The organism is Staphylococcus sp. HMSC071G07 (assembly GCF_001811435.1).
Classification (GTDB): Bacteria; Bacillota; Bacilli; order Staphylococcales; family Staphylococcaceae; genus Staphylococcus; species Staphylococcus pettenkoferi.
Map to the genome: position 1 here is coordinate 157,766 of NZ_KV804784.1, position 57,671 is coordinate 215,436.

Below are 57,671 nucleotides of genomic sequence, written 5' to 3' on the forward strand. Positions count from 1 at the left end.
AGATGTGAATGATTCAGACTCAAACGGTGTATCTGATGACATTGATAACCAACGTAACGAAGCACAAGCAGCTGTCAACGCAGCTAAAAATGCAGATCAAGCTGCACAAGATAAATTGAAAGAAGCGAATGCGGATGGTCTCATCACACCAGACGAACATGACGCACTAGAAAAAGCAAATCAAGAAGCAGCCGAGGCTAAACAAAACGCGAAAACTAAAGTCGATGGACTTCCTAGTGATCAACGCGGAGATATGCCAAGCGAACTCGATCAATTACATGGCATCGACATCCCTGACGTAAACGATTCAGATGCGAACGGTGTAGCTGACTCTATTGATGAACAACGCAACGAAGCTCAACAAGCAATCGACGCAGCTAAACGTGCAGACCAAATAGCCCAAGACAAGCTGAAAGAAGCGCAAGCAGACGGAATTATCACGCCTGCCGAGCATGATGAACTTGAAAAAGCGAACCAAGATGCAACTAATGCTAAACAGGTAGCACAAGACAAGGTCAATACGCTTCCTGATACTCAGAAAGCTATTTTACAACCAGAATTAGATGCGCTTCATGGCATTGAAGTTCCTCGAGTTAGTGAGCCAGAACCAGAAGAGCCAGAACCAAACAACCCAGATCAACCATCACAGCCACAGCCGTCTCAAGATCACTCTGGTGACGTGCCTCATTCTACACATCAAGAACAACCAGCAACTCATACGAATGATCAACCTGCTGGCAACACAACTAGCCAAACACGACCAACAGTGGATCAAGCTCAACACGCAGTAGATCAAGCACAGCAAGCAGATCACAATGCGAAAGAGAAATTACAACAAGCGATGGCTGATCAAGTAATAACAACTGATGAACAACACGACTTAGCCCAAGCTCAACAATCCGTAATAGCAGCTAAGCAAGAGGCACAAGCTCAAATAGATCAACTACCAGCTCAAGAACAGTCAACATTACAAGCTGAACTTGATACAGTAACTAATATCGAAATACCTTCGACTGGAGCACATCCAGCAGGTACGACACCGCAATCACCGAGTCATACAACATCTCAAGATGAAGACGCATTACCTGACACGGGTGAGCAAGCAACAAGTCAAGGCACGATATTAGGTTCAATGGCAGCCCTTATTGGTTCACTATTCTTGTTTAGAAAAAGAAGAAAACACAAAGATGAGCAATAATATTAGTTAGAGTTCCCTCCTCATATGGAGGGAGCTTTTTTAGTATGTGATGGAAATGTTTAAATAAATAATTTCAATTTAGAACTACGCCCTTATAATTTTCTAAATTATCCTCCCTACATCCCTACCTCTATTACTAAAATTGCAATTAATGTTTAATATGTATATACTTTTAACAAAGTAAGCGCTTACAACAAATTCATTTATTATAGATAATACATTTCATTTAATCAATGGACAGAAATATAGAGGGGGACCATTGTTATGAATAGAATTATGAGATTTACCGATTGGCTATGGGGATATCCAATTATCATTTTGTTACTCATTACAAGTATATTTTTAACGATTTACTTAAACTTTGTGCAGTTCAGGCATTTTATCTATATACTGAAACAAACATTTGGGAGATTTAATAAAGAAGCTAAAGGGGAAGGAACGATTACGCCTAAACAAGCACTAACTTCAGCACTTTCCTCGACGGTAGGTGCAGCAAACATTGTCGGAGTGCCTACCGCAATCATGATGGGAGGACCTGGGGCACTCTTCTGGATGTTAGTCATTGCCTTCTTGGGGATGGCGCTGAAATTTAGCGAGAATGTCTTGGGGATCGCTTATAGAGAGAAGAACAAAAAAGGCGAATTTGTCGGCGGCCCTACATATTACATGTATAAAGGCTTTAAGAATAAAAAGTTAGGAAAAACATTCGCGTATGTCTTTGCGTTTATCTTCATGGTGGAAATTATTGCTAGTGTGATGGTACAAGGGAATTCGGTAACAGCAAATATTAAAGATTCATTCCACATTAATCCACTCATTTCAGGTATTGTAATTGCTATGCTAACGGCATTAGTTGTTATAGGTGGTGTTAAGAGCATAGCTAACGTTACTGAAAAATTGGTGCCTATTATGGTGGGTTTATATTTAATATTAGGATTTATAATTATTGTGATAAATTTTCAAGCGATACCTGGTACTATAGGGTTAATCTTCAAAGAAGCCTTCTACCCGACATCTGTAGCTGGCGGCGGTATAGGAGCGGCCTTGGCTAGTACGATGAGATGGGGGTTTGCGAGAGGCGTCTATTCAAATGAAGCAGGGCTTGGATCTTCACCCATAGCACATGCAGCGGCTAAGACCGATCATCCAGTGAGACAAGCATTCTGGGGGATTGCCGAAATCATCGTTGATACCGTGCTAATCTGTACAACAACAGGTTTAGTCGTATTACTTTCTGGAGTTTGGAAAGAAGGTGGAGCTAAAGCACATTCTTCAGCACTTACAGCTCGAGCATATCACGAAGTATTTGGTTCTTGGGGGAGCACGTTGATTACTTTATCGATGTTCTTCTTCGTCTTCTCTACATTAATTGTGGTTATCTTCTATGGTTCTCGCATGGCAGAGTTTTTATTTGGTATTCCAGGTGGATGGGCACTCAAAGGGATCTATACCATCGCAATTATTCTTGGGGCAATAGGCGTGGGTAAACAGTTATGGGATTTATTAGATTTGGCCTTAGCATGTTTGTTGATTCCTAACGTTATTGCCGTGCTCATACTTTCACCTAAAGTGAAGCAGTTATATCAAGATTTCTTTTATAATTATTATGAGAAGTAATGTAAGTTAGTTAAAATGAATGGAAATTATCGATATTCACTTGTTATATAACATAGCCGAACGAGTCTCTCTGATCGTCGAGTTACTCATTCGGCTACTTTTATGCACTTTCACGTATACATTTCTTTAATTTTAACAGGCTTACCGCCATTTAATCTTGAATCTTCAGCCGCAAAGGCCATGAGATGACTCTTGAGCGACTCTCTCGCTGAAGTAAGGCTCTGCGTATGACTTTCTTCGAAGGCGTGAACCTGACGAACGAAATGTCTCATCAATTCTGAGTCACTGCCGCCGTGTCCTGAGTTCGAAACATTCACAGTAACTTGTTTCTGATCACCTGTTACAAAGTCAGATACTGTAAATTGGTTCGTCATCCATTTTCCGGAAATTTCGCCTTTAGTGCCGTTAATTTGGACTACGCGTGTATTATCGTGGGTAAGACCGCACATCGAGAACACAGCAGTCTCGCCGCCTTCAAACTCCATATTGACTACTTGATGATCCACAACGTTGTTATCCGAACGGTACACACACTTACCGTATGGCCCGTCTTTCAGAGCTTCAATGATACCTTCCCTAGAAACGTCATTTGTTACTTTCCGCGCCCAGTTAGAGTCACTTAAATAGAAATCTGGAGCGTAATACGGACATTGATCAGCAACTTCACAGCCATCTAAACAATATTCAGTGGAACCCTTAGGTGCATTATCTTCTTTAAAAAGTGAGAGTGAACCGTACGAATTAATAGATTTACAGTCACTATCTATTAACCAAGAAATGATATCCATATCATGACAAGATTTTTGTAAAATCATAGGACTCGCTAAATCAGAATTGCGCCAATTTCCGCGTACATAACTATGTGCCATATGTAAATGCCCTATATTTTCATTGAGCTGAATAGAGATGACTTTCCCAATATCCCCACGCGCAATACAATCTTTAATCGCAGACCAGAAAGGACTGTAACGCATAACATGACAAATTGTTAATAATCGATGGTTCTGTTCAGCCACTTTCGTCATTTCAACACATTCTTCGCGAGTTGGCGACATTGGCTTTTCAAGCAGCACATGATACCCCTTATTTAATGCTGCGATTGCCGGTTCGTAATGCAACTGATCTTGCATGCAAATCATCATTACATCAGCCATTTTAGACCGACTCAAGACATCCCTCCAGTCTTCAAAACGTTGATGGGATTCAATCTGATGTTTCTCCGCAAAGTAGTCACGTCGCACTTTATCCGGGTCAGCAACAGCCACGAACTCTATTTCATTAGGATGATCCAAGCTGTACGGACCATACGCATAAGCCCCTCTGTCTCCTGCGCCAAGTAATACAGCTGTTAATTTCTTCATACAAACTCTCCCCATTTTACCCATACATGATTGTTAACAGTTAGTGTGATTCACCACTTATTTTCATAAAAATACTATCCAACCTCATCTAAAAAGTCAATGACAGTAATATTTCATCACAACAAAGAGTTTCTCCATTCAAAGAGAAACTCTTTTTCAAGGTACTAATAAAATTTTCAATCAAAACGAAAACTAAATATTAAACATTGTATCCATAAATTTCTCTAGCTTGCTCTTCTGTGATGTAACCGTTCTTAATATCACTTGCGATTTTCTCTTGCGGACGTTGGTAAGGGTCCCCGTAACCTCCGCCTGTCGCAGTACGTAGAATGACTTTGTCACCTTTGTTGAGTGGATATTGATTGTATTTACCAAATGGACCATCGATTTCTCCATTTGCTTTCTCGATTAAGAACTCGTTATTAGAACCTTCATAGCCACCATTTGCGCCCCATGTGTTCTGCTTGTGGTGACCAAAACTTCCAGTAAAGAATTGACCATCAGTTAGCGCTTTGTAAGTACGGATAACACCTGCACCACCACGGTATTCACCAGCACCTTTGCCGTCTGTGCGCATACTGTATTCTTCAACTTGCACCCCATACGTACTTTCCGCAATTTCGACTGGTACGTTGAATGTTTCACCGTCTGAGATACAGAATTGACCTGTGTCTCCATCGAAACTATTGGAAGCACCCCATCCACCAACAGAAGGTTCTACAATTAAGAAATTTTCGTCTTTATCAGGTAATTTGCCTCCCATAATGACTACACAGACAGAGAGGAGATGTCCTGCCGTTAAACGGTTAGAAATGACAGGTTCTAGAACTTTCCAAATCGTTTCTGAGCCATATAACATAGATTCCCAGTACATAGAAACTGGGGCAGGACGTTTGGTTGAAATAATTGATCCCTCATCTGTGATAATCTTCAACGGTCGGAATGCACCATCATTCACTTCTTGAGAAGGGTTCGTGATTGCTAAGAATATTGTTCTGACTGCTGAAACGAGTCCTGTATAAGAACAGTTGATAGGACCTTGAACTTGTTTAGATGAGCCTCTGAAGTCACAAATAAATTCTTCTTCAGTAATCGTCAATTTGAGATTGATAGGGATTTGTTCATCAGAAATCCCGTCATCGTCGATTAATTCTTCAATTTCGTACGTTCCTTGTGGCATTTTTGAAATTTCGTTAATCGTCGCTTTTTCACCTTGGTCTAAGAATCTTTCCATGCTTTCTAAAATAGATTCAGTTGAGTATTTCTGACACAAGCCTTGGATACGTTTTTCACCCGTTTTAAGCGCAGCAATTTGAGCACGCATATCACCGATTGAAAGCTCAGGGAAGCGGACATTTGATTCAATAATTTTAACTAAAGCTTCATTCTCTACACCCTTGTCGTAAAGCTTTACACAAGGGAATTGGAGACCTTCTTGGTACACTTCAGTTGAGTTCGTAGACATTGAACCTGTGTCTTTACCGCCAACTTCAGTCCAGTGCGCTTTGTTGGCTACGAAAGAAACGAGTTCCCCATCTTGGAAGATTGGTAGGACGAGACCTACGTCACATAAGTGTGAACCGCCACCTTCGTAAGGGTCATTGATGAGAAAGACGTCACCTTCATGAATATCGTTACTATAGACGTTCAGCGTTTCTTTAACCATGAATGATAACATGCCGATGAACCCTGTGACCCCATTACCGATTGTCACTAGTTCCCCTTTCTTATTTGTTAAGCCACATGCGTAGTCGAGTACTTCGTAAATAATTGGGCTCATTGATGTGCGCGCCAGTGAAATAAACATTTCTTCACCAGTTGAGATAAGAGAGTCTTTGATTACTTCGTATGTGAAAGGGTCAGTATTATAGTTCATAATCATCGCCTCCAATGTGAATAATGATATTACCGAATTTATCTTTAACTGCTGAATCGTCGGTATTAATGAGAATTGTTGTAGTTTTTTCTTCAATTACTGCAGGACCCTGAATATCTTTTCCGATTTCGAGATATTCTCTGTCGTAAATTTTGACGTTTTTCCATCCTTCATTTTCAAAGTAGACATACCGTTCTTCTTTTATAGCATTTCCCTGCGGGATACTGATTTCTTTGATTTTCGGTTTATCAATTTTACCAATGGCACTTACCTTTAAATTTACAATTTCGATACCATTATCTTTGAGTGCATATGTGTAGAGCTGTTCATGTTTTTTATGAAAAGTATTTATGATTTCTGGTAAATTATGTTCTTCTATTTGATTATATGGCACAGTGACTTCGACAGGATGGTCTTGACCCTTATAACGTAAGTCGAGAGATTTTGTTACTATAATCTTGCCTTCTTCAATATCTTCATCATTTAAAGTATCTTTAGCTTCAGAAATTAAACTTTCGAACTTATGATTAATCTCGGTAAAATCAATATCTTGCGTATTTATTAAATATGTTTGTGCGTAGTCATGTCTTAAGTCAGACATCAACATCCCCCACGAAGCGAAGACACTTGAAGTAGCTGGCACAATCACTTTTTTAACCCCTAACTCACGCGCTAGATCTTGAGAATGCATTGGACCGCCTCCGCCTATTGCAACCATTGTAAAGTCTCGTGGGTCATAACCTTTTCTTACAGAAATTAATTTTAAGGCATTTAACATGTTCGAATTAGCTATTTTGATAATCCCCATAGCCGCACTATCTAATTCGACATCTAAATGATTTGTTATATATTTTTGAAATTGAAATTTCACATCATTAATTTGTATATTTGTATCAAAGTTTGCGATGTTTAAACGTCCAAGAAGTAAATTAGCATCTGTAGTAGTAGGTTCTTTGCCCCCTCTACCGTATGCAATTGGGCCTGGTTCAGCACCCGCAGATTTCGGACCTACTTTAATTGAACCACTTTCATCAAACCAGGCGATAGAACCACCACCGTTTCCAATTTCAACGATATCCACTACAGGTACTTTCATAGGATACCCTGCAAAGTTTTTTGTACGCTCTAAATGATAATCTGTAGTAACTTTGACATTGTTATTTTCAATAAGCGAACATTTCGCTGTAGTACCACCGATATCGAGAACGATGAGATTATCTTCACTAATCATCTCGCCGAGTATAGCTGCCCCAAATATACCTGAAACAGGCCCAGATTCTACCATGTTGATTGGTGCAATTTTAGCGTGGTCGAAGGTGCTCGTACCACCATTAGACTGCATGACGTAGTTATTCTTGTTGGAGCTGTTTTCCAAGATGTGATTTTCTAAATTTGTGAGATAGTCATTTGCGATTGGTTTCACTGAAGCGTTGAGTACTGCAGTTGATGTGCGTTCATATTCACGCCACTCATTATTTAATTCTGTAGAATAAGTTGTAGAGAATTCTGGATAATTCTGGTTAATGTATTCAGCAATTTGTTTTTCGTGATTATTATTTAAATAACTGTGAAGCAATGAAATAGCAATTGCTTTAACGTTTTCCTTTTTAAAATAAGCAATAATCTCGTCAATTTCATTAAAATCAACTTCACTAATAACTTCACCTTTGTAATTTAAACGTTCAGAAACTTCATGACGAAGATGACGTTCTACAATCGGTTCTGGTTTCTTATAGCGTACGTTAAACAAGTCAGGACGGTTACCTCTTGCGATTTCTAATACATCGCGGAAACCTTTTGTCGTAATAAGACCTGTTTTTACGCCATTCTTCTCTGTTAAGGCATTAATCACAATTGTTGTCCCGTGAATAAACATCTCAATATCTTTTAAATTGATATTGGCATTTTCGAGAACATCAAATATACCTTTCTCAAAATTTTTAGGCGTCGTATCAGATTTTCCATTAATCATATTACCGTCGTTGTCTAAGGCTACTAAATCTGTAAAAGTACCCCCAATGTCTGTAGCTACTCTCATTTACATTTCTCCCTTCAATTAGAATATCGCTGGCGTAACAACACTTAATGCCACTGCAGGTTCATCTGTATCATTCACATAGTAATGTGATAGTTTGGAAGGAACTCCTTCCTGAATAACATGCTTATGTTGGTCGAGATAGAAGGTGAGCTCCCCTTGAATGAGATAGTGTATCTCTTCGCCTTCATGCCGAGACCTTTCACTACAATCCCCAGGGTAAATAGTAATTATGAAGTTCTCTAACTTTCGATTTGGAAAGTCACTTGAAACACGTTTGAATTCTTGGTGTGAGTGATTGATTTTAAATGATTCAACATAGTCGGGGTGAATGTGAAATTGTGTCTCCAGTCGATGTTTAAAAAATGAAGTAATATCAACATCAAGCGCATTAGCAATATTACTCAATGATGTTATTGCTATTGAGGATGTGCCTCGTTCAACTTGTGATAAAAAGCTTGTTGACAAGCCAGTTTGAATACTTAACTGTTTGAGCGTCATCTGTCTTAGTTGTCTGAATTGCCTAATCATATAGCCAATTTCTTCCATAAAATACACCTTTCTTTTACAGTATTAGTGTAATTGATAACAATATAGCATAAAATAATACTTAATAAAAACAATATTCGGAAAATTCAACTATTTAATTAAACAGAACCGTATTCTCTTGCGCTTATACAACAATTATCGCTAATATTGAACTATACATAAGAAAAGGGGATACTCATCATGTTTGGAAAGTTAAAGTCAACAGCGACCTCTTCTGCTTTAGTCTTAACAGGCGCAACATTTCTCGGAGTTTCAGCAGGTCTCGGAGCAGGAGTGAAAGCACTACATCAATTAGATAAGAAAGTCAGAGATAAGTGGTATCAACGCTATGGGCGACCAAAGATGAACTTTAAGGATGGCAAGCTAAACAGTTATTATACAATCTTTGCGAAATACTTTGATATTCCTTCGATTCTTGGGATTATGGGAGCCATTTCGTCATTTATGTTCTACAAGAAATATTATGTAGTCAGTCTGTGGGTGCTCGGTGTTGTAGGTTCTGCAGGTGTTGTAGGTTTTATACAGAAAAATACTATCCAACGCTCCCGTCCATTCCAACACCTTGTACAAGATACAGGATATTCATTCCCAAGCGGTCATGCCGTTGCGAGTAGCGTCTTCTTCTCACTTATCACACTCGTACTCGTGCCCGTGATTAAAAGTCCTATAGCACAAGCGGTCACACTACCGGCAGTCTTAGGAACCTGGTTAAGTATTATTATGAGCCGATTCTACTTCCACGCACATTTCCTAACAGATGTAATCAGTGGCGTCGCATTCGGATCTTTCTGGGTACTTCTGTGTACAAAAGTTTATAAATGGTTACTACATCAAGACTTTCCATTTATGAGAATAGGAAAGACATTCTATATGAAATAATAAAAATAAAGGCATACCCCACGAGGTGAGGAGTATGCCTTTACTACTCATAATCCACATGCATCTTATACGGCTGTTTCCCCACTACAAAGCGACACACCCGAAACTGCCTCAACAACAATCCTACACCAATGCAAATTCCCAGTGTAAACAAGAGCGATATAGCCAAGAAGACGAGCGTCATATCCGTGAACGCCGCGAAATAATGATAAAGCGAATCAATAATCAACGGATGCAACAAATAGATAAAGAACGAGAATGTGCTAATAAGCTGAACTGACGAATAGAACAGTGTGTTGAAATGGGTAGCGACACCTAAGAGCAGTAAGAACATCACTGAACTATAGCACATCAAACCTGCGCTGAAACTTGTGACATACCAATAAATATGATGGCCGAAAGCGATGAATCCTAAATAACTGAGAATCGCCACGCCCAACACGATAAAGATATGTAAATTCAGAAATTGAATGATTTGATGATAATGGCGGCCGATATATCCTCCCATGAAAAAGAAGAAAATCCAGCCAAGGATGCATGTATTTTCACTAAACGGATAGAAAGCTGTGAAATATTTAGCGAAAACAGCATTCTCGTTATAAAGATGTAAGAAACTAAATTGAACAATAAAGCTAAGCACCAATACCGTTTTACTATCAAAAATGCGAGGTGACCCTTTGTACAGTAAGTAACTCAGAACGAAGAATTGCATGATAATCAGAATGAAATAGCCATGCCAGTGTCCTAAAATCACACTTTTCCACCATTCTTCTGTAAACGTATTACCTGTAATCTTATGCTCACTATAGGCATAGAAAGTCCCTACCAGTAAGTAAGGGCACAAGATATATTTGACCCGTTTCCAAAGATAGTGACGGTCGACCGTCTTATAATTTAAAGTCGTGAGCAGTTGAGACAAGATAATAAAGCTAGGTGTAGCAAAGATAATGATATTTTGAATGTAATAAAGTAATTTGAGCTCTGATGTCTCGCTGTCTTCCACATGTCCCATGTATTGCGTGAGAATATGTACGAGAACGATTAAGATACAGATGAATGCTCTGAAATAGGTTAATTCTGTCTTGTAATGAGTCATGAGTGAAATCCTGTCCACCCCTTGATGAGTCGTTCGAATGAATCTCGACTCACTAATATTCGGGGTATTTTGTAATTATTGCATGTAGGTTCAATCACTTTGTCGACTTCTGTAAAGCCGTAGTGAATACCGTTTGTTTCGAGTACTTCGATGTTGCGTTCGTTTAATTTACCATACGGATAGGCAATGCTTTGATTATCTTCGTTAAAATGTTTCTTCAAAAATGCATTGCTGGCTTGAATATCTGAAGTTAAGACAGCCTTTGAGACGGACGTCATGTTGGCGTTCTTTCCTTTTAACCCATGTAAGTCATGCGAGTGAGAGCTAAAATTCCATCGACCTGAACAGTGGAGTTCTTTAAGTTCTGCTAATGTAAGTAAGTCAAGATTATGGAAATCATGATCACCTACATGCCCGGTGATGAGAAATCCAGTGGCCGGGATGTCATATTTCTTAAGAATGGGTTGTGCGTTGTACAAAGTCGTATCATCCATGTCATCAAAGCTAATCCACACACTTCGAGGAGGGAAGTGACCTTGTGATTTGTACTTTAAGAGTTCAGCCTCTGTGAGAAAGTGTGCGTTGTGGGCATGAAGCCACGCCATTTGCGCTTCAAACTCTTGTTTCGTCACGCTATAGGTGTTGAGTTCCTTACTATTTGAGAACCATTGCATAAAGCGTTCGAGCAAGCTACCATCTCGAACACGATGGTAAGTGAGTGCGATAGCTGCATTAGGGTTTGAACTGAGTTCTGAGTGTGTATCCGCTGCCTTTGCAGAACTTGCGCACATCGTTTCGCATAAGCATAAGAGTAGAGTGAGACAGACAATGAAGAGCTTATGTACGCGTCTCAAAGTTAGTAGCCTCTTTTACCACACACAAATCTTTGTATGATATAGCACGTCGTAAATATCACGATAGCTATGATTGAAAACAAGAGCATCGTGCGCAGGAGTTGTTCGATGTCATTCGCCTCCAAATTTAAAGTTACCCGGGTTAATAAGACGGAAGGGAGTGTGACCGCACTATTGTTCCCACGAAAAGGATGAAGGCGATGATGCAGTAGAGCCAGAATCCTAAGCTGAATATTAAGATGACACCTTCACGTAGAAGGTTTAAACCGAGATGCGCTATTCTTCGTTTCGACGTTCCGGACTTGTCCATGTTGCAAATGCTCCTTTCTTTCGACGCAATGCTTTCGGTAATGCTACAATGGCGACTAATGCATTGAGCAGCCAGTAGAATACGGGATACCAACTTAAAAAGATAAATGTAATCAGATTGAGTTTCTCATAGCGACTGTCGATGAGAAGGGAGACGGTGAACTGTAAGACGTTGATAAATGTCAGAACTAGTGCCGGTAATAAGATGAGCGTAAATTGATATTCTAGGTAGTAAATGTCTAAGAAGTTGATATGTAGAATCATCCAACATAGGGCACCGATAATCCAATATACCCATATCAAAGATAGCGTTTGTTCAATAATCAGAGTGAAGAGTGGAATATTAATCGCTCTTAACCCGTGTTTCCAGTCGCGAATCAATACTTCCTGTCCACCTTGTGCCCATCGGATACGCTGTTTCCATAAATCTCCAATCGTTTCTGGCACCAACATCCAGCAAAGTGCGCGAGGCTCGTACTTAATCGTGTATTTATGTAAGTGGAATTTCCAGGAAATCGCAATATCTTCTGTGATCATGTCAATATCCCATTTGCCGACGTGTTCCACCGCGCTTTTACGAAAGAGGGTGAAGACCCCAGAAATCGTATTGATCTTACCTATGACAGATTGGGCACGTTTAATCCCACCGACCATGCTCGTGTATTCGATCGCTTGAATCTTACCGAGAAGCGATCTCTTGTTACGAATACGCGGATTGCCTGTGACTGCTGCCAATTGACTATCATTTTTAAAATGCTGAATCATGTAATATGGTCCATCATTATCGATAATCGTATCTGCATCAATGACCATTACATAATCAAATTTCGCATGATTAATCCCTTCATTAAGTGCATTTGCCTTCCCTTTGTTATCCCGTAAATTAATAAATTTAAAATCAATTTCGTGAGCGAGCTGTTCTAATATACGAGCTGAATGATCTGAGCTCCCATCGTTAATGACAATAATCTCTTTATTAGGGAATTCTAGATTATAGACATTCAATATCGTATCTTTAATCGTCGTTTCTTCGTTATAGCAAGGAATGAGAAAGGAGATACCCATGTCACCGATATCCTTGTCGACTTTACGCTTTAACTTACGCTCGTAACATGCGACATAGTACACAGTACCTACAATCCAATAAATGGACATAAAGAGCGGATACATCAGTGGAAATAGTAAGATGTCCATCATGTTCTGTTCTACCTTCCGTTAATCAGTCAATTGAATTGTAATACACTTAAATCAAAATTACAATCGCTAAACTATTAAATTGATGTGACGCAAAACAATAATAATATTAACTAGTAATTAATTTATTTCTCAACTTTTGCCTATGGAATTAAAGTGAGATTTATGAGGTTGAATAAAATTATTGAGAGTAAACCTACTTTAAATAGTAATGAACTAGGAATTTAAAGCCACTTTATAAGAAGTGAGCTATTTTGAGAATGCAACGTAAAGAAAGTTGTTTAAATCACAGTAGTGTTTAAACGAATAAATATTTTAGTATTTTTGAGAAAAAGTTGTTTGTTTTTACTGTTACCGACAAAAGATATAGAATATAATATAGTAATCAATAAATATAAGAACAGTCACATTTAATGAACTAGCATCAAAATTCAATACAACGTTAAGTGGTAGGGATTTTGATTAGGGAATCATTTGTGAGGTAAGGCACTCAGAGGAAGTGTCATTACCGTTAGAAGACCCATATAAGCCCTATGTCTCTACAAATTCAAATATTAGATGAAATTAGTTTCAGGAGGGACGCGAGGGTGTTACAACAACTTAAACAACGCCTAGTGAAGCAATTTGTTGTTCAAAGTATTTATCTAGGCGAAGAATACATCACTATTGATTGTACATATAAGAACTTTCTACGCTTGAATGCGAAACAACTAACGATTACGGCGAATGGCCAACCGATTGATTTCGAAGTGACCTCTCACTCACGTAATGCGTTAGTACTTCAACTACCTACTCAAATTCTTCATAGCACTCAGTCACAACTACATATTGCTTTAGCGCATAATGGCAAGCGTTTATGGTTACAAGCAGGTGATCGCCTTGAGGTAATGCAAGGTCTTAACGGAGGTTTATATCAACTTGAGGTAGATCAACAGATTGTCCTTCAGCATTTACAGCTAGGTTATACCTACATCAACGAACCTTGTCCGGTGCATTTTAGTAAGGCTGGAGATGAGCTCGAAGTGACAGACGGCTCAAATCATTCAACGCCGATCGAAGCATTGGTCTTGCTGAACTCTCAACATATGAAGACGTTGGACTGTCATGCTGGCAAGGTCAATGTCGCATATATTCAAGAGAAGATCGCGCAAGAGGCGTTCTATGTGTATGCGGTAAAAGGACTTGAACTGTATCCGATTGAAGTCTCAATGCCGCTGACGTTCAAGCGTTATTTCATGGAGTATCATTTGAGTCGAAATATACTCACTATCAATCGTGTATTCTACGAAGTGTCTGACGTTCAAATTACGCAATTGGCCGACGAGAACCATCTCAATATTGCGTTTGAAACGCCATATACGATGCAAGAGGAGGATGAGGTTCAACTCGGTATCGTCGACGTGAACTACAGTCAGGTGCAGTTCTTAGATACGACGATTGGTTTAAATAAGGTGTCTGCGAAATTAGATTTATCGACGATAGAGAGTGTTAAAACGAAGAAAGTCTTCATCTGTATTAATGAACATACGTATCTATTGACGGCAGAGTCAGTGAAATTCAAGACGTTCCACACTTTAGAAGATGAGATTTATCAATTAAATATCAATAGTCGTAACGGTATGACGTTAAAATATCGTAAACCGAAGTTCAAAGTGGGCGTCAACTCTTATGACGACCAGCACTTAAATATTTATTTCCAACCGCATGCAGTGTATCAACACTGTAATTACTATTTAACGTTTGAAGAGCGAGAGTCTGAACAGACGTGGTCACAGCCGATTGAACGTGGTGAACAGAATGTGTCGCTCGATTATCAACGTTTGTCTGAACTGTTAACGAAGAAGAAATCGATTATCGATGTGTTCGTGACAGTTTATGATGGCGAAACGTTAGTGAGAAAGCAAAAGATTAAATACAAGACAGGTATTTATAAAAAAGATAAGGTTCAAACACTGGTTGAACAAGCCTTTGGAGCGCGTACCGTCTACTTTATGATGACGCTCACACCTTTTAAAAATATCAAATTTGAAACGTTCGATTTATCAGCTCGTGAATTACAAGTCTTGAATGACAACAACGTTAAAAATAACAATATTTGGATGATTGGCGAACGCACGGATACTGCGCAAGAAAGTGGTATTCAAATGTTCAAGTGGTTACAAGAACACACAGATGTGGAAGCGTATTACGTCATCGATGAAACGTCTGAAGACTATGCAGGGATTCAACATTTAGATCACGTGTTACGTTTCGGTTCAGAAGAACATCTCCGTATCGCACCACAAGCACAAGTGCTCATGTGTACGCATGATATTGAGAACATTATGCCATACAAAGCAGCTCCTGGTTTCTGGGGTTACGAAGATACGACCAAGATCTTCCTTCAACATGGTGTGCTTGGACGTAAAAATGTGGAATATCATCGCAAGTATTATGAATCACCATTTGATTTATTTAACGTCTCAAGCGACTACGAGAAACGAGATGTCGTGATGCAAGAGATGGGCTATAAAGATGAAGAGGTAGCTGTCACAGGCTTACCACGCTTTGACCGTCTTCCACTTGAACCGCGTAAAGAAATTAAGCGCGTGTTAATCATGCCGACATGGCGCGATTGGTTGAACTCTACAGAGGCGTTTACCCATAGTGAGTACTTAAAGCGCTATATGAGTTTGATTAATAATGAGCAATTGCTGAAGTTAAGCGAGCAGTATCAGCTTGAATTGAATTTCTACCCGCATTATCGCGCGCAAAGTTTCTTTAAGATGTACTTAGAGGACAACGCGACGTCGCAAGTCAATTACGTTGAGCTCGGTAAAGAAACTGTACAGGATTTATTGATTAATCATGATTTACTCATTACGGATTATAGTTCTGTTAGCTTCGATTTCTCTTATATGAACAAGCCTGTACTGTTCTACCACTTTGATGTGGCGCATTTCTTTAGAAAGGGTATCCTAAGACCGATTAACGATACCTTTATCGGGGATATTGCTTATTCTGAAAATGAGTTGATTTATAACATCGAGGCTGCGCTGAAACGTACACACGGTCCGATAGGCGATAGAAACCTTATTTTTAATCATATAGATCATCATAATTGCGAGCGTGTGTATGAGGCGATTATGACGAAGGTACAAGAACATTAGAGGAGCTAGAGAGATGATAGAATTAGTTAAATTTAATGTGAACTACGGTTCAATTCAAGAGCAGTTACCACAACAACTCGTCTTTACTGTGCGTAATGAGAAGACATGGCGTATTCAGGCTTCCCAACTTGATGGTTCAGAGTTCAAGTTGGGGAAAACTGCTTACCCAGACGGACTCATTGCGATATTTGAATATCAAGAAAACGTTTATTATGTTCATTCGAAAAATCATAAAGTGTACTGTACACCGTATTTAAATAATAAGACGGAAGGCAGTCTCAATATTTCAATTCAAGCATTACATGAGCGTTTTGAAGTGACGCCAACTGAACTGAGTTATCAGATTAGAGATACGTACAATGATGTCGCAGTTGAGCTCGATTACAGCACGCTATTCGAGGTAGGACGTAAGCCATGGATTACAGATGAAGTCAATCGTGAGGGCGACCCTGCGATTTTTATTAAAATCCAGTACGTCTCGGACTTCACTTTCTTAGAATATACGCATGCTAAACGTGATTTTTCTTTTAAAACACATCATATTGATGTGATTTCAGATTCTGAATTGCAATTCGATTTTAATAGTGCGAATGAATTCGTAGTTTGGACATCAACACACCAACAGCGCATTCGTCTCAGTAATTTGAAAAAGGATAAAGACGCACGTCTAGATGATGACTTTTTACGCTATCAAACGCGTCCAGTGTATTTAAAATTAGATAATCGTTTGTATATTATCAGTTATCGCAATGGCAAGCTTAGTATCAAGACAGATAAAGAGAATGACTTACTTTATCAACGTAGTGAGATTAAAGTGCAGAAGTCACTACGACATATCATCTTTAGTGGTCAAATTGATTATCATGCGACGATTCGACCTACGGAGTTAGTGACGAAAGCTGGGGAGTCGCTCGGTAAGGTGAAATGGTCTCGCTCGGGTCAGTTTGAGGCGAAAGTGAAGATCAAGCAGTTGCCACATCTTACTCAAATTCACAACACAGTATTTATGGCATTGAATGGTAAGATGGTTCATCCACTTCATCAAATGAAACAGCTAAATGACCAAGATAAAGTCGTGCGCACGTTTAACTATAAAGGGCATGCGATTATTGTTCGTCGAAATGCGGCGAATAATTTATCGATTGGCAACCTACCAGCATTGAAGATTTATCAACCATGGCATAAGTGGAAGATTAGTATGGCTGCGAAAGTGGCGCCAATCGTTAAGTTCTTGATGGGACGTCGCAATGTGAATGTGTATTTTGAAAAAGAAGCTTCTAAAGCTGTTGAATCTGGAAAATACGTATTTGAAGCGGCAGCCAGTGATCGTAGCACGAAAGCAACGAATCGCTTTATCTTAGACCGCACGTCTCCGCAATACAAAGAGATGAAGAAGAAGTGGGGCAAGAAGATTGTTGAACGCTTTAGCTTTAAAAATTATCTCTATGTCTTCCTCGCGGATTATTTTATTGCCAGTGAATTGAGTAATCATGCGATTAACACACGCATTTTCAATGATCGTTTAAATCGTAAAATTCAAGCGACACCGCTGTATTTCTTGCAACATGGTATTACATTTTTAAAACCACGTGGAGATTCGAAAAATGTAGGATTCCATAAAAAGAACATGACTAACAATGTGGTGAAATCCGTCGTAAGTTCAGAAGTTGAAGCTAAAATCTTTAATGAATTAGGGTATAACGATTTCGAATTGATGAAAACAGGGATGCCGAAATTCGACAATGCCCAACTCTCGCCGAATGCCAACAAGATAACTTATATGCCGACTTGGCGTCCGTGGGAAGAATCAGCTGTCGTAAACGGTGACATTAAGAAGACGACGTACTATCAGTCCATGGTAGAAGTGATTCAAGCCTTTGAACAGGCTGGATTGCTAGACCGTTTACAAATCGCAGCTCACAACAAATTTGCGCATTATGCGAAAGATTTATTTAAAGACTATGCCGATTTATTTGTCGAAGATCCGACAGATACATTGAAGAATTCCGTAATCTATATCACTGATATTTCTTCGATTATCTTTGATGCGATTAATCATGGGGCTTTCCCAATCTTCTATTGGAAAGAGTTTGAGGACATTATTGCTAAGCATGGAGGAACGACGCCAGCTAATCGTGATAACGTGCCAGGTGTAGTTGCTGATGATGAGCATGATCTCGTCGCATTAGTGCAAAAAGCGATAAATACAAATTATCACTTACCGGAAAAAGTACGTTACAATTACCGTCAAATCAATGAATTTAATGATAATCGCAATACTGAACGTGTCATTCAAGAATTAAAAAATGATAAAGTACTATAAGTTTGAAAATAGAGTAGAAGGTTATATAAAATATTAAAAATGCGCTAGTGGTTGAGAGAGTAACCCTTACACTAGCGCATACTCTTATGCTTATTTATTATTGTCTTTATCTTTGTGGGTCTTATCTTCTTTTTGAGCTGGTGAATAGTCGACGCCTTTCGTATACTCATTGGATGCATCCCAGAGCAGGAATTCGTTGATACCGTGATCTTTCAGTGCTTGAATTTGATCTTGTACGGCTTGAGCATCGTATTCTTTGTAGTTACCCTCGCCAAGGTAGCTTGCTGTGAAATCTTGTAACCAAGGACGAGATTGTGGTTGATGTTTTCCAGCTTTTTTCAACACATCATGTTCACGATCTAAATATTTGTCTACAGTTTTGTACGGTTCGAGGTCAGGGTGGGCAATGCCGAAATCATTCGGACTCCAGTGAGATGGATAGACCATTGAAGAAATCACATCGACATTACCAGCAATTTTAGGGAAACTTTGGCCAATACCTGGTGCTTCTTCAACAGTTGCTGAATAACCGAACACGTCTGCACCAGTCTTCACATCCAATTTATGTAATGATTTGCGTGCAGTTTTTAAGAAATCAGTAATCGTCTCCACACGTTGTTGTGTATGGTCAGTATCATCGCCCTTATATTTACCGTTAGAGTAGGACAGTTCAGTGTCCATGTTCTCAAAGCCTTCAGGGAAGCGGACATAGTCGAATTGCACTTCTTGGAAACCGGCATTTGCGGCTGCTTTAGCGACATTAATATTGTAATCCCAGACTTTTTTACTGAAAGGATTGATAAATTTATCGCCGCCATCACTTTCCCAAACCTCGCCATCCTTCTTCTTGAACGACCATTCAGGGTGCTCTTCAGCGAGTTTAGAATCTTTAAAAGTCACGATGCGCGCAATAGAATAAATGTGATTCTGCTTTAACGTCTTCATTAATTTCTTCAAATTTACGCTCTCTTGGGTATTCTTCTGAATCAATTTATTATCAGAGTTTAAATTCATTGTGATATTTCCGCTATCGTCTTTCACATCAATGACCATCGTATTTAAATCAGTATCATTGATAAAATCGATAAGTTCATCAAACTTCTTACCTTTGAGTGAATTCGGTGTTACATAAATCCCTTTAACTCCATCTTTTGGATATTTCACTTCATTTTTCTTCGCTTGTTCTGATTTAGCAGAGTGCTGTTTATCAGATTTCGAATCATCTGTTGTACCACAGGCAGATAGCACGAGCACACCGGCAGCGAGTGCAGTCAACAAACGCTTCATTTTACGTCATCCCCTTAGTTTTATTTGAATAGTTATTTAATGTATAGATGAAATAAATAACTTCCATTCAATCATATTTTATCTAAGCCATAGAAGTTCAACAATTATTGAATCTTTTTGTCACAATAAATATAAAAAAGGGTGTGAGACAGAAATCGATATGATTTCGTAGTCTCACCCCTGCAAAGGTGTCTCATACTTGAGACAGTGCTAGCTATCTCAAGTTCAAACAGCTACTGCGAAGAGCAATAGTTAATATATTCATCGATTCTTCGTCTAAGAGCTTTAAAATATCAGTTATAAACACCCCGTAGACTGCGGGAAGTCTTAAACAAATTGTCCGTTCTCATAGATAACGCGTTCTTTCTCACCTTTAATAAACGCATTGAAGTTCTTGTTATTAAAGTCAGTGAGTAGTGTTCTTGATGTTTTATACTGAAGGCTTTCGTTATCTTTACTTTCAACTAACATTTTTCGGAAAAAGAAGCCTTTTTTCAAAGTAACACGTTTGAGTTGACTGTAATCTAATATATCTGCATTTTTAATTTCAAAATCTTTAAAACCTACTTCTGTAATAGCGAGTAAATCATCATCAAAATAATAAACTTCAAGATTATGTTGTCCCCTTTGACCTACCAACATACGTCCAGATCTAAATGTATGATCAGGTCTCTTTAAAGATAAATAATCTAATATATCGTTTTCGCGAACTTTCATATTCATAGTTGTATACCCCTTATATATTTATTATTTTAATTATATTATAGCGTAGATAAACAATGATTGAAACCGCTTTCTAAAATTTTTATAATAAAGTTGAACAGAAAATAGAGATAAGCTGTTTTTAAACCAAACATTTGAGGAGTGATGATATGAGTGAGTTTTTAGCAGCTATCGCCGGAGGTATCTTATCCCTTGTGGGTACGATATTTATGATGAAATGGCAATTTAAGCGAGAAGATGACATACGAAATAAAGATTATGATAATGAAATTATTAGTATGATTGATCTCGTTACATATAAAGCTGCAAAAGTCAGAAATACAGAATTTACTTATAAAAATGCGAATTATAATCAGCCTTTTACTACCGATCGTTTCACGGAAACCAAGCATTACTTTAAGCTCTTAGATGATCAGCTTCAAGAACTGATTCTGAAAGTCAGTCATCACAGCGATAACCCACATGATAAAATTCAAAAGTTATTACAACATTATGAGCCTGTTGAGAAACAGTTCAATACGTTAACCATTGCATTTGAGATCTACACAAACAACTTTGAACACACTGATCGTAACGCACTCGTTAATTCCAAACGTAAATTAGATGAGAATATCGGTAATTTTATTGAGAATATTAGTCGATTCGCAGGAGCAGAGTATCATCACAGTGTGTATCAGCCCGCACTCAATCCATTAGTTAATAAAGCAGATGCGATTACACTAAATAATGGAAATTATAATAAGAAATAGATAAGAAAAACTTCGACTCAGATTTAGTGGTGAGTCGAAGTTTTTTAATTGATGATTTATCACTCTTTAATATTGTTAAACATTTTTGAGAAAAACAAAAGTTATATTTCACAAAAAGTACATATTTAATTAAAATATATATGATAAGATTAAATTAGTTAAAGTGAAAGGAGATGATATCATGAAAAAAGTTTTAGCAAAGAAAGAAGATCGAAAAGATTTGATGAAAAACTTAGAATTCGAAAAATTAGTTAATGATTCAGAAAAATTAGCTAAAGTTAATGATTTATGGTACTTCGTCAAATCAAAAGGTAATCGTTGGGTAGTAGGAAGCGGCCATTAAAACTAAGTACAAACGGAGAATTTAATTTCTCCGTTTGTACAATTTAAGGGGTTAAATCTAATGTACAATAAGAGTGTTTCTATTAATTTAAGTTCAAAATGTAACGCTGAATGTGCACATTGTTGTTTTTCATGTTCACCTAAATCAAATCAAAAAATGTCAAATGCTAGCATAGAAAAAATTATTATAGATTTTTGTCAAAATAAAGATGTTGAAGTTATATCTTTTACTGGTGGAGAAATATTTTTGAATTATGATTATCTAGAAAGTCTACTTAAAATAACTAAGTCTTATGATAAAAAAGTGACGTTAATATCTAATGGTTTTTGGGGTGCGAGTAGAAGATTATTGAAAAAATATTTTTCTGATTTCCAAAAATATAATGTTATTGCATTAACAATTAGTTATGATGAGTTTCATGCTCCATTTGTAAAACTTAATAGTGTAAAAAGAATATTTGAATACAGATTAGAATACCCTAATATTGATGTATCACTTAATATGGCTGTAACAAAAGATAAAATGTCAGATGAAATCATAAAAAATTTGGGTAGTGCGATAATAGGAATAAAAATAACCAAATTTCCATTAATATCGGTGGGAGCAGCTAAATGCAATATCCCAGATGATATGATACATAATTTTTATGATATAGATAAGGATGAGAAGTTATTACGCTGTCCTGGATACGAAATTGTATATCATCATGATGGTGAGATATATCCTTGCTGTTCTCCAGCAATATTCGAAACAGAATTATCTTTAAGAGAAGATCAGAATCAAGGACTTGAAAGAACAATTGAAAAATTAAATTCAAACTTGCTATTTTATATTATTCGAAGAGAAGGTTTAAGTTGGTTCGTAAAGATACTGAAGGATAATAACTTACTATATGAATTCGATATACCTAGCGAATTTTCATCTGTTTGTAGTGTATGCTGTAAACTCTTTAACTCTATAGAAAAGATTAACTTCTTTAAACCATATATGGAAGAATATTATTATGAAACCTTTGAAGTATGAAAATGATAAATATGAAATTTTTGTACAAAATCATATTTTCATTAAGGATAAAGAAACAAATAAATATTTTCGTAATAAACTAAGTTCTATTGATTCTCATTCTTTAAAAGATTTTAGAGAGTATAAAGAAAAGATAAGTAATTTCGCTTTTTGGAGCTATATATTATTTCTCATAATGATGATATGTTTTAATAACTTATACCTCTTGAATTTACAAAAAGAGATAGTACCTTACTTCAATGCTAAAATAGTCATAGTTTTAATTTTATATTTTATTACAAACATAGTTTTACATGAATTAGGTCATATTTATTCATTGAAATACTTTGGAAAAAAGTTTGATAAGATAGGTGTAAAATTAAATTATTTAATTTTTCCAGCAGTGTTTGTTCAAATGAATGAGACATATATGTTATCTAGAATAGATAAAATTGTTGTTCATTCAGCTGGAATATTTATTAACTTTACAATTATTAATATAATACAATTAATAAATGAATTCACTTTACACTCATATACACTTAGTTTAGCGTTTATATTTTTCTCATCAACAATGATTTGGAATTTAGTGCCTTTACTAAATTCAGATGGATATAAGATTATGTTAGCTTCCTTGTCATTAGACGAATTTTCTCATGTTACAAAAAATCATTGGTTAGTAATTATTTTTCAAACTATTGGTTTATTGATTGCTTTAAATACTCTAATACATTGGTTAATATACTGGGGTTTATATTTCTTATCATAGGAGTGAAAAAATGAAGATAGATAATTACTCTTTAACGGTAAAAGGAAAGACTTTAATTGAAAATAGTAATCTAAGCTTTTATTCTGGAACGATTAATCACATTGTCGGAAAGAATGGAGTTGGAAAGTCTCAGTTGGCAAAAGATTTAGTATTAAATAATAGCGGTAATGTTCCTAAAAATATTTCCAGTAAAAGTACTTTAATTTCGAGTTCAACGAGCGTTCCAGAAGATATTACTAAAGATTTTTTATTGAAACTATTGAAAAACAAATTCAGCCGATCTGAAGATTTATTTAGCAATATATATCAAATATTAGATATAGACTCTATTCCTTCTAGAGTACTAATTAAAAATCTTAGTGATGGTCAGAAACAAAAACTGAAATTTTTAAGTTTTCTACTCGAAGACAATCAATTAGTGATTTTGGATGAGGTAACCAATGCTTTAGATAAGAAGACGGTTACCGAAATACAAGAATTTTTGAACATCTTTATAAAAGAACATCCAAATAAAACGATTATCAATATTACTCATAATTTATCAGACTTAAAAAATATATCTGGTAAATATTTCGCCTTGCAAGACAGAGGTATTCAAGAGTATCAATCTAAAGATGACTTAATTCAAGATTATATTAATCTGTAAAAAGGGGAAGAATAATGAAATTGGAATTTAAAAAAAGTTTAACCAACAAAATAGTATTAATTCTTTGCGTTTTATTTTTATTTCTTTTTTTACTGGGTTACTTTCTACCTGTAGGAATTGATAAAGTAAAGCACCTTGGATATGGTCAGTACTTTTTTAGTGCATATACTGTAGCGACAGAATTTGGTTTCTTACTATTTTCATTTATCATCGCTTACTTTATTAACAAAGAGTATTCAAACAAAAATACGCTTTTTTATAAACTTATCGGTGATAATGTGTACACTTTCTTTTATAAAAAGGCACTCGTATTATTTGTTGAATGCTTTCTCATAATTTGGATATTTATTACTGTAATTTCTTTGATATTCGGTGATTTCACACATTATCTATTACTATTATTGTTATTTGGATTAGTTATATTGCAGTATATTCTAATCATAGGCACGATAAGTATGCTATTTTCTAATATATTGCTTAGTATAGGTATAAGTATTGTGTTTTGGATTGGGTCTATTATTTTAGTAGCAGTTAATAAAAGTATATTCGGCATTATAGCACCATTTGAGGCTAGCAACACCATGTATAATAGAGTTAATAAAATACTACAAAACGATACGCAATTTTTAAGTTCTCATAATGTAATAACATTAGTTATCTTTTTCGTTGCATTATTTATTATTAACTTTATTGTACTTACTTTAGCTAAAAAACGATGGTTAAGATTAGGACTTTAAATATCTATCATCAATGAGTTTGGGACAAGAAATAAGAAAGTGTTAAATGATGAAGTAATTCATGATTAAAATGAAAGGCACTTGATCTTGTCTCAAACTCTTTTACTTATTTTGAGTTTCAAATGAACTTTAAATATTTTTAATATTGTGTATAATAAATATGAAAGGGCTTACATACAAATATTATTTCTTTTACGACTATAAATAATACATAAAATCATAGTAGCTCAATTAAAAATGTAGGTCATCATGATTGGGTTGAAATTTATGGAGGTTATAGGGATGAAAAAGTTGTTTGTAGCAAGTGGAGCGGCTTTATTATTGCTTACAGGATGTGGACAAGGTCAAGGAGAAGATGGTAACAAGGCACATTCTCAGCAGGAAAAAGTCTCTCAATTAACAGAGAATCAACGCCTTGCACTCGCATTTTATGATAATAATAGTAAAGATTATATGTTGTCTAAAAATGATATATTGACTGGCTTTTACACGTATAAAGGTCAAAATGGGGATGAGAAACGACAAATTAATCATCTCGTCTTACAAAAAGTGGGGGATGTGGATAATGCGCCAAAAGGTATGAAGTTCTATACTGTTCATCCTCAAACTAGAGAAGCAGAATCTGTGATTGGCGTAAGTAAGTCGAAGTTGTTTATAGGCAGCACACAGGCTCAACTTCAAGACTATTCACAGATGTTGAATAATGGTAAAGAGATTAAAGTAAAAGATTTATATAAGAAACACAAGAATCACCGCGCTTGGCCTGAATTAACTGATAAAGTGAAGAAAGCGAAGAAAGAATCAAATGTCGAGGATGCTGACACAGGTACTACAACGATGGCACATATGCGTTCACAAATGTATCATCAGATATCAGAATTTGAAGGAAAAGAGCTTAGTGATAAATATTTATGGGATAATGTCAGCTTTGATGACTCTGACCATTGGACAGTGAGCTACCGTAACAAAGACGGTGAAGTGCTAGGTACTTATACGATTAAAGATAATAAAGTTGTGAAATACGATAAGAATGGTAAAAAAGTGAAGAGTAAGAAGATTAAAAATGAAGATCGGTAATAAAGTTGGGAGAATTAAGTAACGGTTTTCGTGATTTGAAAAAGTAGTCACGAGAAAGCAATAAATAATCTCCATCTATTACTTGCTGTATTGGCTCGGTAATTTAAAGGCTCCTCCGTGCTTTGAGATTGAATACTCAAATTCGAGTAGAGTTGTGTATAATTAACATGAAAGGGCTTACACAAAGGTAATATTTCTTTTTACTATAAATGAAAAAGTATGGAGGTTACAGCGATGAAAAAACTTCTATTAACGAGTGGTACAGCTTTACTATTACTTGCGGCATGTGGTCAAAGTCATGAACATGACGGGCAACACACAAAGAAAGAGAGTCACGAGCACAAAGGAACTCAGGCACATAAAGAAACACACAAACATCATGAAGATAAAAAGCACCACGAAGAGAAAGCGCATCAAAAATTTAAAAAGAAAGATAAGCAAGAGGCAGAAAAATCCCAAGGTCATAAAGATAAGCAAGCACAGTCTGAACAAGCGGCTGCGCTCTCTCAATTATCAGAAGATCAGCGTCTTGCTTTGGCATTTTATGCAAAAACGAACCAAAAACATATATTAACAAAAAATGAAGTTCTCACAGGTTTCTACACGGCAAATGCACCTGCGGGTAAAATGAATTATATTATTAATCATTTAATATTAAAGCAGGAACTCACTGTGAGTAATGCACCGGAAGGTATGAAGTTCTATTCGCTATATCCAGGTGTAGAGGATGCAGCTTCAATCATTGGAGTAAGTGATTCGAAAATATATATTGGCGGGACACAGACGACAATTGTTGACTACAATGATTTGCTTAAAAATGGTGAAGAAGTGAATATTAAAGATCTATATGATAAATACAAGAATCACCGCGCTTGGCCTGAACTGACGACAAAGGTGACACAAGCGAAACAGGAACCTGATACGGACAGTGCGGCTACTCTACCTACAACGATGGCGCATATGCGTTCTCAAATCCATCAAATAATTCAAGACTTTGAAGGCCATCCTATTGATAACCAGTATTTATGGGACAACGTAAGTTTTGATGATCCAAAGCACCCAGATGTTTGGACTATGAAATATCGTAATCAAGATGGAGAGTTGCTTGGTTCATATTCACCAGCGAAGGATGGTCAGATTGTAAAATATGATCAAAATGGGAATGAAGTAGCACGTAAACATGTGAAAGTTAAAGACGAAGTGAATGAGTGATTGTGAGGTTTGAATAAGAAGAGTAGGCATAAAAATAATAATTTAAGACACCGGGGAGTCTTAAATATAAGTAATTGCACGATTTCATGAGTGAAAATGAAATCACACCGAATCTCCTTAACACTTTCTCAAAAAAGCTTCAATTCGAACGACAAAGACAAGTAAGTCTAAATTATCGTTCGGGTTGAAGCTTTTCTACGTGTTCGCATACCTAGAATAACTGGCATACACCACGTTTAAAGTGTTTTTTAAAATAGCGTTGTCTATGAATGCCACGTCGCGATGTTTCAAAGTATAACGAGGCATCATGATGTTGTAGGGATGCTTTTAACAAACGTTGCCCTTCTAAGCTATTCGGAACCATTTCTTTAAGGCGATGTGTGTGACGAATACCTTCTTTCAAACCTACATACCAATAGACATCAACCGCAGTAGAAATGGGCGCTTCACGTTTCATAAATTCAATAAAGTTAGGGTACCAAAGAGACGGTGAAATAAGCAGGAACTTGCCAAAGGTTTCTGGATAACGATACAACGCGTATAATGTAACGAGTGCCCCATACGAAGCGCCGCTGATGCCTAACTTCTCTCGCTTATCGCAAATACGGAACTGCGCGCGTAAATCAGGAATTAAAGTTTCCACTAACCAGCCTAAGTATTGATCCGCTTGTCCCTTAGTTTCTTGGTCATTCACTTGGGCTGCCCAGGGTGTAAAGTCGTGTGCACGCTCAGGTGATTCGATTCCAATAAAAATAATCTCACTTTTTAACTTTTTAAATAAATCGTCGCCATCGTGAACGATTAATGCAGGATAACGACTATCGCATGCTTGATAATAACTGCGTGGTAACTTAACAGTAATGTGATAACCGTCCTTGTCGAAGTGAAATACAAACTGTTTCATTACATAGCCTCCCAAATAAGTACTTGTAGATAGTTACTATTATGCTATAATTGATAATGATTATCAATATCATACACTCATTTTACCTAACTCAAAGGAGAGAACAGCTATGAAACAACTGCAAGGTATACCTGAATCGCTGTTGATTCCACTAGCAGCACGAAGTTACGAAACCGAGAGATCACGTGGCATTATCAAAGATCCATTATCTCAGAAAATCATGGCCTCTTTAGATTATGACTTTGATAAGTTTAGTGGCTCATGGATGACGCAAGTCGGTATCAGTGTTCGTACGTGGTTAATCGACCAACTCGTGAGGCGTTTTATTCAACAAGCGAGACGGCCGCTCATCATCAATATCGGGTGCGGTTTAGATACGAGAAGACAGCGTTTAAATCTAGAGGACGTTCCGTGGCTTGATTTAGATGTACCGGAAGTCATCTTGCTCAGGAAACAGTTCTTCAGAGAGACGGAACTCAATCGGTTCATAGCGAAATCGATGTTAGATGAGACGTGGATGGATGATGTGATGACTTGGTCACTCTATTCCGAGAAGAGTGAAATTCTCATCATTGTTGAAGGCGTGTTGATGTACTTTGAGCGTGGCGAGGTGCAGCAGTTTTTCAATTTCGTCAGTCGGAAGTTCAATCAGCATCAACTGCAGATGATTGTGGAATGTTGTTCACAGCTCATGGCCGACCATACGCATTACCATCCCACTGTTTCTCGTTTAGATTCTAAGCCAACTTTCAAATTTGGCTATAATCGTTTGCCAGATTTCGTAAAAATACTTCCACAAACGTTACGTGTCACTTCAGAACATAGCCTGTTTGACTATTATTCACATCGGTGGAAAGGGTTAGGCGTATTGAGATGGATACCTTATTTGAAATATCGTTTGAATAATAAAATTGTCGTTATTAGACAAAGGGAGAGAGAAATATGAAAAAATTAATTATTCTAGTGCTATGTCTGATGTTATTTGTAGGGGCGTGTGGCACAAGCAGCAAACAAAGTCACTCATCATCAAAAGGAGATAAAGGCGCTTCGCATCAAACTTATACTTCTGATAATGGTGATAAAGTCAAAGTACCTACTAATCCGCAACGTATCGTCGTTTTACACCCAACTTATGTAGGTGCTTTAGTGAAATTTGGTCATAAACCTGTGGCAGTTCCGAAGTTTGTGGAACAGAACAAGGTCCTGAACGAAGCAACGAAAGGAATTAAGCGAATAGATAATACCAATGTTGAAGTGGTCGTGAAAGAGAAGCCAGACTTAATTATTACGACTGTCGAAGATAAGAATTTAAAGAAACTCAAAAAAGTGGCGCCAACTGTGACATTTGATGCACAGAAATCGACGTATAAAGACAATACGAAGCATTTAGCGAAACTTGTAGGTGAAGAGCAGAAAGCAGACAAGTGGTTGAAAGATTGGGACGCGCAATTAGCGAAAGATAAGAAAGAGTTAGAACCGTTTATTAAAGGTAAGACAGCGTCTGTAGTTCAAGAGACGCCGAAAGGGATTATGGCATTTAGCAATCATCTCGGCCGTGGCACAGAAATTATTTATGAAGGCTATGGTTTGAAACAGCCAGATAAGCTTGCTGAAGCGACTAAAAGTAAGTTTGCGACACCTTTGAAACCGGAATTATTCAGCGATTACATTGGTGATATTGCTGTTATAGCACAGCAAGGCGACCATCAACCTTCATTTGAGAACACAAATTATTGGCAGAATTTAGATGCTGTTAAAAAGCATCGTGTCATTGAATTTGATGTTTCAGAAACACAATATAACGACCCTATTTCACTCGAAAAACAACGCGAGATTTTCTACAAAGCTTTGAAAGAAATGGCAGAAAAATAGAATGTTATAGGTTAATACGCAGGAGTGAGACTACGAAATCAAGTCGATTTCGATCTCGCTCCATTTTTTAATTCTTCAAAATTCAAAAACAAATTCCACTTAATTGCTAAATTTATAAAAGTTCATTGACAAATAGCATGAGTTCTATATAATTGATAACGATTCTCATTATCATAAATAGATAAAGGATAGTGATTTTTTGAAATTAACAAGGAACGCTCAATTGAGCGATATACATAAACATTTTCCAAAAGTAACTGAAGAACAGTTAAACCAAGCTGAAACGGAAGCGCAACAAGAAGTCCAACAACGTGTCCGTCAGCTTGCAGATTTCGAACAACTCGACCTCACACAGCTAGAATCGGATGATCGCATCCAAGCTGAACTTGCCAACTCAGAACAGAATCTCACGCTCAGCTATCTTCAATATCAACAAGACCGTGAACGCTATAGTCCGCACTATAAAGACATCTTTGACTTCGTGCAAGGGGAAGGTTTAGACGATACTTTCTTTGAGCAGAGCGTTACGGAAGGGCATCCATTCCATCCGATGACGAAGACGAAGTTAGGATTTAATCCCGAACAGGTCATCACTTTCTCACCAGAATTTAGACAACAAGCGCAGATCATTCCAGTGCTCTGTGCATCAGAACTCGTGACACAAATTCATCCTACCCACTCAACAATCAGCCCAGAATATACGCAGTGGTCTGATCAACTTCAGAATGAATTATCAATGCAGAATATCGATATTTCACGTTATGAGATGCTCTTTCTTCATGAATGGCAACTGGAGCACTTCGTTCAACAACAATACCCGGAATTACTACAACAAGAACAGCTCGTCCCGCTCTTTCAACATGCTATTTCAGCACGACCATTATTGTCGTTTAGAACGTTAGACGTGCCACAGTTTAACGCCATTGTGAAAACGGCGGTCAATGTCCAAGCGACCAGCGCTGTGCGCAATGTTTCACCAGCTTCCATTCGCAACGGTATTGCATTAAGTGAAGCGGTAGCGCAAATCTATGCTGAAGGCGACTATCGTCATAGCGCGATTCAGAGAGACCTAGCAGGTGCGTTTTTAAATATTAATAAAGAACACGCGAATAAAGTAAGTTATTTACTACGTGAACGGCTTCCTGAAACGACTCAAGCGCCCCAAACGCATCACCTCGTTTGTGCGAGCTTGATTACGAAAAGCTTTATTACTGATCAACACATCTTGATTGAATGTATTGAACGCTTAATGGAACGCCAAAATCTCTCCTTTGAAACGGCAACCACGAAATTCCTTGAACAATACACTACCATCATACTCGAAGCGACGTATCGTCTGCTTTTAGAAGAGGGGATTAGTCTCGAAGCGCACATGCAGAATAGTACGATTGAAATTCAAGATGGCTTACCGATGAAGATTTACGTTCGCGATTTCGGAGGCGTGCGTCTCTTCGATAGAGATGTCGATATCGATGGCTCGACTGGTCTTATCACAGATGATTTTGATGAACTACTCGCAGTATTCTCACATTCTGTGCTATACAATCATCTGTTCCAACTTATCCGTGTACTAGAACAGTATGGTTACGAACCATCTATCGGCTACTACATCATTCGTGAACAGCTTCGTAAATATAATGACCGTTATCAGCCACAAATTGATTTATTGCAGCAACCTACTTTTCGTATTAAATCACTCTTGAAGATGCGTATTTATGAAGATGGCTATGATTACCAACATACGTACGTTAATAATCCGTTATACGAGAAAGGAGCGACAACGACATGCAATGGATAGATGAAGTATTTGCGCACACGTGTCGGTATGAGTGCAGTTACGTAGAAAGTTGTATTCAAGAGAGTATCGACATTACGTTTACTAAGTTAGTGAAATGTCTATTTGATGAGTTAACGCCGCCAATTCATCGAGTAGAACAGCATCCACAAATGAAACGGCTCTACATTTCCCAGGAAATATTTCTAGAGTTTGAGGAAGATACGAAGAAACTCACACTTCATCACAACGGTGACACGCAAGTATTACAAGATCCGCTAGAACTCATCAATTGGTTAAGTCAACTCATCAAAGGCAACTATGACTATGACCAACTCAAAGTCGAAATCGAGAATCACCTTATCAATCAAGCGATGAGCATTACGTGTTGTCAAAATATGCCAAAGAGTGATCATCCGTTGCTACAAGGCGAACAATACGTCATTCAAGGACACAACATCCATCCGTGTGCGAAGACGAAACTTGGGCTGTCGTTCCAAGAAGTGATGCAATATTCGCCAGAGTATAACCAAGCTTTCAAATTGAACTGGATTCTCGTAAAACGAGGACTGTTATTTAACAATTTATCAGAAACAGAAATGCAAACGCTCGTCGATTTCAGTGGTTATTTAGCAGAAATTCCACCCAACTATGATTTAATTCCAGTGCATCCTTATCAGTTTGAACACGTACTCGAACACGTCTATGCTGAGGAAATCGCCAACAAAGACATCATTTTACTCAAACATCGTGGTGGCCTTGTTAAAAGTACGTCCTCTTTCCGTACGGTCTGCCCAATTGATGGCGTCACGCCAATCCTGAAATTGCCGGTCAATTCACAAATGACTTCGACGATTCGTTCGATTAGTAATAACAGTATTATCAATTCACGAAATATCGGTGAGTATTTTAACTATATCTACAACAATGACTCACGCTTAGCAGATATTAGCTTTCCTGTTCAAGAATACGGGGGCATGACGTATCGCCACTCACAAGAAGATAAGCAGCGTAACTTGTCCTTTATCCTGCGTGAGAATAACGCGCAATATATTCCGGTTAATGCGTCGCTCTATACGGCTACGTGTCTGTTTGAGCGTAATGAAGCGGGTGAGAAAGTGTATACGACGCTTGTGGATATGGCGCAATCACTCTATCAACCATTAGTGTGGTTTAAGCAGTATACGCGCTTGCTCGTAGAAACGGCGGTAACTTTAATGACGAAATATGGGGTGGGTTTAGAAGCCCATCTTCAGAATATGTCGTTTGAGTTTCAGCATGGGATGCCGACGCGTCTCCACGTCCGTGACTTTGGTGGTTTGCGTATTGATAGCTCACGCATTCCTGAATGGGTGGAACTCACTCAAGCCTTAACGAATGCGACGACGGAGGGGATGTACGAGAAAGTGCAGAACACATTGATTAGCAACCATCTCCAAACGTTGGTCACGCATTTTAGCCGAGATTACGGTTATGATGCAGCCGCACTATGGCAACATATCAACGCTATTTTCCAAGCGATTTTCGATGATCTCGAAACGCAAGGATTAACACATGCGGAAGCAGACCGCTCTGCCTTTTACACTGAGACGATTAATGAGAAAGCACTGCTCACGATGCGGATTGCGGAAGAGAGTCAGGATATTTATGTGAAGCGGGCGAACCCGTTGTTGGTGGCGCGTAATGTTCAAGTTTAGTCCGTATACCCGTTTCATCAGTGCTCAGTGTCTCGCGCGGACCATCGACTGGGTCGACATCATTGCGTTGAACTGGATCACGCTACAGCTCACGGGAAGTGCAATTTATATCGCGTATATCAACTTTGCCCGTTTGATTCCGCAGCTCGTCTTTGCGTTTGTAATTGGTAAAATGATCGATCGCATCAGTTCGACGAAACTCATGTATTTAATCCATCTGGCGAATATCGTCCTAACTGTCGGTGTCGTTGGCGCGTTCTGTCAACAGTGGAATATCTATCTTATCTTGGTCATCATCATGGCTCGGTCGTTCTTTCAAGCGATCGATACAATACAACGCAATGCGTTAATCCCGAGCTTTGTGACTGAGGAAAAGCTACACAAAGCAATTAGTCTCAATGCTTTGATTCTTAACGTTTCGCGTTTAATCGGTCCGTTTATCGGTGGGCTATTACTCGGTGCTATCAGCTCATACATCGTCCTAGCGTTACCGATTGTCGGCAGTATCTGTGTGATCTTACTGAATCGCGTACTACCGGAAGTGCATCGTAAGAAGAAAGAACGACACAAGATTGGCGCTTACTTGAAGTCTCAACCTGTCATCGTACTGTTGATGATTTCAAGCGTGTTTGCGATGCTGTTCGGCTTCTCTTATACCATCGTATTACCAAGTATTGTCGATGCACAATTCGGTCGTCACACGATGATTTATTCACTCTTTACAGCGATGATTGCAGCAGGCTCTATTTTGATTCTGCTCATCTTTATGCGTTCTGAACGCCAAGGGAGTCTCAGAAGTCTACGCTTATGGTCGATACTGTTTATCGTCTCAATTGTGCCATTGATGTTCATTCACCAAGCTTGGCTTTATGCCATCGTGTTAGTCTTAATGGGCTTTGCATCTCAAGCATTCCGAACAACGAATCGCATTCTCGTACAGAAATGGGTTGAGCCGAAATATCGTGGCTCTGTACTATCCATTTCGATGATGGACAAAGGTTTCATCCCACTCGGAGGTATCTTACTCAGCTTTATCTTCGAACACCTCGGTCTTCACGTCCTATACGTGACGATGATCGTTGGGCTAATACTGACACTCTTATGTGTCTTACTGATGTTTACAAAGGAGCATGACTATGGAACGCATTAAACATTTACTTACTGATCCAGAACAAGATTATTACATTTATGATTTAACGACGTTAGAACAACGGATTCACTGGCTCACTTCCACGACGAAACATTCCATTTATTATGCGGTTAAAGCCAATTCTCATCCTCGTATCCTTGAAACCCTCGCACCCTATGTGGCGGGTTTCGAGGTTGCTTCACCGGGTGAGATTGAGAAAGTGCGCGCAGTTTCAGCGACCGCGCCTATGATTTACGGCGGGCCAGTTAAGACGAGAGGCAATCTTGCTTATGCCTTAGAGCATCAAGTGAAATCCATTCAAGTGGAAAGTCTGTACGAACTCGATGCGCTGCAATCTTTATTAGCGGACTCTGAGCGCTCAGTTGAAGTGATGTTGCGCATTAATTTAAGCAATATCGAGTCGTCAGCCAAGCTCAAGATGGCGGGTGTGCCAACACAGTTTGGTCTTCCTTACGACGATTTAGAAGAGGCGTTTGAGATGTGCGAGGCTACACCAGAACTTCAACTTACAGGCTTTCACTTCCATTCCATGAGTAATAATTTAGACGAGCAAGCCCATGTTGATTTTATTAAAAATGCTATCGCATTCGCTCAAAAATACAGTTCAAGACTGCCGGCAGACTACGCGATCAATGTTGGAGGAGGGATTGGCGTCAATTACGAAGGCGAGACGCAATTCGATTTTGAAACCTTTGCATCACAAATTGAGGACTTCCCACAGCTTACTTTTGAGCTGGGTCGCTTTATCACGGCACCAATCGGCTATTACGCGACGAATGTTTATGATATTAAAACGATGCATGGCGAAACGTTCGTCTTACTCAACGGAGGTACGAATCACTTCCGTTTTCCGAAAGCGTGGTATCACAACCACCCATTAGATATTCTGCCTACTGAAACAACATCTTCACGTGTGAAATCGATCGAAAATCAACAAGTCACATTGGCAGGTAAGTTATGTACACCTAATGATGTCTTCGGACCGCCGTATTCAATCAAGTCACTCAAGACAGGGGATTGGGTCATTTTTAAACGTGCTGGCAGCTATGCTTACGACATTAGTCACTTACAATTCTTATCCCACAATCTCCCTAAAATAAAATTTATTTAATTTCCAGTTGACAAGAGTTCTCACTTAGCTATAATTGAGAATGAATATCATCTGTTTTTTATTTAAATAACTATACATAGAAAGAGGGAGTTATAATGAAAAGGTTAATACCTGTACTATTGATACTCGTATTAATGCTTGCTGCATGTGGTGGCGGCAATGATAGTAAATCTTCAAGCAAGGATAAGGATACGCGTGAGATCAAACATGCGATGGGGACAACTAAAGTACCTAAACATCCGAAACGCGTAGTCATGTTGACTAACGAAGGGACAGAAGCGGCTGTAGCGATGGACGTGAAACCTGTAGGCGCAGCGAACTCATACGAAGGTAACCCTTGGTACCCACACTTGAAAGACAAATACAAAGGCATTAAACCTGTGGGCGGCGAAAGTGACTTAGATTTAGAGAAGATTGCGAAGTTGAAACCAGATTTAATCATTGGTAATAAATTCAGACAAGAAGCACAATATAAAAAACTTTCTAAGATTGCGCCAACTGTATTCTCTAAAGAATTCCGCGGTGACTGGAAAGAGAACTTCAACCTTTACGCGAAAGCTTTAGGTAAAGAGAAGAAAGGTAAAGAAGTACTCAAAGATTACGACGATCACGTGAATAAAGTGAAGAAAGAACTTGGCGACAAGAAGAATCAATCTGTTTCAATCGTTCGTTTCATGCCTGGTGACGTACGTATCTATCATCAACGTACATTCACTGGTATCGTACTTAAAGAATTAGGTATTAAACGTCCGAAAGGCCAAGACAAAGACGACTTTGTTGAAAAAGGCGTATCAAAAGAACGTATTAAAGCGATGGATGGAGATTACCTCTTCTACTTCACCTTCCAAGATGGAGATAAGAAAGTATCACAACTAGAGAAAGATTGGGTTAATGATCCAGAATTCAAGAAACTGAAAGCTTCTAAGAAAGGTCATGTATATAAAGTAGATGACGGAGTTTGGAACACTTCTGGCGGTGTGTTATCTGCAAATCAAATGATCGATGAAGTGAAGGACAAAATGTTAAATGAAAAATAGATACATTTGGTGGCTTCTCGCGTTTACTGGATTATTTATCGTACTCTTTGTCTTGAATATGATGTTGGGGTATAAACACTTCTCATTCGTAAACGTGTGGAAACATCTGATCTTAGGTCAAGAGATCAAAGATCAACGTATCTTAACGCAATTACGACTACCTCGCGCAGTATTGGGCGGGGTTGTCGGCGTTTTAATGGGAATTAGTGGTGTGATGATCCAAACCATTACACGTAACCCATTCGCAAGTCCAGGTATCATGGGCGTAAACAGTGGTGCGAGTTTAATGGTCGTGATCATGTTGATTGGTTTCGGTATCAATGGTTCTTTCCAGCTCGCATTTATGGCTTTCCTCGGTACGATTATCGTTGCGACAATGATTATCTTAGCGACAAGCTTGCCATTACGCCCTTTTACCGCAATGGAATTAACCCTCTTTGGCGCGAGTATCAGCGCATTCTGTATGGCGGTTACGCAAGGTTTACTCGTCTACAACGAGTCAGCGATTGAGGAAATTATCAGTTGGCTCAACGGTTCAGTCGCGAACAAGCATCTCAATGTCTTAATGTATATTTGGCCGTTTATCGTCGTAGGTCTCATCATTTCTATGTATATGGCACGTCAACTGAACTTATATATTTTAAGTGAGGATGCTTTAAAAGGTTTAGGTGCTAAGATTCTATCGATTAAAGTCATTACAATGATTGCGGTCGTCTTATTGAGTGGTTCTGCCGTCGCGCTCGCAGGTCCAATTGCCTTTGTCGGCCTGATTACACCGCACGTAGCGAAACTGCTCTGTCGAACGCACAATCATTTTATCATCATACCGATGTCGGGCTTGCTCGGTGGTTGTCTGTTAATGCTCAGTGACATCTTGAGTCGTTATCTACTGATGCCACGCGAGATTCCAGTAGGGATTACGACAGCATTGCTCGGAACACCGGTATTTATCTATCTCATCTTAAAACGTAAGGAGTTAACAGAATGAAGCGTTTAATTATCTTAACCGTATTATTGTTGTTGACGACCTTACTCACATTGATGCTTGGTGACCATGTGCTCATGCCACAAGACGTTATCGGAGGACTCTTTAACGGTGCCGATGCTTACACGAACTTGGTAGTGACAGATTTAAGACTGCCGAGGGTCTTCTTAGCGATAGTGACTGGGGCAGCGCTCGGTGTAGCAGGGTGCGTGCTTCAATTTATCACGAAGAACCCACTCGCTTCGCCGGACGTTATCGGTATTTCACAAGGGGCTAACGTGGGCTCCCTCGTCTTTCTTATCGTGTTGACAACGAGTACAGAAGCTTTATTGATGCCGATTCAATACCAACCGATCTTCTCCATGCTCGGTGCGATTGTGATTACGGCATTGCTGTATCTCTTAGCTCTACGTAAGAACTATAAACGCAATCGTCTGATCTTGATTGGGGTCAGCTTTAACATTCTCTGTCAGGCGATTATCATGTTCTTGATTCTGACGTCGAATAAGCGTAGTGGTCAGGCGCAGATTTGGATTACGGGCTCTGTCCATCAAGCTGAGTATTATCAGGCGATCTTGATTACGATTGTGCTTGCGATTGTGATGTTTGCGCTGACATATTTCTCTCGTTCGATGGATATTCATTATTTAGGTAAAAATATTTCTGATGCGCTGGGTGTGCGTTATCAATTTATTTCGGTGTTTGCGTTGATTTCGATGAGTATCTTAATTGGTATTTCGATGAGTTATGTTGGTGGTATTCAGTTTGTGGGATTGATTGCGCCGCATATTGCGATGCGTATGGGTGCGCATCAGTTTAGGTCGCGTATGTGGAGTAGTGCGTTGATTGGTGCGATGATTTTGTTGGTTAGTGATTTGATTGGTAGGACGTTGTTCTTGCCGAAAGAGGTGCCGGCGGGTATCTTTACGGCGTTGATTGGTTCTCCTTTCTTTATGTATTTGTTGGTTAAAAGTAGAAAATAGATGGATGTGGTGCCCGCAGATGGATGGTGTCTGCGGGTTTTTTGATGTGTTGGTTCGTAGGAATGTAGTGTATTGTGACTAATTTGTATTCGTAAGAATTTAGAGTTTACTACTAATTTGCAATACTTCGTATTGTGAGGTGGTGACGCTTTCCCAGGTGGTCACGTTCAACTAATTCATAACGCTTGTTGCGCGTTATGAATGGATTTTCACTGTGCCCTTGATACCTCGGGAGTCGCACCACCTCTTTTTTACTCGTGTTGCAGAAGTTCGAAGTATAAATTGTTTTCTTCTAACTTTGAAAGATAAAATTCACTCAATCAACACCACATTCTCTCTGTTGTTTGTTTGGGTTTAATAGAGTGTTTCGAGGGATTAGAGTGTTTCTTTTTAATTTATAAACGCTAAGTATTTAGGAGAAACAACAAATTGCATTATTTCTATAGTGTTATAATATTTATTAATGATAAAAACCATTTAACGAGGAATAAATGAATATTAAAAAAGTTTTTTATATTAGTGCGGATCTCTTTTTTATTTCTCAGTTTAACTGCTTGTGACAATTCAGGAGAATCGTCTAAGAAACATACTTCAAATATCAAAAATAAATTGCCGACAGTACCTAAAAATATATTTTCATCTGATAAAAATAGTGATCTACCAAAGGGATATATAGATAGGACTCTTAAAACTAAGAATTATGTCTTAAATTCATATAAAGGGAGTAAATGAGTCTATATTAGAAATAGATTAGTGGTAAAATGTTTTTAAATAATGTCAGTTGTAAGATGTAATGTTAACTAAAGATAAGCAATGTAGAATTTTATCTTTCAAATCATCTTCTGATCTATCTACTAGACCGTATGTTTAACCCTAGGAGGAGCTAATATGAGAACTTATATTAAAAAAGGAACTGAGGTATTTAAAGTTAAAGGGCAAGAGATCGAAGTAGAATCAGAATTTTGCTTTGATATAGAAACAAATGAAAAAGTTTTTAATGAAGAACTAGATGATATAGCTATAAATAAAGCTTTCGATATGTATAGAGAGCAAAATAATATATTAAGTAAAGAAAAGATAAAAGAAATTAGAGATAAATATGGATTGTCGCTAAGCGAATTTGCCGAATTAACTGGGATTAGTAAAGCAAGTTTAACTAGATATGAAAAGGGAGCAATACCCACTAAAGTAAATAATAATTTATACATTGACTTAGATAAAAATGCTGGCGAGATAGTACAACGATAAATCTCTTTTCCAATCATTTATACCATCCTATGTTGAGTAAGGTGTGTTCTTTTGCGGGATTTCGTGTTACAACGAGTCTGCGTCATTTGAATTCGTTCCTTTATTGTTAGTGTCGTGACTTCAACAATAACATGAAACTCACATAGCGTTTTTTTGTATGTTTTTTAAGGTGGCTAACTTAAAATTCAAATCTACCCATTTCTTTTGCTGTAAGATATTTCATGATTTCTTAACTTTATCTATCTACTAATTTTTTAAATGTTTCTCCGTATCTTTCTGTCATCTTTTCGGCAATATTCAATATATCTTTATTGTCATAAGAATCTTCATTAGGTGCGTTTTCGATAGGTATTTTTTCGCCTTCAATGTTAAATCCTAGTTGCTGTCTTTCACTAATATATAATCTTTGTACTACTTCGTTAGGCAACGTTACAATTTGAGTTGCATCCAAAGGTCTTACTGTTCTCGTATTTTTTTAAAGTCATGATTCCACCTCTTGTATAGCTATCTTTAATGTAGTTAACTCCTTCACTTATTTCAACACTTCAAGTTATCGAATGAATCACTACAGAATTCTCTATAATTTGTATATAAAAAGCGCAGTGACTCTCGTGGAATGAGAGAAACTGCGTCTTTTAAGCATTTTATAGTTTTATACAACGCGGAAATGCAAATTCTGCCTACTTTATTAAATCAATTTTTCGATATCTTCTATCATGTTTTGTGGTTTGTCTTTGGGTGCGAAGCGTTTTACGACGTTGCCTTCACGGTCGATAAGGAATTTGGTGAAGTTCCATTTAATCTTACTATTGAATAGTCCGTTTTGTTGCTCTTTTAAGTACGTAAAGAGTGGATGTTCGTTTTTACCGTTCACATCAATCTTTGCGTGGAGTGGGAAGGTTACGCCGAAGTTGATTTTACAAGTTTGTGCAACGGTATCGTCTGTCTCAGGCTCTTGGTTCGCGAATTGGTTACAAGGGAAGCCGAGTACTACTAAGCCTTGGTCTTTGTAGCGTTGATAAATCTCTTCTAAATCTTCAAACTGACCTTTCAATCCACATTTCGTTGCTGTGTTAACGATGACCATGACTTGGCCTTTATACTCATCCAACTTGTATGTCTCACCTGTATTCTTCTTCACTTCAATATCATAAATAGATTGTGTCATTGTACCTCATCCTTTCCTATTCTTTATCTTGTAAGAGCTGTTTCAAGTGTACTTCCAACTGTTCCAACGTCTGTTTCGCTTGTTGATAGCTTTCGAGATCTAGTTCTGAGGAGACGCATTCTGAGATGGCTTTGAAGACGGCAGCTTGTTCGCGTGTGCCTTTCTCAGTGAGTGATACGACGAGTTGACGTTTGTCTTGTTCTGATTTGTGCCGTTCGACCCAGCCTGCTTGTTCTAGCCTTTTTAAAAGGGGAGTGAGCGTGTTGCTGGATAAATCGAGTTGTTGGCCGATTGCATTCAGTGTTTGAGGACTCTGCTCCCACAGCGTCAATAGCACTAAATATTGCGAGAATGTCAGTCCAAATTGTTTAAGTTGCTGTTCGTAAAATTGACCGAATAAGCGATTCACGTTGTAGGCGGAGAAACAGAGTTGATTCGCAAGTTTCATATCTGATAGATCCATGTATCCACTCCTTTCAATCGTGTGCGATTAATTTAACTATAACCAATCGCGCGCGACTAATCAACAATTATGTACTCCTTATTATAAAAGGGTAGGGGAAAATTAGAGCGCTATGTCGCATTTTTAAAGTAAAAGAAAAACTGATAACTACGCGATTTAAACGAGAAAATACCAACAATTTTGCGTATTTGTTGCATTTTTAAACACAATAAACAAACTAATGGTGTTCAATGAAAAATGAGGCGAGTACACTGTAAAATGTGTTCCAAAATAGGGCGTAATATTACTTTTAAAATTACGTGAAAAGGGAAAAGTTGGAGTAATTCCAAATTTAGAATAAGTCATAGGAGGTAGTGTCTTGGCAAAGTTACTGTATAGAATGGGCTCGTTCATCGCGAAGCACAAGTGGTCAGCGCTCTTTGCATGGATCATTGTGTTAGCCATCATCATCGGCACGCTCGTCGTTAACGCGCCGAAGTTCGACGATGACATCACGATGAATGGTCTGAAATCCATCGATACAAATGACAAGATCAGTAAAGAATTCCATCAGGATAGTCAGAAAGCGAAGATGCGGATTGTCTTCCACTCGGATAAGGACAATGGCATTACAGATAAAGATACGAAGAAAGATATTCAGAAAGCACTAGACAACATTAAACAAGATGATGACTATGTGCAAAATATTTCTGATCCATATGACAGTGGACAGGTAAACAAAGAGAAAGATACTGCGATTGCAGATATCAACTATGTCGTTTCTCAAACGAATATGCAGGATCAATCTAAGAAGATCATCAATAAAGAGCTTGATGATGTAAAAGATGATCATAATCTTAAGATTGAACAGACAAATCAAATGTCTATGAAGACTGAAGTCGGCGGTACTTCTGAAATTGTAGGTATCATTGCTGCCTTCATTATCTTACTCATCACATTTGGCTCAATCATCGCAGCAGGTATGCCGATTGTCAGCGCATTAATCGGTCTCGGTACAAGTGTTGGTATTATCGGACTGTTAACGTATGCGTTCGATATTCCAAACTTTACATTAACGCTTGCCGTCATGATTGGACTCGCGGTCGGCATCGACTACTCCTTATTCATCCTATTTAGATATAAGGAAATTGCGAAGAAAGGTAAAGATCCGATCGAAGCGATTGGCCTTGCGGTAGGTACTGCAGGTAGTGCGGTCATCTTCGCAGGTATTACGGTAATGGTTGCCGTTTGTGGTCTATCACTCGTCGGCATCGACTTCTTAGCCGTGATGGGCTTTGCTTCAGCAATTAGTGTGCTCTTTGCGGTACTTGCAGCGCTCACACTTTTACCAGCGCTCATCAGTATTTTCCGCAAACATATCAAGTTGAGAAGTAAGAAAGAGAAACAACAATCTCAAGCTACAACTTCTACGACAGAAGATGCACAAGGTGTACAACACCAAGCAGCGCAACAACCACAAGATGAAGAAGCGAAGAAAGCACAAGGCAATGGTTGGGGCAGATTTATCACTGGTAAACCGCTCATTGCAGCGATCATCGGTTTAGTCATCTTAATCATTGCACTCATTCCGGTAACGCATATGCGTTTAGGTATGCCGGATGACAGCTTGAAACCGCAGAATTCACCAGAGCATAAAGCTTACAACATGATCTCTGATAACTTTGGTGAAGGTTACAATGGTCAAATCGTCATGCTCGTAAATACGAAAGATGGCGGTAGTAAGAAAGATATTGAGAATGACTTAGACAATATTCGCGATGATATTAAAGATTTAGATCACGTGGATAAAGTTGAAAAAGCACATCTCAATGAAAATAATCACTACGCATTAATTTCTATCGTTCCAGACGAAGGACCTAATGCGAAGTCAACTCAAGATTTAACTTACGAATTACGTGACTACCATAGTCAAGCGAAAGAAAAATATGACTTCAACACAGAAATTTCAGGACAAAGTGTCATTAACATTGATATGTCAGAAAAACTCAATAATGCAATTCCTGTATTCGCAGGTGTTATCGTAGCGATTGCATTCGTTCTCTTACTCTTTGTCTTCCGTTCAATCGTTGTACCGTTGAAAGCCGTGCTTGGTTTCGTACTCTCTCTCGCAGCGACACTCGGCTTTACAACACTCGTTATGCAAGACGGATTCTTAGGCGGACTCTTTGGCGTAGATGCGACAGGACCGATACTGGCGTTCTTACCAGTTATCGTCATCGGTATACTCTTCGGTCTCGCCATCGACTACGAACTGTTCTTGATGACACGTGTACACGAGGAATACAGTAAGACTGGTGACAATGACCGTGCGATCTTAGTCGGTATCAAACAAAGTGGTCCAGTCATCGTAGCAGCTGCACTCATCATGTTCAGCGTGTTTATCTCATTCGTCTTCCAAGATGACACAGCAATCAAATCTGTAGGTCTCGCACTCGCATTCGGTGTACTCTTTGATGCCTTTATTGTTCGTATGATGATTATTCCAGCATTGACGAAACTCTTCGGCAAAGCATCATGGTACTTACCGAAATGGTTAGATGCGATCTTGCCTAAGATTGACGTGGAAGGTAAGGCATTAGAAGAAGATGATTCAGAAGCAACAAATAAAGATAAAGACGCGCAACAAAGCATGGCACCAGCAGCTACACATGATCGTTCTGAAGCGGCTGGCTCTGATTTACCTTCAGATCAAGTCGATCCAGACCGTCAACATGCAGATAGTCACAAACCTGCATACACAACTTACGAATCAGGTCGTCCAGAAGGTGCAGGCTATTCAGAAGACAGTCACTTCTACAATGCGTATAACAGTTACTTCACAGGTGCACATGCGAGCGAAGATATTGACTATGAACGTGCTTACACTGAAGACAGCCGTTACAGTCAGTATAACGATCAACAAGAGCCATCAGACGAAGAACAGAAACGTAAGATTGAGAAGACAACTGAGCTTTACGAAGCGCTTGCGCAAGAGTCTTCAGATCAAGACATTGTCTTTAACGCATTGATGCTTTATGCACGTGTGAACCATAAAGATATTTATGATAAGTATAAAAATGATCGTACGAATGGATACGGAGACTTAGATTAATTTCACAAGGAGGAACGAATGATGATCAAGCGACGTTTATTTAAGACGTTCGGCCTCATCGCCACACTCGCCTTAGCCCTCGTGCTAAGTGCGTGTGGTAATGGCGGTGCTTCAGATGACAAAGCGACGTCATTAGGGGACAAAGATGTCGAAATCCCTTATATCGCGTCTGACAATTCGTCACCACGCTCACTTGTCATTGCTGAAGTGTTGAAGAAAGCAGGCTATAACGTGAAGACGACACCAATGCCAGCGAGCGGTCCAATGTACGCGTCTGTTTCTCAGGATAAAGACCAATTCCATGCATCAGGCATTTTCCCATCTACAGACAAACGTTATTACAACAAGTTTAAAGATAACTTAACTGTTTATGATAAAAAGCATTTAAACGATGACGTGAAAGTCGGTCTTGCAGTACCTAAGTACATGAAAGACGTGGACTCTACTCGTGACTTGAAAGCGAAAAGCTTTGGTGACAAAGTAGACTGGACTATCCAAGGTACAGACAAACGTAACGGTGTCATGAAACAAACGAAAGACGAGATTGGTGACAATGACTTAAGTAAATACAAATTACACAAGTCATCAGACCAAGAACAATTCAAGAAGATTCAAGAAGCATACAAGAAGCAACAACCTCTCGTCTTTACAGCGATGGATCCTAGTTGGATTAACAAAGAACTCGACTTCAAGATGTTGAAAGATCCAGAGAAGATTTATGGTTCTAACGATCAACACATTGACTTAGTCTTCAATAAAGACTTTAAACAGAATCATCCAGGTGCGTACACGATTGCGACACGCATTGCTGATGACTGGAGTCAGAAAGATGAAGAAGACTTAGCGAAGAAAATCTTTAAAGAGAACAAGAATCCACAACAAGTTGCTAAGGACTATGTAGACGATCACGACAATAAAGTCGATGATTGGAAGAAAGATATCGGTGATTAATTCGCTGGTGTAAACTTCTGGGATAAAATAAAGGGAGTTCTGGTTAATTATGAGTTGCTCCCTTTAATCGTCCCAAATTCATAAAGATTAGCATAAGGTAATGAATTCAGATATAATTCAAATTCTCCCAATATACAATAAGTAACTATAAAAATATGTAACTCCTTAGATCGTCCCTATTTGAATGGTTTGTGTAGCGATTGACCATTTAGATAGGGGCGATTTTTAGTGTTGGATGAGGGGATGTAGGGCGACTTTAGTGTTAGATAGGTTAGGTGATTTTAGTGACAGGAGAGCTAAAGTTGGTTATTGAGAAGAGAGGGATTACGACAATTTTAGAAATATGATGAGTAAACGACAAGCTTTTTACAAATATGGGTGAGATAAAGGTTGTGGCTTGGTAATTGATGTTTGTGTGTGATAAATTACGTTTAAACGAAAGACTGAAGATTGATTGCATGAGGAGGCAGGACGGTGAACGCACAATCCCCTGTACAAAAACGCACGGTTCAACACATTATTCAAGTGACGTATGACCTCTTGAATACGCACTATTTCGATATGTTAACCGTTCAACAACTATGTGAAGAAGCGGAGATTAATCGCAGCACATTCTACCGCTACTTTGAAGATAAATATGATTTGTTGTATCATCTTGCACAGTTTATAGGTCAAGAATTTGAGAAACGGAAGCTCAGACATAATGATGAAACGAGTTTGAATTTCTTTGCCGCCTACTTTGAGGAGAATAAAGCGATCTTTAAACATGTGCTCTCTTCAGAGCGTTCCGTAGAAGTATTAAACGAACTGAAACGCATTCATAGTAAGATATTGAGAGAGGAAGCACGCACAGATGATGACGTATTAGCGCAAAAGATTCGTGAGTCGAGCCAACCTGAAATGTTCTGTGACTTTATCAGCAGTGGCTTGATTGAAATCTTACGTAACTGGACTGAGAATAAATATGAAGAGGATACGAAGACGTTATTTAAGTTTCTTAACGAAATCTTGCATACATTGTAGAGCAATAAAGCCTATGCTGACATACGTTTGAATGCGTATGAGCATAGGCTTTTTAGCTTATTGATTCATATGTTTTTCTTGTTCTTTCACGTAGAATTGATGTTGTTTTTCATTAGGCTGTAATGACAGTCCTAAGAATTTGCGTTCGGCATTGGCATCTTTGTAGAAAGCAATCATCATCATTATCACGACGATACTGAATGGTAAGGCTGAAATGATTGCGGCGGATTGTAAGGCATCGAGTCCTGTGTCTCCACCTGCTAGGAGTAAGACGTAAGCGATAGCAGCCAAGCCGATACCCCAAACAATTTTCACAAAGCCAGATGGATATAACGTACCAAATGATGTTTGCGAACCGAGCACGTAAGTCGCCGAGTCAGCTGATGTGATAAAGAATGACGAAATCAAGAGCAATGCGACCATTGATAAGATGAAACTCATTGGCAAGTGACTGAAGATACCGAAGAGTTGCGTCTCAGGTGGCATTTCAAAGATTTTCTTATGTGCTTGACCGACGTGAATACCTGTCGTACCGAATGCGCTGAACCAAATGACACTCACGATGAACGGAGCGCCTAGCACCGCGATAGCGAATTCTCGGATACTGCGGCCTTTAGAAATACGCGCGATAAAGAGACCGACGAACGGACTCCAGCTCATCCACCAGCCCCAGTAGTTCAGTGTCCATAACTGTAGCCATTTCGATTTCTGATGGTTTAATGGCGCACTGTCTAAGCTGATTTCGAAGAATGAATTGAGATAATGTCCTACACCATTTGTGAGTGTGTTTAAGATGAGCACTGTCGGACCAACGATAAGGATGACGATGAGTAATAGCGCCGCAAAGAACATGTTCAAGTTACTTAAATATTGGATACCTTTGCTGAGACCGCTCCAGGCACTGTATAAAAATAGTACAGTGACAATCGCGATAATGATACCTTGAACGAGTTTATTATTCGGCAGTCCAAAGAGGTAGTTCAAACCACCATTGATTTGCATAGCACCTACACCGAGTGAAACTGCCACACCAATAATTGTCGCGAAGACAGATAGAGCATCGATGACATCGCCCATCCAACCTTCGACTTTGTTGCCTAAAATAGGGCGTAATGTGCGTGATATCAAGCCTTTTTCGCCTTTTCTAAACTGAGCATAAGCCAGAGCTAATGCCACGATGCCGTAGACTGCCCATGGATGGAAACCGTAATCAAGGAACGAATACTTGAACGCATCCGCCATCGCTTTCTTCGTCTCAGGATCGGCAGTGGCAGGTGACAAGTAGTCTGAAATCGGTTCAGATGCACCGTAGAAGACAAGACCGATACCCATACCTGCACTGAAGAGCATAGTAATCCATGAAATGCGATTGAAATCCGGTTTGTCATCTGGCTTTCCTAGCTTCAACTTACCAATAGGGCTGAAGATAAGAAAGGCAAAGAAACCTAAGATCACAGTATAAAGTAGCATGTAGTACCAACCGAAAGTATGTGAAATCCACGTAGCAATGGCACTTGAAATGCGGCCGAACTGATCTGGAAAGATCGCGCCAAGAATAACGAGAATTCCAACAACACTTCCCGCATATATAAAGACATTTGATAACTTGCGTCGTTGCGCTTGCAAAATGAAACCCTCCCAATATGTAAAGTCAGATATGCTTACTATAACATACTAGGAATTGAGTTCAATTTATTGCGTTCAGCAACTACTAGAAAATTTAATTGATAAAGTCGCGAAATATTAAAAAATAGAGAGCAGGAAGTCTGCCCTCTGTGTAAAAGTTAAGAAAACAAAAATATACTCACTTAAATTCTATCCTTTTCCACCCATAAAGGCAGGATAGTTCGTCATACCACCATCTACATAAATCGTCGTACCATGAATATAGCTCGCTAAATCGGAAGCTAAGAAGAGCGCAGTGTTAGAAATATGATGCGGTTCACCAATTTCACGCGCCGGAATCATCTTCAACGTCTCTTCACGCGTCTCTGGATCATCGAATTTCTCACTCGTACGTTCAGTCATAATCGCACCTGGTGAAATATTATTAATGCGAATACCGTGTTGCGCATATTCCATCGACATCGTCTCCATCATCAGTTTCACGCCACCTTTACTAGCGGCATAGCTGACATAGTTCGGCCATGGAATCGTGTCGTGAACGGAAGAAATATTAATGATGACACCTTTCTTATCCTCGCTCAAGAACTGCTTGATTGCCGCTTGAGAACCTAAGAACGCGCCGGTTAAATTGACGTCTGTCACTTTCTGCCAGTCTTTGAGTGACATTTCATGCGTTGGGATAGGTTGCTCGTAACCTGCGTTATTGATGAAGATATCGAGCGTGCCAAACTGCTTCACTGTTTCTTCGACGAGATGAGCCATATCCTCTTCTTTCGTCACATCACCTTGGACTTGGATGGCTTGTCCACCTGCATCTTTAATGGTTTGAATCGATTTTTTAACCGTCTCATCATGGTTGGAACTGCGCACGTTCAATACGACTTTCGCTTTGGACTTACCGAAGGCTTGTGCCATGTCGGCGCCGAGTCCACTTCCTGCGCCTGTGATGACGACTACTTTATCTTCAATATCTGTAAACATTACTTTTCCTCCTTCGCTGAACTACGCTATTTTAGGTAAAATGCACGCCTCGTAGCTCACGTTTTTAAAATTTGTAGAAGTCATTTTAACAACATCTTTATCACCTGTTATATTACAGTATTCCCAAGTTAAAGAGGGATTATAACTTACCTCGGGAAAATTTTACTCAAAGCCTATTCCAATATAGCGGGAGGGGTACGGATGGGGTATAATAAACGTTAAAGGTTTAGAAAATTCAGATTCGAAATCAAGGTGAAAGATAAATGGAGTTAAGTAAAGGTTTGGCTGCGTATCGTATGCAGATGAAAGAAGCGATTGGATTAGATATCCTTGACCACGGTTTCACCAAGGAAGAAAGTGAGCGCATCTTCGACTATGTGCATCAATTTCTGCCGGAAGTGGCACATGTTGAATCTCGGACAATCAATCCGACTGGGCAACAGGATATACATATGCGAATTTATACGCCAATGACATTAAAAACGAGACGGGCAGTCGTTCTCTATCACGGTGGAGGATGGCGTGGCGGTTCGCTCGATACGATTGAGTTGCCTGCGCGAGAGCTGGCGGAACGACTCGGTTGTAAAGTCTTCTCTGTGACTTATCGACTTGCGCCTGAACACAAGTTTCCTCGAGGATTGGAAGATTGCTATCAAGCTGCAATGTGGATTGTTGAACATGCGCAAGATTATGATGTTAATCCAGAACATCTCATAGGTGTGGGTGAAAGTGCAGGTGCGAATCTCGTCACTGCAGTAGCAATGAAGCTTAAAGATGAGCAAGCGAACTTTCAATTTGATAAAGTCGTGCTCTTTTACCCAGCACTAGATGGACGCGTGTTAACGAACCGCGATGAAGAGAACTACCCAAGTATGAATCGTTTCAAAGATGGTCCGCAAATTTCACGCGCCTCCATGCAAAGTTGTTATGAGATGTATGTGGAGGATACGAAAGATGTTGATCATCCATACGTGTCACCTGTATTAGCACAGGAATTATCAGATTTTCCACAAACAATGATCTACGCTGCCGAACTCGATCCGCTCTGTGATGAAGGGGTGACATTCGGCCACAAATTGGCTGATCAAGGCGTAGAGGTAACGACGAAAGTCATGCCGAAACTCATTCACGCCTTTTTCCTCTATCCACTAGAGGAGTTAGACGCCGTTTATCGAGAACTCAACGATTTCATCCAAGCATAGAAGTAAGATATCATCGAAGACAAGGAGAGGGACAAGATTAACATACTGAGAATCACAACCATTGCCTTAGCAATTGCGCTCGTGACACAATTAGTCAAAGTTCATTTGACCGACCATCATAAGAACCACGAATGGACGAGCTATGTGGAAGAACAACATGAGCGCATTGAGTTATACACGCGTTACAACTATCAACATGTTGACGACCTAGATATGAAATTAGGGAAACTTCGAGATCGTCAGACCACACCGTCATTAACAGTGAAAGTTCGCGTCAATCATAGTTGGAAACATTATTTAGACGTCCATCTGACGCAGGATACGCCATTTGATGGCAAGTCCGTCCAAAGTAGTCCTGCACTTCACAAGTGGCAGCGTCACAGTCGACTAGCGACGGTAGATGAAATTGTCGAAACGATGCACGCCAAATCTGTGACCGACGCTTTAGAACAGCTCAAGAAAGAGGGTGCGCACCATGACTAGACTCCAATATATTATGCGAAGAGGGATGGGCATTGTCGGCATTCTCTTCGTTATCTATACGGTCGCAGTGCTACTCTTGCTGTTCGCTAATTTAATCGCATTATTCTTTATGCCGCTCATGATCTTTCTGTTAAAAGCCTGGTGCTTGAAAGCAGCAATCTTTGTCGTAATTGGAGCAGTTGTGGCGGTTATTAACTCGTTCATCCGAGAGACGAAGTACCATTCACAAAGTATTCTGCTGTTATACTGCATTACGTTATTTTGTTTAGTGATGGCAACTGAGATTATTAAACACATTAACTGATTCTAGGAGCGATAGAGGAGGTTACAGTTGTGCCACGCGACAAGCGATTCTATTTATATTACGTGCTATGGGGTATTGCTTTGACCTTAATGCTGTACGTCATATTTGTAATTGTAGATCAACTCTTTCACATGCATCTTGCGGGATTAATTTTAAATTTAGATTTCTTGCTGGATCCTGCCCACACACCGTTTGTAGTTGAGTTATTCTGTCACTTATGTATTACGCTTGTGATCTTAGCTGCGAGCTTATGGGTCGATCGCCGTCGAGGTTGGAACTTTAAACTTTGGCTCGGCATCTTAGCTGTCTTTTTCATTGTTCTTTACCCATTGATGATAGGGCTATCTCAGCGTAAGATTTTCCAATATCACTTCGGTGCGCATGTGTTATGGATCGTCGGCCACTTCATCTTTCTAGGTTTGATGGCAGGCGTAGTAAAGCACAGTAGACGTTTTGAGTAAGGGGGTTCGAGCCTAGGACGATGTCGGTAAAATGTTTGAAGGCTGCAAGAATTTTTAAAAGATTTTTGACAAACTGATATTTTTCGACAAAATAGGGTAATACTATATCTAAGTGGAATAAGAGAACTTAATTTAAATACTAATTCACATACGTTAATGGGACGAGGTGATTAATTATTTGACGACAAATAGTTAATCGCTCGTCCCTTTTCACTCAAAAGGAACTAAATTGTGCTAAAGAGAGTTGAGGAAGATGGAACGATTAGTGCTGAAAAATATAGTAGGATGGTTTCTCGTACATATGATTGTATCGATAGGGGTAGCACTCATCCCGATCCAGCAACTTCGACGCATACGTCCTTACTTTCGCAACTTTAGAAATGAAGCGGATGTCCTAAAGCGTTATCTACATATTCGCCGATGGAAAGATCAATTACCCGAAAGTTCTCAATTTCTCTTCTTAAGTTATGATAAATCTCACTTAAACGAACATACTGAGGATTTAGTCGAACGCTTTCTTCTCGAAGTCAATCGTGCGGAATTGACACATTGGCTTTCGATGGCGCCATTTCCGCTCTTCTTCTTGTGGAACCCGCCTCGTTATCGCGCCATTCATGTTATTTACGCTGTGATGAGCAATCTGCCATTTATTTTAGTACAACGTTATAATCGCATACGACTTGAACGTGTGCTTAAGAAGATGAACCAACGTCACTCTAAGACACCATAACTGAAATCGTTATAGAGTGAAGTGGGAGGCTACGATATTTCTTAGTCATTTTACCTCTCGTAAGTAACTGAAGTGAATCGCGTTCAACATACGGCAACAACGCTTTAATAAGACTATCTCGCAATGAAAGGATGATTATGTGACTCGTGTAATTGTCATTGGCGCTGGTGTAGCAGGATTAGCTAGTGCGATAAGACTGCAGAACGAAGGTTATCAAGTCACGATTGTGGAGAAGCAATCTCACGTCGGTGGAAAGATGAATCGCGTGGACTTTGATGGCTATACCTTTGATTTAGGGCCCACCATAGTTATGATGCCTGAGCTTTATCGTGAAATCTTTGAACTCACAGGCGTAGATGCGGACGACTATATCCCGATGCGACGTTTAGATCCTATGTATAGTAGCTACTTCGATCATGGTCAAACGCGTTTCGAAGTCTCGAATGATTTGGTTAAGATGCGCGAGATGTTTGAATCTGTGAGCGAAGCGGATGCAGCAGGCTTTCTGCGTTATCTCAGTGATTTATACTCACGCTTTCTGACAGCGAAAGATTACTTTCTTCAACGGTCCTTTAATCGTAAAAGAGATTTCTACAACTTTACCACTTTGTATCAAGGCATGAAGTTAAAAACGTTAAATAGTGCAGAGAAGTTGCTTCAAAAATATATTTCAGATCAACGTATGCGTCAGATGATCAGCTTTCAAACGCTTTATATTGGTATTTCTCCACATAAAGGGCCATCACTCTATACGATTATTCCTCTCATCGAATTTGTTTATGGCGTGTGGTTTATTCAAGGGGGCATGCGTACGATGGCTGAAAGTATGGCACGCCGGTTTAAAGAGATGGGCGGCGATATTCAACTCGAAACACCAGTTACAGACATTTGCGTGTCAGAGGGCACAGTTCAAAGTGTCCAAACCCCAGAAGGCAGATTGGCGTCAGACATTGTCTTGTGTAATGCAGACTTCCCATATGCGATGAAATATTTATTAGAGGAACCCCAACACAAAGGGAACTATCCAGACAAGAAGATAGATCGCATGGACTACTCTTGTTCTTGCCTGGTGTTCTATTTTGGTATGGATCAGAAATTTAATGCGCTATCGACTGTTCACAACTTCGTCTTCTCTGAGAATTTAGACCGCAATATTCATCAAATATTCGAGGGCGACGTCATTACTGATCCATCTCTATATTTTTATGTCGCATCGCAATTAGATCCGTCACTTGCACCTGAAGGGAAAGACGGTATTTATGTGCTGATGCCAGTGTCGAATACGCAAGTAATGAAGTATCAATGGACGGAAGCAATGACGGATTATTATCGTCAGAAAGTATTGGATAAAATGTCAGAGCTCCCAGAGTTTGAACACTTTGCGCAATATATTCAGTCAGAGCGTGTTACAACGCCTAAAGATTTCGAACAAGACTTCAATGCCTATTACGGTGCTACATTTGGTTTAATGCCGACATTGGCACAAAGTAATCATTTACGCCCTCAAAGTAAGTCGGCTAACGTGCGCGGACTTTACTTCACGGGAAGTAGTACACATCCTGGCGCTGGTGTGCCGATCGTCTTATTATCGGCGAAGATTGCTGTAGAGGAGATTTTAAAAGATGCACGAGGAGGTCATTATGAAAAATAGAGATTTGGCTTACTGTGAACGTGTGATCAAACAACATTCGAAATCGTTCTATTACGCCTTCTCCCAATTGCCGAAACAAGACCGTTTAGCCGTGTATGCGATTTATGCGTTTTGTCGTATGTGTGATGATGCGGTAGATGAAGAACAAGGGTCGATTGATCAAATTCAACGCGAACTTGATCATTTTAAACGAGGAAAGGTAGTTGATCATCCTGTATGGAGAGCGCTTGCGTGGGTACACGAACGTTATGAGATCAACACTGACTTTTACGATGAGCAGATAGAAGGGCAACGAATGGATTTGATGTTCAAGCAACCTGAGACGTTTGAAACGCTAGTGATGTATTGTGAGAAAGTCGCTGCGTCGGTTGGCGGGATGTTACTGCCGATATTGAGCCATGAAGTTGATGCGCAACGTTATGCTCAGGCGCGTCGTCTGGGCGTCGCGATGCAGTTGACGAATATATTGCGCGATGTGGGAGAAGACTATCGTGATTTGCAGCGTATCTATTTGCCACGTCAAATGATGGCACACTATGGTGTGACGGAAACGCAAATTGCACAAGGACAAGTGACAAATGGCTTTAAGCAACTCTTTGAAGCACTGGCAGCTGAAGCGGAAACACGTTATAAGCAATTTCGTGATGAGTTGTCACATTATAAGAGGGAAGCGAGACTGCCGGTATGCTTATCGGCGACCGTGTATGGAGAAATTCTCAATGTGATTCGCGAACATCATTACGATTCACTTTCTCAACGACACGTCGTACCTCGTAGTCGTAAGCAAGCGTTATATCGTAAAGAGAAACATAAAGTAGGAGGTTGAGATCATGCCTAGCAAAGTAGTAGTTATCGGTGGCGGATTAGGCGGAATGTCTGCGGCGATTACGTTGCGTCAACGCGGCTTTGATGTCACGTTATATGAGAAAAATGATCATCTCGGAGGCAAGCTTAATCGTCGTGAACAGGACGGTTTCGGTTTTGATTTAGGGCCTTCACTCTTGACGATGCCTAAAGTGATGGAACGGCTATTTAAGCGCAGTGATAGAGAGATGCGTGATTATGTGGACATTACTGAAATCCCCTTACAATGGCGTGCCTTCTTTCCTGATGGTGCAAAGATTGATTTGTACCAAGATCTCGAACGTATGCAAACGGCGTCGCAATTATCAGAGCGTGATATGTCTGAGTATCGCCAATTTCTTAACTACGCCGGCCGATTAGATCGTTTAACGGAACAAGGATATTTCCGACATGGTCTCGATAACTTACGCCAAGTGATACGTTATTATGGACCGTTCAAAGCGCTACAATTCGATGTCTTTCGGACGATGCAACAAGCGATTAATCACTTCATTAGTAATGCGCATTTACGAGATATGTTGGGATATTTTATTAAATACGTCGGCTCCAGTGCCTACGATGCGCCAGCAGTATTGAACATGATGGCACATATGCAACATGAACAAGGCGTTTGGTATGTCCAAGGTGGTTTGCATAAACTGGCACAAGGAATGGAACAATTTGCGCGCGATATTGGTGTGCAGATAGAACTGAATGCTGAAATTACCCATGCCACGACAGAGAAAGAGCGTATTGAAAGTCTCGTAGTCAATGGTCAGACTGTGAGTGCCGATGTGTTCATTTCGAATATGGAGGTACTACCATTTTACCGTCATATCCTTGATTATACGCCGAAACAACTTAAGAAATGGGAACGCAAATTCCCACCGGCTAGCTCTGGCTACGTCATGCATCTCGGTTTGGATAAGCAATATTCGCAACTTGCGCATCATAATTTCTTCTTCTCTAAAGATTCAAAGCGCAATTACAAGCAAGTCTTTCATGACAAGATGTTACCGACGGATCCGACGATTTACCTCGTCCATACGACTACGACAGATGCGACGCAAGCACCTGAGGGTTCTGACAACTTAAAGATCCTGCCTCACATTCCTGCAGGAGCATCCTTTACTGAGGCGAGTTACCAACGTTTCCGTGAACGTGTCTTAGACAAGTTAGAGGCGATGGGACTTGAAGGTTTACGGTCGCACATTGTCTCAGAGTATACGTTGACGCCAGATGACTTACACGCACTCTATTATTCTGATGGGGGTTCCATCTATGGCACGCTGTCAGATCGTCGATTGAATCGAGGGTTTAAGCACCCTAAGCGGTCTGAAGTAGTCGATAATCTATACTTTGTTGGTGGCACTGTTAACCCTGGTGGAGGTATGCCGATGGTCGTGCTTAGCGGTCAGCAAGTCGGTGAGATGATTCCCGAATGAAGCGATTACTCTTTCTGATATTTTGCAGTTTACCACTCATATTGCTGGGTCGAGCGCGCTATATTCAGTCTACGCATTCAGGTGTCAGACGTCAGGTGTCGATTATCATTCCTGCACGAAACGAAGCACATCGTCTTCCTCGGTTGTTGAAGTCGATTCGTCGTCAGCAACAAGTAGAGGTAGAAGTCATTGTAGCGGATGACCAGTCGACGGATAACACACGAGCGATTGCGCAAGAATATGGTACAGATGTTGTCGATGTTGAGCCTCACACTTGGTCAGGTAAAAGTTACGCTTGCTACGTCGGGGTTCAAATAGCACATCATGAACGCTTATTATTTATGGATGCGGATACCTTTTTTACTCATCCCTACGCATTGAGAGATTTCCTGGGAAATGGTCAAAGTCAGGGCGTATTGAGTGTGCAACCTTATCATGAAACAGGTGGTGCCTTGGAGCGACTCGCTTCTGTTTTTAATATTGTTACGGTAGTCGGTATGAATATCTTTAGTCTCTTGCCTCATATGCAGACGTCTTGTTTATTTGGTCCAGTCATGTTGACCCATCGAGAAGATTATTGGCGTATCGGAGGTCATCGTGTGGCGAAAGACGCAGTGATGGAAGGTGAGGCGTTGTATCGAGCGTATGCACGAGCTGGGATACCTATCGATTTGCGTTTAGGAAAAGGTTATGTTCACTTCCGTATGTATCACAGTCTCTCAGAAATGGTGCGAGGATTTCGTAAGCACATCGCAGTCGGTTCAGGTCAAACGCATCCATGGGTAATGACGTTAGTTATGCTGTGGTTAAGTGGAAGTATAATTGCGGTGGCGTCACGTCGGTTATCAGCTCTCCTATGTTATGGTTTGAGTTTCTTTGCTTTAAGCCAACGTGTCATTTCAACACGTCTTAGTTCTATAGTTACGTTTCCACTACATGTGCTGTTTTTCTTCTACGTTTACGGTTTGTCTTGGTACAGCACAAAGCTACGCAAACAAGTAGAATGGAAAGGACGACATATTGAGTTATAGAATGGTTTATTGAAGTCTAGATCGTAGTGTTGGGAATGCTGCGGGCTGGTTTTTAAAATGTGAAGCATCACTGCTTTCGAGATTTGATTCATAGTCAATAGATGACAATATCAACCTGTGAGATAAAAAGATTTGAGATGTTGTATTGAGCATTGAATTTATAATAGATTTCTTCAAAAGAATGGAGTATGATAACTCTAAACTTATTTAGAAAGGCAGGTCAGACACCACGAATACACTTGAAAATCGTTTTAAAGAAGAATTAGTCAAAGGGATTATTAAAGGTTATAAAGACTATATTCAAGTGCGCAAAAATGCAAACGAAACTTTAAAAATTAGTGATGCATATTGCTATGTTAAGGGAAATCATATTGAGAATCAGATTGCTATTCATTTAGAACACTTATTTGAGCATTCTAAAAAGAAAGCAGGATTTAGTTGGAAATTTCTAGAGTTTATGAAGATTGATGAT

The 57,671-nt window shown here is 39.2% G+C and carries 50 protein-coding genes and 1 pseudogene (1 of these 51 cut by a window edge); 36 read left to right on the forward strand and 15 right to left on the reverse strand.

Annotated elements, in window-relative coordinates; translation table 11 throughout:
• On the forward strand, window positions 1-1,198 hold a 1,198-nt coding region (locus tag HMPREF2802_RS10085), incomplete at its 5' end, for an LPXTG cell wall anchor domain-containing protein (RefSeq protein WP_176744796.1).
• Between the two features lie 264 nt (window positions 1,199-1,462).
• Complete coding sequence (locus HMPREF2802_RS10090; RefSeq protein ID WP_070504207.1) at window positions 1,463-2,815, forward strand: alanine/glycine:cation symporter family protein; 1,353 nt, start codon at window positions 1,463-1,465, stop codon at window positions 2,813-2,815.
• A gap of 110 nt (window positions 2,816-2,925) precedes the next feature.
• Here HMPREF2802_RS10090 and HMPREF2802_RS10095 read toward each other — a convergent pair whose 3' ends face one another.
• The 4 genes from HMPREF2802_RS10095 to HMPREF2802_RS10110 form a co-directional block, all read right to left on the reverse strand.
• Window positions 2,926-4,176 (reverse strand): Gfo/Idh/MocA family protein, encoded by a 1,251-nt coding sequence (locus tag HMPREF2802_RS10095; protein ID WP_070504210.1) that lies wholly within the window; start codon window positions 4,174-4,176, stop codon window positions 2,926-2,928.
• Window positions 4,177-4,375: 199 nt separating this feature from the next.
• Entirely contained in the window at window positions 4,376-6,052 is a 1,677-nt protein-coding gene (locus tag HMPREF2802_RS10100) for a hydantoinase B/oxoprolinase family protein (RefSeq protein WP_070504213.1), read from the reverse strand.
• On the reverse strand, window positions 6,042-8,090 hold the full coding sequence (locus HMPREF2802_RS10105; protein ID WP_070504216.1) for a hydantoinase/oxoprolinase family protein: 2,049 nt from the start codon (window positions 8,088-8,090) through the stop codon (window positions 6,042-6,044). The genes HMPREF2802_RS10100 and HMPREF2802_RS10105 overlap by 11 nt, the downstream gene beginning before the upstream one ends.
• A gap of 18 nt (window positions 8,091-8,108) precedes the next feature.
• Window positions 8,109-8,636 carry a helix-turn-helix domain-containing protein gene (locus HMPREF2802_RS10110; protein WP_070504219.1) on the reverse strand — a complete coding sequence of 176 codons (528 nt, stop codon included), beginning with the start codon at window positions 8,634-8,636 and terminating at the stop codon, window positions 8,109-8,111.
• Window positions 8,637-8,816: 180 nt separating this feature from the next.
• On the opposite strand from HMPREF2802_RS10110, the gene HMPREF2802_RS10115 reads away from it, so the two are divergent.
• A complete protein-coding gene (locus HMPREF2802_RS10115) occupies window positions 8,817-9,515 on the forward strand; it encodes a phosphatase PAP2 family protein (protein ID WP_070504223.1) in 699 nt (232 codons plus the stop codon).
• A 43-nt stretch (window positions 9,516-9,558) separates the two neighbouring features.
• Here HMPREF2802_RS10115 and icaC read toward each other — a convergent pair whose 3' ends face one another.
• The 3 genes from icaC to icaA all read right to left on the reverse strand — a co-directional run bounded on the left by icaC (window position 9,559) and on the right by icaA (window position 12,968).
• Window positions 9,559-10,611: a polysaccharide intercellular adhesin biosynthesis/export protein IcaC gene (gene icaC, locus HMPREF2802_RS10120; protein WP_070504226.1), complete on the reverse strand. Its 1,053-nt coding sequence runs from the start codon at window positions 10,609-10,611 to the stop codon at window positions 9,559-9,561.
• Window positions 10,608-11,465, reverse strand: coding sequence for an intercellular adhesin biosynthesis polysaccharide N-deacetylase (gene icaB / locus HMPREF2802_RS10125; RefSeq protein WP_242249959.1), 858 nt, complete (start codon window positions 11,463-11,465; stop codon window positions 10,608-10,610). The genes icaC and icaB overlap by 4 nt, the downstream gene beginning before the upstream one ends.
• Before the next feature lie 276 nt (window positions 11,466-11,741).
• Complete coding sequence (icaA, locus tag HMPREF2802_RS10130; RefSeq protein ID WP_070504602.1) at window positions 11,742-12,968, reverse strand: poly-beta-1,6 N-acetyl-D-glucosamine synthase IcaA; 1,227 nt, start codon at window positions 12,966-12,968, stop codon at window positions 11,742-11,744.
• Window positions 12,969-13,555: 587 nt separating this feature from the next.
• On the opposite strand from icaA, the gene HMPREF2802_RS10135 reads away from it, so the two are divergent.
• Both HMPREF2802_RS10135 and HMPREF2802_RS10140 read left to right on the forward strand, forming a co-directional pair.
• A complete protein-coding gene (locus HMPREF2802_RS10135) occupies window positions 13,556-16,117 on the forward strand; it encodes a CDP-glycerol glycerophosphotransferase family protein (RefSeq protein WP_083307630.1) in 2,562 nt (853 codons plus the stop codon).
• A gap of 13 nt (window positions 16,118-16,130) precedes the next feature.
• Window positions 16,131-18,440 carry a CDP-glycerol glycerophosphotransferase family protein gene (locus tag HMPREF2802_RS10140; RefSeq protein WP_070504235.1) on the forward strand — a complete coding sequence of 770 codons (2,310 nt, stop codon included), beginning with the start codon at window positions 16,131-16,133 and terminating at the stop codon, window positions 18,438-18,440.
• Window positions 18,441-18,530: 90 nt separating this feature from the next.
• On the opposite strand, the gene HMPREF2802_RS10145 is transcribed toward HMPREF2802_RS10140, so the two are convergent.
• Both HMPREF2802_RS10145 and HMPREF2802_RS10150 read right to left on the reverse strand, forming a co-directional pair.
• Window positions 18,531-19,727 carry a putative glycoside hydrolase gene (locus HMPREF2802_RS10145; RefSeq protein ID WP_070504238.1) on the reverse strand — a complete coding sequence of 399 codons (1,197 nt, stop codon included), beginning with the start codon at window positions 19,725-19,727 and terminating at the stop codon, window positions 18,531-18,533.
• A 327-nt stretch (window positions 19,728-20,054) separates the two neighbouring features.
• Window positions 20,055-20,450, reverse strand: coding sequence for a hypothetical protein (locus HMPREF2802_RS10150; RefSeq protein ID WP_070504241.1), 396 nt, complete (start codon window positions 20,448-20,450; stop codon window positions 20,055-20,057).
• Between the two features lie 149 nt (window positions 20,451-20,599).
• Between HMPREF2802_RS10150 and HMPREF2802_RS10155 the strand changes: the two genes are divergently transcribed.
• The 8 genes from HMPREF2802_RS10155 (at window position 20,600) to HMPREF2802_RS10190 (ending at window position 26,985) form a co-directional block, all read left to right on the forward strand.
• Complete coding sequence (locus HMPREF2802_RS10155) at window positions 20,600-21,199, forward strand: hypothetical protein (protein WP_049409999.1); 600 nt, start codon at window positions 20,600-20,602, stop codon at window positions 21,197-21,199.
• A gap of 181 nt (window positions 21,200-21,380) precedes the next feature.
• Window positions 21,381-21,542 (forward strand): epipeptide YydF family RiPP, encoded by a 162-nt coding sequence (locus HMPREF2802_RS10160; protein WP_070504244.1) that lies wholly within the window; start codon window positions 21,381-21,383, stop codon window positions 21,540-21,542.
• Window positions 21,543-21,602: 60 nt separating this feature from the next.
• Window positions 21,603-22,565: a YydG family radical SAM peptide epimerase gene (locus HMPREF2802_RS10165; protein WP_070504246.1), complete on the forward strand. Its 963-nt coding sequence runs from the start codon at window positions 21,603-21,605 to the stop codon at window positions 22,563-22,565.
• Window positions 22,546-23,313 (forward strand): peptidase, encoded by a 768-nt coding sequence (locus HMPREF2802_RS10170; protein ID WP_070504248.1) that lies wholly within the window; start codon window positions 22,546-22,548, stop codon window positions 23,311-23,313. Before HMPREF2802_RS10165 ends, HMPREF2802_RS10170 begins: the two co-directional genes overlap by 20 nt.
• Before the next feature lie 10 nt (window positions 23,314-23,323).
• Window positions 23,324-23,959 (forward strand): ATP-binding cassette domain-containing protein, encoded by a 636-nt coding sequence (locus HMPREF2802_RS10175; protein WP_070504251.1) that lies wholly within the window; start codon window positions 23,324-23,326, stop codon window positions 23,957-23,959.
• A 14-nt stretch (window positions 23,960-23,973) separates the two neighbouring features.
• Window positions 23,974-24,696 (forward strand): peptide ABC transporter permease, encoded by a 723-nt coding sequence (locus HMPREF2802_RS10180; protein WP_070504253.1) that lies wholly within the window; start codon window positions 23,974-23,976, stop codon window positions 24,694-24,696.
• A gap of 282 nt (window positions 24,697-24,978) precedes the next feature.
• A complete protein-coding gene (locus tag HMPREF2802_RS10185) occupies window positions 24,979-25,773 on the forward strand; it encodes a hypothetical protein (protein ID WP_070504256.1) in 795 nt (264 codons plus the stop codon).
• 234 nt (window positions 25,774-26,007) lie between these two features.
• Complete coding sequence (locus HMPREF2802_RS10190) at window positions 26,008-26,985, forward strand: hypothetical protein (protein ID WP_070504259.1); 978 nt, start codon at window positions 26,008-26,010, stop codon at window positions 26,983-26,985.
• Window positions 26,986-27,196: 211 nt separating this feature from the next.
• Here the strand turns inward: HMPREF2802_RS10190 and HMPREF2802_RS10195 are convergent, their stop codons facing one another.
• On the reverse strand, window positions 27,197-27,889 hold the full coding sequence (locus tag HMPREF2802_RS10195; protein WP_070504262.1) for an alpha/beta hydrolase: 693 nt from the start codon (window positions 27,887-27,889) through the stop codon (window positions 27,197-27,199).
• A gap of 109 nt (window positions 27,890-27,998) precedes the next feature.
• Here HMPREF2802_RS10195 and HMPREF2802_RS10200 point away from each other — a divergent pair, with 109 nt between their 5' ends.
• The 10 genes from HMPREF2802_RS10200 to HMPREF2802_RS10245 all read left to right on the forward strand — a co-directional run bounded on the left by HMPREF2802_RS10200 (window position 27,999) and on the right by HMPREF2802_RS10245 (window position 39,746).
• A complete protein-coding gene (locus HMPREF2802_RS10200) occupies window positions 27,999-28,835 on the forward strand; it encodes a class I SAM-dependent methyltransferase (RefSeq protein ID WP_070504265.1) in 837 nt (278 codons plus the stop codon).
• Complete coding sequence (locus HMPREF2802_RS10205; RefSeq protein WP_070504268.1) at window positions 28,832-29,761, forward strand: ABC transporter substrate-binding protein; 930 nt, start codon at window positions 28,832-28,834, stop codon at window positions 29,759-29,761. Before HMPREF2802_RS10200 ends, HMPREF2802_RS10205 begins: the two co-directional genes overlap by 4 nt.
• Window positions 29,762-29,960: 199 nt before the next feature.
• Window positions 29,961-31,559, forward strand: coding sequence for an IucA/IucC family protein (locus HMPREF2802_RS10210; protein ID WP_242249958.1), 1,599 nt, complete (start codon window positions 29,961-29,963; stop codon window positions 31,557-31,559).
• Window positions 31,547-33,232 (forward strand): IucA/IucC family protein, encoded by a 1,686-nt coding sequence (locus HMPREF2802_RS10215; protein ID WP_070504274.1) that lies wholly within the window; start codon window positions 31,547-31,549, stop codon window positions 33,230-33,232. The genes HMPREF2802_RS10210 and HMPREF2802_RS10215 overlap by 13 nt, the downstream gene beginning before the upstream one ends.
• Window positions 33,219-34,382, forward strand: a complete 1,164-nt coding sequence (locus HMPREF2802_RS10220; protein ID WP_070504276.1) for an MFS transporter — start codon at window positions 33,219-33,221, stop codon at window positions 34,380-34,382. Before HMPREF2802_RS10215 ends, HMPREF2802_RS10220 begins: the two co-directional genes overlap by 14 nt.
• A complete protein-coding gene (locus tag HMPREF2802_RS10225; RefSeq protein WP_070504279.1) occupies window positions 34,369-35,493 on the forward strand; it encodes an alanine racemase in 1,125 nt (374 codons plus the stop codon). The genes HMPREF2802_RS10220 and HMPREF2802_RS10225 overlap by 14 nt, the downstream gene beginning before the upstream one ends.
• 95 nt (window positions 35,494-35,588) lie before the next feature.
• Window positions 35,589-36,530 (forward strand): ABC transporter substrate-binding protein, encoded by a 942-nt coding sequence (locus HMPREF2802_RS10230; RefSeq protein WP_070504283.1) that lies wholly within the window; start codon window positions 35,589-35,591, stop codon window positions 36,528-36,530.
• Window positions 36,520-37,518, forward strand: coding sequence for a FecCD family ABC transporter permease (locus HMPREF2802_RS10235; protein WP_070504286.1), 999 nt, complete (start codon window positions 36,520-36,522; stop codon window positions 37,516-37,518). Before HMPREF2802_RS10230 ends, HMPREF2802_RS10235 begins: the two co-directional genes overlap by 11 nt.
• The gene (locus HMPREF2802_RS10240) at window positions 37,515-38,498 is read left to right on the forward strand and encodes a FecCD family ABC transporter permease (protein WP_002471985.1); all 984 of its coding nucleotides are present in this window, start codon (window positions 37,515-37,517) and stop codon (window positions 38,496-38,498) included. The genes HMPREF2802_RS10235 and HMPREF2802_RS10240 overlap by 4 nt, the downstream gene beginning before the upstream one ends.
• 888 nt (window positions 38,499-39,386) lie before the next feature.
• Window positions 39,387-39,746, forward strand: coding sequence for a type II TA system antitoxin MqsA family protein (locus tag HMPREF2802_RS10245; protein ID WP_002471991.1), 360 nt, complete (start codon window positions 39,387-39,389; stop codon window positions 39,744-39,746).
• Between the two features lie 235 nt (window positions 39,747-39,981).
• On the opposite strand, the gene HMPREF2802_RS10250 is transcribed toward HMPREF2802_RS10245, so the two are convergent.
• The 3 genes from HMPREF2802_RS10250 to HMPREF2802_RS10260 form a co-directional block, all read right to left on the reverse strand.
• A complete protein-coding gene (locus HMPREF2802_RS10250; protein ID WP_002471962.1) occupies window positions 39,982-40,197 on the reverse strand; it encodes a hypothetical protein in 216 nt (71 codons plus the stop codon).
• A gap of 237 nt (window positions 40,198-40,434) precedes the next feature.
• A complete protein-coding gene (locus tag HMPREF2802_RS10255) occupies window positions 40,435-40,914 on the reverse strand; it encodes a glutathione peroxidase (protein ID WP_002471955.1) in 480 nt (159 codons plus the stop codon).
• 16 nt (window positions 40,915-40,930) lie between these two features.
• Window positions 40,931-41,377, reverse strand: a complete 447-nt coding sequence (locus HMPREF2802_RS10260; RefSeq protein WP_002471987.1) for a MarR family winged helix-turn-helix transcriptional regulator — start codon at window positions 41,375-41,377, stop codon at window positions 40,931-40,933.
• A 358-nt stretch (window positions 41,378-41,735) separates the two neighbouring features.
• On the opposite strand from HMPREF2802_RS10260, the pseudogene HMPREF2802_RS10265 reads away from it, so the two are divergent.
• The 3 genes and pseudogenes from HMPREF2802_RS10265 to HMPREF2802_RS10275 all read left to right on the forward strand — a co-directional run.
• A pseudogene (locus HMPREF2802_RS10265) lies at window positions 41,736-43,971 on the forward strand (MMPL family transporter); the annotation flags it as partial.
• Window positions 43,972-44,489: 518 nt separating this feature from the next.
• A complete protein-coding gene (locus HMPREF2802_RS10270) occupies window positions 44,490-45,419 on the forward strand; it encodes a glycine betaine ABC transporter substrate-binding protein (protein WP_002471952.1) in 930 nt (309 codons plus the stop codon).
• A 474-nt stretch (window positions 45,420-45,893) separates the two neighbouring features.
• The gene (locus HMPREF2802_RS10275; RefSeq protein WP_070504292.1) at window positions 45,894-46,442 is read left to right on the forward strand and encodes a TetR/AcrR family transcriptional regulator; all 549 of its coding nucleotides are present in this window, start codon (window positions 45,894-45,896) and stop codon (window positions 46,440-46,442) included.
• A gap of 57 nt (window positions 46,443-46,499) precedes the next feature.
• On the opposite strand, the gene HMPREF2802_RS10280 is transcribed toward HMPREF2802_RS10275, so the two are convergent.
• Both HMPREF2802_RS10280 and HMPREF2802_RS10285 read right to left on the reverse strand, forming a co-directional pair.
• On the reverse strand, window positions 46,500-48,068 hold the full coding sequence (locus HMPREF2802_RS10280) for a BCCT family transporter (protein ID WP_070504295.1): 1,569 nt from the start codon (window positions 48,066-48,068) through the stop codon (window positions 46,500-46,502).
• A gap of 189 nt (window positions 48,069-48,257) precedes the next feature.
• Window positions 48,258-49,049 (reverse strand): glucose 1-dehydrogenase, encoded by a 792-nt coding sequence (locus HMPREF2802_RS10285; RefSeq protein ID WP_070504298.1) that lies wholly within the window; start codon window positions 49,047-49,049, stop codon window positions 48,258-48,260.
• Window positions 49,050-49,312: 263 nt separating this feature from the next.
• Here HMPREF2802_RS10285 and HMPREF2802_RS10290 point away from each other — a divergent pair, with 263 nt between their 5' ends.
• The 10 genes from HMPREF2802_RS10290 to HMPREF2802_RS10335 all read left to right on the forward strand — a co-directional run.
• Window positions 49,313-50,251: an alpha/beta hydrolase gene (locus HMPREF2802_RS10290; RefSeq protein WP_070504301.1), complete on the forward strand. Its 939-nt coding sequence runs from the start codon at window positions 49,313-49,315 to the stop codon at window positions 50,249-50,251.
• A gap of 81 nt (window positions 50,252-50,332) precedes the next feature.
• Window positions 50,333-50,734 (forward strand): hypothetical protein, encoded by a 402-nt coding sequence (locus HMPREF2802_RS10295; RefSeq protein WP_141746393.1) that lies wholly within the window; start codon window positions 50,333-50,335, stop codon window positions 50,732-50,734.
• A complete protein-coding gene (locus tag HMPREF2802_RS10300) occupies window positions 50,727-51,038 on the forward strand; it encodes a hypothetical protein (protein ID WP_040806546.1) in 312 nt (103 codons plus the stop codon). The genes HMPREF2802_RS10295 and HMPREF2802_RS10300 overlap by 8 nt, the downstream gene beginning before the upstream one ends.
• 29 nt (window positions 51,039-51,067) lie before the next feature.
• On the forward strand, window positions 51,068-51,499 hold the full coding sequence (locus tag HMPREF2802_RS10305; protein WP_083307631.1) for a hypothetical protein: 432 nt from the start codon (window positions 51,068-51,070) through the stop codon (window positions 51,497-51,499).
• Window positions 51,500-51,752: 253 nt separating this feature from the next.
• Entirely contained in the window at window positions 51,753-52,229 is a 477-nt protein-coding gene (locus tag HMPREF2802_RS10310) for a glycosyl-4,4'-diaponeurosporenoate acyltransferase CrtO family protein (RefSeq protein ID WP_070504307.1), read from the forward strand.
• Between the two features lie 139 nt (window positions 52,230-52,368).
• On the forward strand, window positions 52,369-53,880 hold the full coding sequence (locus tag HMPREF2802_RS10315) for a phytoene desaturase family protein (RefSeq protein ID WP_070504310.1): 1,512 nt from the start codon (window positions 52,369-52,371) through the stop codon (window positions 53,878-53,880).
• Window positions 53,870-54,706: a phytoene/squalene synthase family protein gene (locus HMPREF2802_RS10320; protein WP_176744797.1), complete on the forward strand. Its 837-nt coding sequence runs from the start codon at window positions 53,870-53,872 to the stop codon at window positions 54,704-54,706. The genes HMPREF2802_RS10315 and HMPREF2802_RS10320 overlap by 11 nt, the downstream gene beginning before the upstream one ends.
• Before the next feature lie 4 nt (window positions 54,707-54,710).
• Window positions 54,711-56,168 (forward strand): phytoene desaturase family protein, encoded by a 1,458-nt coding sequence (locus HMPREF2802_RS10325; protein ID WP_002471982.1) that lies wholly within the window; start codon window positions 54,711-54,713, stop codon window positions 56,166-56,168.
• Entirely contained in the window at window positions 56,165-57,199 is a 1,035-nt protein-coding gene (locus HMPREF2802_RS10330; protein WP_083307632.1) for a glycosyltransferase family 2 protein, read from the forward strand. The genes HMPREF2802_RS10325 and HMPREF2802_RS10330 overlap by 4 nt, the downstream gene beginning before the upstream one ends.
• Before the next feature lie 304 nt (window positions 57,200-57,503).
• Window positions 57,504-57,671, forward strand: partial view of a spr1630 family ClpXP-sensitive toxin gene (locus tag HMPREF2802_RS10335; RefSeq protein WP_070504319.1) — the 5' end (the start) only. 501 nt of this gene lie beyond the right edge of the window; 168 of the gene's 669 nt are visible here — the first part of the coding sequence; the start codon lies at window positions 57,504-57,506; its stop codon lies beyond the right edge, outside the window.

Bases quoted from the DNA above. Each gene is read 5' to 3' on its own strand.
- HMPREF2802_RS10090 (WP_070504207.1), top strand. From the start codon at position 1,463: ATGAATAGAATTATGAGATTTACCGATTGGCTATGGGGATATCCAATT.
- HMPREF2802_RS10095 (WP_070504210.1), bottom strand. From the start codon at position 4,176: ATGAAGAAATTAACAGCTGTATTACTTGGCGCAGGAGACAGAGGGGCT.
- HMPREF2802_RS10100 (WP_070504213.1), bottom strand. From the start codon at position 6,052: ATGAACTATAATACTGACCCTTTCACATACGAAGTAATCAAAGACTCT.
- HMPREF2802_RS10105 (WP_070504216.1), bottom strand. From the start codon at position 8,090: ATGAGAGTAGCTACAGACATTGGGGGTACTTTTACAGATTTAGTAGCC.
- HMPREF2802_RS10110 (WP_070504219.1), bottom strand. From the start codon at position 8,636: ATGGAAGAAATTGGCTATATGATTAGGCAATTCAGACAACTAAGACAG.
- HMPREF2802_RS10115 (WP_070504223.1), top strand. From the start codon at position 8,817: ATGTTTGGAAAGTTAAAGTCAACAGCGACCTCTTCTGCTTTAGTCTTA.
- icaC (WP_070504226.1), bottom strand. From the start codon at position 10,611: ATGACTCATTACAAGACAGAATTAACCTATTTCAGAGCATTCATCTGT.
- icaA (WP_070504602.1), bottom strand. From the start codon at position 12,968: ATGGACATCTTACTATTTCCACTGATGTATCCGCTCTTTATGTCCATT.
- HMPREF2802_RS10140 (WP_070504235.1), top strand. From the start codon at position 16,131: ATGATAGAATTAGTTAAATTTAATGTGAACTACGGTTCAATTCAAGAG.
- HMPREF2802_RS10145 (WP_070504238.1), bottom strand. From the start codon at position 19,727: ATGAAGCGTTTGTTGACTGCACTCGCTGCCGGTGTGCTCGTGCTATCT.
- HMPREF2802_RS10150 (WP_070504241.1), bottom strand. From the start codon at position 20,450: ATGAATATGAAAGTTCGCGAAAACGATATATTAGATTATTTATCTTTA.
- HMPREF2802_RS10155 (WP_049409999.1), top strand. From the start codon at position 20,600: ATGAGTGAGTTTTTAGCAGCTATCGCCGGAGGTATCTTATCCCTTGTG.
- HMPREF2802_RS10160 (WP_070504244.1), top strand. From the start codon at position 21,381: ATGAAAAAAGTTTTAGCAAAGAAAGAAGATCGAAAAGATTTGATGAAA.
- HMPREF2802_RS10165 (WP_070504246.1), top strand. From the start codon at position 21,603: ATGTACAATAAGAGTGTTTCTATTAATTTAAGTTCAAAATGTAACGCT.
- HMPREF2802_RS10170 (WP_070504248.1), top strand. From the start codon at position 22,546: ATGAAACCTTTGAAGTATGAAAATGATAAATATGAAATTTTTGTACAA.
- HMPREF2802_RS10175 (WP_070504251.1), top strand. From the start codon at position 23,324: ATGAAGATAGATAATTACTCTTTAACGGTAAAAGGAAAGACTTTAATT.
- HMPREF2802_RS10180 (WP_070504253.1), top strand. From the start codon at position 23,974: ATGAAATTGGAATTTAAAAAAAGTTTAACCAACAAAATAGTATTAATT.
- HMPREF2802_RS10185 (WP_070504256.1), top strand. From the start codon at position 24,979: ATGAAAAAGTTGTTTGTAGCAAGTGGAGCGGCTTTATTATTGCTTACA.
- HMPREF2802_RS10190 (WP_070504259.1), top strand. From the start codon at position 26,008: ATGAAAAAACTTCTATTAACGAGTGGTACAGCTTTACTATTACTTGCG.
- HMPREF2802_RS10195 (WP_070504262.1), bottom strand. From the start codon at position 27,889: ATGAAACAGTTTGTATTTCACTTCGACAAGGACGGTTATCACATTACT.
- HMPREF2802_RS10200 (WP_070504265.1), top strand. From the start codon at position 27,999: ATGAAACAACTGCAAGGTATACCTGAATCGCTGTTGATTCCACTAGCA.
- HMPREF2802_RS10205 (WP_070504268.1), top strand. From the start codon at position 28,832: ATGAAAAAATTAATTATTCTAGTGCTATGTCTGATGTTATTTGTAGGG.
- HMPREF2802_RS10215 (WP_070504274.1), top strand. From the start codon at position 31,547: ATGCAATGGATAGATGAAGTATTTGCGCACACGTGTCGGTATGAGTGC.
- HMPREF2802_RS10220 (WP_070504276.1), top strand. From the start codon at position 33,219: ATGTTCAAGTTTAGTCCGTATACCCGTTTCATCAGTGCTCAGTGTCTC.
- HMPREF2802_RS10225 (WP_070504279.1), top strand. From the start codon at position 34,369: ATGGAACGCATTAAACATTTACTTACTGATCCAGAACAAGATTATTAC.
- HMPREF2802_RS10230 (WP_070504283.1), top strand. From the start codon at position 35,589: ATGAAAAGGTTAATACCTGTACTATTGATACTCGTATTAATGCTTGCT.
- HMPREF2802_RS10235 (WP_070504286.1), top strand. From the start codon at position 36,520: ATGAAAAATAGATACATTTGGTGGCTTCTCGCGTTTACTGGATTATTT.
- HMPREF2802_RS10240 (WP_002471985.1), top strand. From the start codon at position 37,515: ATGAAGCGTTTAATTATCTTAACCGTATTATTGTTGTTGACGACCTTA.
- HMPREF2802_RS10245 (WP_002471991.1), top strand. From the start codon at position 39,387: ATGAGAACTTATATTAAAAAAGGAACTGAGGTATTTAAAGTTAAAGGG.
- HMPREF2802_RS10255 (WP_002471955.1), bottom strand. From the start codon at position 40,914: ATGACACAATCTATTTATGATATTGAAGTGAAGAAGAATACAGGTGAG.
- HMPREF2802_RS10260 (WP_002471987.1), bottom strand. From the start codon at position 41,377: ATGGATCTATCAGATATGAAACTTGCGAATCAACTCTGTTTCTCCGCC.
- HMPREF2802_RS10270 (WP_002471952.1), top strand. From the start codon at position 44,490: ATGATCAAGCGACGTTTATTTAAGACGTTCGGCCTCATCGCCACACTC.
- HMPREF2802_RS10285 (WP_070504298.1), bottom strand. From the start codon at position 49,049: ATGTTTACAGATATTGAAGATAAAGTAGTCGTCATCACAGGCGCAGGA.
- HMPREF2802_RS10290 (WP_070504301.1), top strand. From the start codon at position 49,313: ATGGAGTTAAGTAAAGGTTTGGCTGCGTATCGTATGCAGATGAAAGAA.
- HMPREF2802_RS10300 (WP_040806546.1), top strand. From the start codon at position 50,727: ATGACTAGACTCCAATATATTATGCGAAGAGGGATGGGCATTGTCGGC.
- HMPREF2802_RS10310 (WP_070504307.1), top strand. From the start codon at position 51,753: ATGGAACGATTAGTGCTGAAAAATATAGTAGGATGGTTTCTCGTACAT.
- HMPREF2802_RS10320 (WP_176744797.1), top strand. From the start codon at position 53,870: ATGAAAAATAGAGATTTGGCTTACTGTGAACGTGTGATCAAACAACAT.
- HMPREF2802_RS10325 (WP_002471982.1), top strand. From the start codon at position 54,711: ATGCCTAGCAAAGTAGTAGTTATCGGTGGCGGATTAGGCGGAATGTCT.
- HMPREF2802_RS10330 (WP_083307632.1), top strand. From the start codon at position 56,165: ATGAAGCGATTACTCTTTCTGATATTTTGCAGTTTACCACTCATATTG.